The sequence below is a fragment of the Burkholderia humptydooensis genome, assembly GCF_001513745.1.
Taxonomy (GTDB): domain Bacteria; phylum Pseudomonadota; class Gammaproteobacteria; order Burkholderiales; family Burkholderiaceae; genus Burkholderia; species Burkholderia humptydooensis.
This window is the reverse complement of the sequence record NZ_CP013381.1, coordinates 110812-168342: the sequence shown is the minus strand read 5'-3', so window position 1 is coordinate 168342 and position 57531 is coordinate 110812. Positions and strand designations below refer to the sequence as shown.

Sequence of the window (57531 nt, the reverse complement as noted above, 5' to 3'; positions counted from 1 at the left end):
TCGGGGACGTATACGCTTGTTTCCGTCCGGCTTTGATGTAGGTCAACGAGCCGGGAGACCGCCGCTATGAGGCGGACATCAGGGGGTAGCGCGTCTGATCCGGGGTTAGGCACGGTTTGGGCGGAATACATTGTGTTAGACGATGTATTGTGCAGCCTAACGTATCGGTGTTAGGCTTGTCAATCTAGCGATTGCGAATTGCTCCCACATGCCCAGCTCTACTCACAAGACGCCCGCGTCGGATATTCCTCTCACCGTGCGGCAGCGCCTTGCTCACCTCGAGCGTTGCCTATTCTGGAAAGGCGAGCTACAGCGCGCGGATCTTGTGGACACGTTCGGGATCAACCCCGCGCAGGCGGCAGCCGATTTCCGGTTGTATATGGAACTTGCTCCGGGCAATATGGACTACGATAAATCCCGCAAGCGATACCTGCCCGCTCCGGGATTCGCACCAGAATTAATCGAACCCGCGTCTGTCGACGAGTTTGTGGCTGTGCAGTCGGCACGAGTCGTAGCGGAAACATGGCCGCTTCCCGTGCGCACGGCTTCATCTGAGGTCCTGCAATCGATGGTCGGCGCGATACGCATGCACAACGCTATTGAGATCCAATATCAGTCGATGACGGCACCAAAGCCATCGTGGCGATGGATTTCGCCTCACGCTTTTGCGTCAGACGGCGAGCGATGGCATGTCAGAGCCTACTGTCATAAGCGCAATGCCTTCCGCGATTTCGTGCTGGGACGGATTGTCTCGACGCGTCACGCCCGCGCAAGCGACATCGATTACGCTCAGGATATCGATTGGCGCACTTATGTAAGCGTAGTCGTCAAACCTAATCCTGAACTGTCGGCGGACCAGCGCGCGGCTATTGCGACCGAGTACAACATGCCGCGCTCACAAGAGGTGAAGCTTAGGTTGAGAAGGTCGATGCTCTTCTACCTTCGGGCTCGTTTCGCTCCGCAACCTGATTCGGTGCCGGCCGCACACCAGCTGGTCGTATCGGACCCTGAGGCCGACTAGTAATGGTGCGGGCCTTGATCCCACCTGTACGGACGCGCTTTCTACTGTGAACACAATCCGGAACGGTGACCGGCATGAAACTCTCTGACTTCAAAATCGGCCTCGAATTCATCTGCGGCCCGTTCTGGTGGCGCTGCACTGACGTCGGCACCCGCACTGTCACCGCCATCCGGCTCGTCGAAGATGACCCGGTCTGGTACGAAGGGCCGCCCTACATGGTCGAGGAAGTGGTGCTCAACGAGGCCGAACTGGACGACGCGCACCTGATCGAAGAAGACCATATCCGTGCTTCGATCGCAGAGGCGCGCTCGTCCGGGCATCCTAACTTCCCCCATGAAGCGTTGATGCGCATGATGGAAGCACGGCTCGAAGGCGAGCCCTACCCTAGAAAGGGGCTATTCCGCTTCGATCGTGTGCGCGCGGACGGCGAGATCCTTCACCCGTATGCCGGCCGCCGGGCAGATGACAGCTGGATCATCTGCTTCTATCTTCCGTTCATGAAGGAGTGGGGAGAGATGCAAGAGGTTGAGTTCATCGCATTGCCGATTGCCGCCAACATCGATGTCAAGCAGCGCGCAGCGCAGTCGCCGCAGCCGCGGCGGATCTGATAACAGGCCGCATGGCCGGAGAACTCGGGCGATCAACCAAACAATGCGGTTTTTGCATCGTTTGCTGGTCGAGACTACCAACCGCAAAATGCGATTTCAAGGGCATCCACGTTTCTCACTGTTCAACCACGAAAAACGGATACCCGAAAAATCAGCATCAGTAAACGGTCAGGACGAGTCGCTTACAAAACATGGCCGATTCAAAGCAGATCAAAGCGTACATCCACGACGCGTCAGGTCAGTTGGTACCCCTTACCGCTGACTCCCTCGTTCTGGAGTTCCCATCAGGCGACTCCCTGGAGATTGCTTGGGATGCACCACATCCCGACGCCCCCCGCCCGCTGTGTGCGCAAGTATGGGGTGGGAAACGGGTTTCGAAGCCGCTGTCGGAAGAAGAAATCGCTGCGCGAACTCGCGCCACATCAGTCGCACTTCTGCCCTTGGCCGCCAATCTCGTGCTCGTTCACCCGTACTCCTACTCGATTCGCAAGCGCGACTAACGACGCATACCGGATGACGACTCTCTTCTACCTGATGAGAGGCGTCGCTGATGGATCGCATACGATCGTTCAGCATGAACCTGTAAGGCCAACGGCATCGACCCGTACCGTTACCTCGCCTGGCTGTTCCAGCATCTCCCACTTGCGCAAACCGCCGACGATTACGCGACACTTTTGCCTTGGAATAAACCGGTCGAGAACCGTTGATTAGTAACCCTATTGCCATCCGTGGCAACGCTGATTGCGTCGCATCAACGCTGGTCATCGAGCCCAACACGGGTTGTCTGAATACTGACAGTACCCATATGCCTTAGTTCAGGATGCTCATTGCACAGCATTTCATGAGTTTGCCCGTACGCATTTCGAATTGCCTGCACGTCGTCAAACGGCGCGTTCGTGTATCCGATCGCCATATTTGCTACACGGTTGTACAGATCCTCGTGCTGAATATCGGTCGTCAGCGGTTCGAAGATCGGCTGACCGATCGACACTGGCATTGCGCCCGACGACGGATTAAATTCGTCGTCTCCGTTTGCCATCGACATGCCGACCGGCACCGTCTCTGCGAACGTGTGGTACCCACCATAGTTCATGAATGCGGCAATGCCGAGCGTTGCCGGCTCGACGACGTCTGCGCGGCCATAGAGCGGTTCGTCGGAGAGCGTGTTGAGCGCAAGTAGCACGTCGCACGTGCCGCCCGATTGCGCGCCGGCTGAAGGCAGCCCGCGCAGGTTCGATTCGACTGCGAACGTTCCGTTCGGCTGCCAGCGGTTCACGCCGACGCCGTGCGGAAACGCGTGCGCGTCGAGTGCCTCAAGGAACGTTCGCTCGGTGCCATCGCTCGCGGTCGCGAATAGGTTCTGGTAAATCTCCATAACCGGATGATCCGGCGCGATCTCCTTCGCAGACATCATGAACGGCCGCTCGGGCAGCCCGCTAGCGCCCGGCTCGATAGGTGCACCCTGCCGCGCGATCCCGTTTATGTTTCCGTAGCTCGCGTCTGCGTGCAATGCTGCGCGCAAACGGGCCTCGACAACAGGATCGCTCGAGGTCACCATCACATTGCCAAAGCCGAGTCCGTGCTGCGCAGCAGATGTATAGATGCCGTTTACTGGCTCACCGTCGATGAGCGGCACACGTTCGCTGCGCATTCGGCTCACCGCGTCGTCGAAGTTCGTCGTACGCGTGCGCTGCGTGAATTGCGCATAGCGGTCAGCAAACTGTTCGGCCACGCCATTGCCAAGCGGCTTCAGCATTTTGCGAATGGCCTCGACATTTTCCGGTGCATCTTTAACCTGCATCAGTTGCCATACCGTTGTGCCGAACGAACTCAGCATCTTGATCCGCGACAGTAGATCCCTTGCGTCGCGCCCTGGCATGTAGCGGCCGTCGTCGCCGATGATCGGGCTGCGCAACTCGGTCATTATCCAGTTGCGGACCCCTTCCGATTCCTTACCAGGCGGTTGCCGGCCAATCTGATCCGACGTCGGCTCGAGCGGATTCGTCAGTGTGCGCTGGAACACCTGACTCATTGACTGCCGTTGCCCCTGAAACATCACCGGCGTGTCCGCAAGCTGACCTTGCGGTGTGAGTACGGATTCGAGCACTGTCGAGAGTGTGTTTCCGAAGCGCTGATACACTCGGCCAACGTCCCCCGGATGATCAAGCATCGCCATGCTAAGCCCAGCCTCAAACAGGCGCCCGTTCGTCAGCGCGAGTTCCTGCGCCTCGTCGAGTCGAATCCCGGCCGCAGTCGACACGAGTCGACTGGCATCGATTTCACCCGCTCCGTTAGAGGCGGACTGAGCAATCTGTTTCAGCTCGCCCCCCTTCACCTCAGCATATAGACGGATCGGTGGGAGGTTCACATTGATACTTGGCATGGTCGCTTCGAGTCTCGGATAAAACAAGTGTCGTCATGTTGCACACCTTCTGCCAAGGGCGCTTTCAAATTTCGATCGCGCATTTCGGAAACAGATTCCTTGTCTGGACTACTCTGCGCTCGAGTCCTTTCTGATAGACGTCGTTAATTGACCGCATACCATTGATGGCGGCGGAGAAAACGCTGATTGTCAGCCAACTACCGCGCGACGAATACGAGTACGGGCTGAACTACGGTCGCTCGAACTAGGCGACGACGATCCATGAGTTACGACCAGAACGACGCCGCAATCGATGAAATGTACGAGCGCATCGGCGAGGAATTGTATCCGGCGCATCGCGCCCAAGCGATCGGGGAGTTCACGGCAGAGCGTCTGAAGTCCTACTACCTCGCCCACCCGATGGTGATGCGACCCGCGGTCGATGCGTTACAGGAAGCAAAGCGCTTGAAGGGGAACGGACATCACGCTGCCGCAGTCGTGTTTTGCGCGACGACCATCGAATTGTTCATGAAAGCGACGCTGTTGCAGTCGATCGTCTATGGTCTCGTCCATAACGACGCGCTCGCCGATGTTATTGTCAAGCACGCACTGGGTCAGACCGGTTTCGAACGCTACCGTAAGCTGCTGTCGCGGCTCTTCCAAGAGCTGGCCGCGTTGGACATCACCGCTCTGCGTCGAGAGGGCGAGTCGGTTGCGCTCATCGATGAGAGCTGCCGCGTCCAGGAGTTGCGAAACGCCATCGTTCACAGCGGACGGACCTGCGACGCAGCTTCGGCTCAGCACGCGCTCGACGTCGCCGTGGCGGTATTCGACAAGATCGTGGTCGATGTGCTGTGGTCGATCGGCGTTGCGGTGGGAGAAAAAGGACACATCGCACCCCGTCAATTCGCCCAGCAGCCGTGAGCGCACCCGAACAGATAGGCCAAGAAACCGCCCCGCGTGGGGCGGGCGAAGGTTGAAGGAACTCCGGCGTAACCCGCTCAATCAAGCAGATCCGGCGCAGCGCTCGCCACGGGAGGTTAACCCAGCGCTCGGTCAGTTGCCGCAGCCATGTAGTTGCAGAAGCAGCAACAGCAGAACCAGGACGGCGACCGTCCACCCGTTTGTGTCATCTGGCATAGCGCTCCAGTAGTTGCCCGCCGGGCCGCGTCTGGGCCGGTCGTGGCGCAGGTGTCATCAGCCTGCGATACCGCTAGAGAGACGCTTTTATACTTGTCCAAAATCGTGCTCGTCGCACGCGCCGCAATGTCGGGCTGACTCGCTGGCGCGCTCAATGGACGTCGCGCAGCCGAGATTGCGTATCTCACCACGTCCAGCGTTCGCCCGCCACCTCGGCCCACGCCTCGCTCTCCGACGTGCAGCGATGCTGCTCGGCGGTCAGCGCGATCGCGACCAGCAGGTCATCGACACGCCGATCGAACGCATCGTCGTTCTCGAACGGCACCTGCAGCACGGTGACGCCGTCGCGGGTCGGCGTGCGCACGACACCGGCCAGCACCTCGCGCTCGACGCGCTCGAGGACACGGGCGCGGCCGCGGCCGCCCGCGCGCTTCGGTTCAACGCGCAGCGTGACGTGCACGTCGACCCACTGCGCCGCGGGGCGAGCGTCCGCGCGGAAGGTCTCAGCGGCGCTCGCCGGCGTCGACGTTGCGGGTGCGCCCGCGGCCGCCGCCGGCTCCGCGCCGTCGAGCGCCGCGTTGAAAAACGCCTCGACCGACTGAAACTGGCGTGCGGCATCCGCCTTGGTGTAGCGCGTAGTGGTCGCCAGGCTCGCGTGGCCGAGCAGCTCCTGCATGTCGCGCAGGTCGGCGCCGGCGTCCAGCCCATGGTTCGCGAAGGTGTGGCGCAGCCAGTGCGTGCTCGCGCGGCGCAGGTCGGCGGCCGCGTTCGGGTAGGTGGTCGCCAGTTGGTCGGCGGCCCGCGCGAAGATCCCCTTGAACAGCCGCCCGACCACGTCCGGGTGCAGGGCCTCGCCGGTCACAAGATGCGCGATCAGCGGCGTGTCGGCCGGCGCGGTCTCGAGCGTGAGCGGCACCGGGCGCGTGCGCAGCTGCGCGCGCAGCGCGTCGATCAGGCGCCGCGGCATCGGCACGGTGCGCGCGCGCCGGCCCTTGCCCAGCACGCGCAGGCTCCATGCATCGTCGAGTGCACCGTCGAGCGCGGTACGCGTGAGCGCGCCGGTGGTCGCCGCGGCGAGCTCGGCGCGCCGCAGCCCGGTCGCGTACGCGAACAGCAGCCCGAACGCATCGCGCGCGGTCGCCGCTTGCTCGCCGGCGGCGTCGAAAGCCGACACGGGCCGGAACACGGTCTGCAGCACGTACTGCCACTGCGCGCGCGTGAGCGTGCGCCCGGTCGTGTCGAGCGCGACGGCCGGCGCGGCCGGCAGGCCGGCAAACGGATTCACGCGCAGGTACTGCTGGCCGACCAGCCATGCGCCCATCGCGTTGAGGATGCGCCGCGCGGTGTCGCGGCTGCGCTCCGATAGCGGCCCGACGAACGGCCGCCACGCTGGGTCGAACCGCTCGACCCGGCCGCGCCCGATCCAGCGCGCCGCGGGCTGCGGGTTGCGCAGGAAGGCGTCGAGGTACTCGGCGCAGTCCGGTGTGTTCAGCGACGACAGCGGCTTGCCCTTCACCACGATCGCCCACAGCAGCAGCCGTTCCGCTTCGCGCCGGTACGCGCGGCGGGTCGCCTCGCTGCGCGCGCCGCGGATCGAGATCCACGCGTGAACGGCCTGCAGGTCGGTATTCAGCTCGGCCTGATGCGCGGGCACCGGCGCGCGGTTCAGGCCGGCCGAGCCGTCGAGCGCGGCCGGCACGCGCAGCGCCTCGAGCGGCACCACGTCGGCGCCGGCGCCCGCCACCGGCTGCAGCGCCGGGTGGCTGGGTGCCAGCTGCCGGCGCGGCGTGACCGCGAGCGGCGACAGGTAGCCGAGCGTGTCCGGATGCTGCGCCACAAAGTCGGTGACGCGCTGCGCGCCGATCGCGCCGAGGCGCGGCACCGCGCGATACCAGCGCCGGCGCCGTGCGTGGATCAGCGCGAGCAGCTCGGCGAAGGTGGTGATGCCGACGGCCGCCAGCCGCGCGACGAGCTTCGCGTCGAACCAGCCGTCGAGCGTGTGCGTGGGCTGCGGTGCCTCGACGAGACTGGCCTCCATCCGCGCGAGCGCCGCGTCCTGCCGGTCGCGCAGACGCCGATTGCGCGCGACCTTGCGATCGAGCTCGGGCGACGACGCCGGCGGATAGGTGTCGACGTACAGCGCGACGAGCTCGCGTTCGCTGTAGAACGCATCAGGGTCGACCGACTCGCGGAACGCCTCGAGCGTCGGCACTTCGACCGCCCCGCCCTCGGCGCCCCCCGCATGCGCGTCGCGCGGCAGGCTGCCCGGCTTAAGGCGCAGCAAGTGCGCGGCGTCGATGTCGCGCGCGCGACGCGCGGCGATCGTCAGCGTGTCGCGGAGCATCGCCAGCGTGCGACGCGTGACGCGCACGTCGGTGCCCGGCACGCCGTAGTGCGCGTGCATCGTCGGCTCGTCAAGCCCTTCCAGATACGCGCGGTATAACGCGAAGTGGGAAGTCGTCAGGCGCAGCAGCGGCCGCGACGAATCCGTGGCCCTACGATGATCACGTCGGTGGCCAGATCCGCTCACAAGCCCTCCGACTCGACGACCAGTAGACCGGGGAACCGGTCCTTCATGCGCGGCTGGAGTTCGGGAATCAGTTCGAGACATCCCTGCCGTTTTGCGTACCGTTCCGCCAACCGCTCGAACTGAGCGTCGAAGTCGGCGAGATATTGCGCCGTCATCGAGTACGGTGAGACGCCCACCTCGGCGCGCATGGCGTCTGCGAGGCGACAGGCGACCGAACCAAAGTGGATCGCACGTTGCGTTTCGAACTCGTACTCGTCGTCCTTGCCGGTCCAATGGTGCTGGCCAGCAACCCACGCAGCACTTTGGCCCACCCCTTCCCGAAGTTCGCGCAGCTCGTCGACACGGGCGGCGCTCAATTCAGATACCACGGTCGCTGGCGGGAGGTCGAAACGCAGGTGGACGTGATCCAACCTGTCGAAGGCCGTCATGTCGTGACGACAGTATTCGGGCAACGCGTCGTCGATGGCGGCGCTGTAATCGTTCGCCTCTCTCGCGAACGCCTCCAACACATAGGCCGCGTCGCGATGCGCCAGCTCTCGTCGCTTCGCGTTCGCTTGATCTTCACGTCGCCGATCGCCACGCTTGAGCCACCACAATACCCCGCCGTTGATGAGTGACGCCACAACCGCGCTCGTGAGCACGAGTGTCCAACCGTTCACCGCCGGTACTTGCGCCGCGGCGGTCGCGACGTGGGAGGCCGCGATTGCTACTTCGGATGCCGCCATAGAGGTCCTTCGATTCTGTTATGCATGGGACCCAGCTCTCAACCTTGGGCCGGCGGGTTCGGTGCGGCTGACGCTGCACCGGTAGGTGGCAACGCACCCAACAGGCGATCGAGAAACCCCGGCAGCACACCACACAGTCCGATGCGTTGCGCCATGTGGGTCCGATAGCCGTCGAGCTTCGCCGCCTCGAAATGCCCGCCTAGGTTCCAAACGCCGGGTTGCGCAAGGGCCGCGCGATGGACGATCGCGACCTGTCCGCAATGGCTGAACGGATGAAAAAACTGCTGCGCGTCGCGCAGACGCTTGATGCCCTCGCGCTTCACGCCGAGCGCGGCCGCGTTCCAACCGAGCTGCCGAATCGCATGTTGCCCCTGGACGCGGGTGTCGCCCGCCCACACCTTCTTCCAGTACCGGGCTTGCACCGGTGGCCGGTTGTCCTTCTGTTCGATCACCACCAGGTTGTCGGTCGAACAGAGCAGCGCCATCGCGACGCCCTCGATCGCCTGCCGCATCACGTTGCCGCCCGCAGGCAACTTGCCCGCCAGCAAGAGCTTGGTGGAGACCATCAGGTCGTCAAGCACGCCGAGCGCGAACGCGCCCATCAAGTCGGTACGAATCGTGTTGTGCTGAACGAGCCGCGCGTTGAGGCCCGGCAGACGCTGGAAACATGCGGCGAGCCCTGCGGCCAGCTGCTCGAGCTCTGTGCCCAGTGCCGCGACGAACGCGTCACGCACGCGCTGATCGCTGTCGCGCAGCTCGTGCAGGACCGCTTTCGGGTCGGTCAGGTCCACAGCGGGTGACGACATAGGTGCTCCAGGTAGCGAAAGGCTGGCGGGTGGCGTATGACGCGATACGGAAACCGTAGCGGAGCGCACATCGCGCGATCGGCGCCGCGGCCGGGCCGGCGTGGCGCGACCGCATGCCCTGCCCCGTTGCGCCCCGCCGGACGGGGGTCAGGACAGAGTGTAGTGCAGAACGCGGAATCTGACAGCAAAAAGTCGCCTATCTGATAAGAACAATTATCAGATGTGGCACTTATGCAGCCGGATCGACAACTGAAAAACCGTGCTGTATAAAGATATATCTCCATACAGCACGGTTTGATGATGACGTTCTTCACGCCGGCCGATCACGACGCAGCCGTGCAGGCCATGCTCGCGCACCCCGATATCGGCAGCCGCCACCTGCGCGGCCGGATGAGCGGCATCAAGCGGCGCGCCCGGGCCCGCGCGGTGATCGCCTTCATCCACGCGATCACCCCGCCCCCGCCCGATACCACGATCACCACGACGCGGCAGCTGATGCGCGTGCTGTTCGGCCACGCGGTCTCGGTCAACGACCTGCACCGGCACTTCGCGACACCGGGGCGTCGGGCGAACGATCGGGCCGACCGTGAGGCGCTGGCCGCCTGGCTGGCGGTCCACCAGGAACGGCTGGCGGCCGACGCCGAGACCCGGATGCTCGAGCTGGAGAGCGCCTGGCAGCGGTTCACGGCGGCAGCCGCGGAGGCGGCCGGCGAGATCCGCACCGCCAGCCGGCCCGAACGGCACGGCAACGCGTAGGCGGCCATGGCTCATACTGTATAGAGATATATCTCTATACAGTATGAGAAAATCCATGAAAAACCCGGCCGGGGCCGGGTTGCGGAAGCATTTGCATGATCAAGCTGGCTATCTTGGCATGCCGATAATGGGAGTGAGCGGCATGGACGATGCGCCAGAAAAAACCGGCCAGAGCCGGATCACGCTTGGTGCCGAAGCGCTGTTCAATGGTCCACGATCACAAAGACCACCGGCGGCCAGCGGACCTCGCGCTCCAGTCCGGTCACAGCAACCTGCATCGTGGCGGGATTCCATGGACGTGATCCCGAGTCGCTCACACTCCCCTCCCCTAGGTTCACCCAGAGCTCGGCCGAGCCCCGCTTGAGCGTCACGCTGCACAGCACTGCCCCTGCAAAGCGGCGCGATTGCCGCTCGACACGCCCACGCTGCTCGGGCCGACCAGCACCTGGACAACCCGGTTGGGATGCACCGCCTCGAGGGCCTCTACCTCGGCCTTGAGCCGTTCAAATTCTGCTTCGACGTCGTACGGCACGATTTCCCCTGTTTGGTCGGTAGCCCGAGTTTGCCGACGGCGCCTTGGCCGGATCTCCCTGCGCGTTCGGGCTCGCGTTACGTCGCCGGGCGCAACCAGTTTTCGACTGGCAGCCCCGCGACCCGAGCAAATTCCGCCGTGTTGTCGGTGACCAGGACGGCGTCCACGGCCAGCGCATGCGCGGCGATTAGCATGTCGTTGGCGCCGATCAACTGGCCTTGCTTCTCGAGCTCGGCCCGCAACCGGCCGTAGCAACGGTCTGCGTCAGGCTGCAGCGGCAACACGGTCAAGCTCGCGAGCAGTTGCTCGACGCGCTGCGCGAGCGTCGACGATCCGCGCTTCCAGACGCCAAACCGGAGTTCCGCGGCCACGATGATCGAGGTGCACACTTGTTCGGGCGGTGTTTCTCCGATGCGGGCGGTGCATGCGCCGCGCGGGTCTCGGATCACGTTCGACAAAATGTTGGTGTCGAGCAGATACAGCGTCATTCGATGTCGACCGGTTCAGCCGGCAGGTTATCGATGTCGGGAAAGGTTTCGTCCAGCGGCGTCCATTGGGCGAACAGCTCACGCAGGGGCGCGGCCTCCACGGGCTCGATAATCAAGCGCCGGCCTTCCCGGTGGATAGTGACTTCCGAGACCGGTAGCTCGAACTCGCGCGGGATCCGCACGGCCTGGCTGCGCCCATTGCGAAACAGGCGCGCGTGGCGGGTGTCATGGGTTGGCATGGGAGTGGCTCCTAATCGGCTTGCATATGCCACAGCATATACACACTGAAGTGAATTCGCAAACAGCTGCCGCAATGTCGCCGCTACTGGCCCGCCTACGCTGCGCTGGTCGCCTAGTTCGCACGGCGGTCGCTGCTGGCGCCAACCAAGTCAGGGATTGTGACCCACCCGGACCACCGAGTGCGCCGTGGCGACCGCTAAGGAGTCGACGCGGTTCGCTACGGACTGGCGCGCAGCGATTGAACCACATTTAATTGGGGGCCGTTATATTCTGGCGTGGAAGACGATCCCTTCAGTCGGAGTTTTTGTGTCTGAAGCGCCCCCTAAAACAGCCAGCCTCTGTATTGGCTCCACATCCCGCTGGCCGCGCCCCGCGGCCATCTTCTTGGTCGTGCGTATGAGCACGGGCCCGAGCCTCAGCCTGAACCTGTCTCCGTACTGGGTAAGCGGGCCGTATTACATACCCGTAAGCCGTTTCCGCAGTCACACGCGGCCGTCAGCTCGTCGGTGGTTCACCAGTGGCTTCTTTTCGATCCGATGCCTTCGGCCGAAGCCGAGGCGCTGTACAAAGAGTTCAGCACGAAATTGCCGGTGTTGTCCCTACGCATGAGCGCATCGTTCAGGATCGGCCCGTGGACCGACCTGAGCGTCGCCCGCCAGGACACCTACAACGGCCCAATGCCGACGCTGATTGCAGCTGAACATGTGCCGGCCCCCTTGTGGGCGGAGACGTCGATCAGTAACAGCAAGGTCGGATGGGAGGGTTGGCTGGATAGTTGTCCGGTGGTCGAAGACCCTCGCTTGATCGCTGCCCTTGAGCTGTACGTCAGTGCAAATGATGATTCGATGGCCCGTTCCCAGTTCTTGACGTACCTCACTATCCTCGACTCGCTTGCCGAGCAGTGGCCGCGCGAAGCAGCCGCAATCCAGTGGATTGAAGACCGGCTGAAGGATGCCGTTGTCGTCGCTGATCGGGGGTTGGGCGACGCGCTGAGGAATCTCAAGAGGATTTCCCACGGCAAAGCGGTCCGCGAGTTGGTAGGCCGTGCCGCAATTGCTAAGGGTCTGGATACCGCCACCACGAAAGCTCTAATGAAGAAGGCAGGTGATCTCTACACAGTGCGGTCGCAGTTGTCGCACGCGGGGAACACCGACATTCCCGATGTACAGTCTGCGAGGAACCTAGCCGAAGTCGTCCTCAACCAGGCGGCCCTGCAGCCGTCTCTTCTCGACGTCCCGATGGATTCGGACGCCGGCACCGCGACTTAAGGCTGCGGGCTTCCGCCTGAATGTGAGGGTGATCGAGCATTTGCATAGTCGCTCACGCGCTCAAGCACTATAGCGTTCTCATTAACCCTGGTGTCCCCAATGGGGACACCAATTACCCCCTCGCCAAGCGTGTGTCCCCATTGGGGACACGGAACCGCTAGTAAAAAAGCCCGCGCGCGGCGGGCTTGTGTGAGGGACTCAGTCTGGCTCAGAAAATAGCTGTGAAATAAGCGCCCGTATCTTCTCTTCCTTTTCCGCCGTCAGCATCCTCGCTTTGATCTTCACCGTAAAGTTTCCTGCGTCCCGCGTGATTGAGCCAGCCTGGCTCTTCCCCGCAAAAATCTTTTCGATTGTTCGATCGCTCACGGCACCTGCCTTACCGTCATTCTCGATTGCGAGCTTAATTGCGTTCGCAAGCTTCGTCTGATCGAGCTCACCAGCAACCACCTGTGCCCAGAGCTCCCCGGCAATCTCGAATGCGCGCCCCTCACTATTTCGTAGTACCGCAACAACATCCTCGGCCGCATGGGCGCCAAGTAGGCGAGGCTGAAGATCGAGATCCTTGATAACGAATTCGGGCAAATCGCCGAAAGCTAAATACCGATAGAACTCCGAACGAGAAATCCCGAGCGCCTCCGCCATGCGCTTCCGGTTCGGAAATTCCTTCTCTGTGTTCCGGATAGAGCGCGCAATCTCGTAGTCGGTCAGACCGTCTCGAACGACGTTTTCAACCAATGCGAGCACCGCCATATCTCCGTCCGAGACGTCGGCGATCACCGCCTTGATCGCTTCTTTCCCGATCATCTTGTGCGCACGCCACCGTCGCTCGCCAGCCACGATTTGATAGCCTGACACCACCTTACGAACGACAATCGGTTCAATCAGACCCGACTCGCGGATTGATTCCGCGAGCTCGGTGAGCTTCGCCTCATTGAAAATCCGGCGAGGCTGCCACGGATTGGGCACGATATCCGCGACAGGCAACTCGTGCGAAGTGGTGCTCCGCTCAAGCTCCAAGATACGCGCCTGCGCGGTCGCCAGTGCCCCCGCCATTCCAGGAGCAGTTCTTGGGGTAGCGGGCTTCTCCGGTTGCTCTGTGAGCTCAATGTCCTTGGCCGCACGCAGACCCGCCGTCTTGCTCATCATCCGTTCTCGCAGATTACTCATGCCTCCGCCCTCCAACGCGCGACCGACTGATCGTCGATCCATTTACAGTGGTCCATCAACGGTTGTTTCACCCGCGCCAAGGTCTTCGCGACGCCGTCCGATCTCGATAAATCGAAGACCGTCGACAGGGCAAGCGCACCATTGCTCATCACTGAGCTAGCGGGAATTTCTGTTGCCGAAAGCCAGTCGCCGTAGGCACGCTGAGCCCACACTCGAACCGCGGGCGCAGACGACACAGCGCCGTAGTCCACTTTCGAGAGCAATACGGAAATGAAGTCATAAGTCTTGTCGAGCTCATGGTCGACAAAGCCAGCTGCAATTTCGGAAAACAGCGACCAAAACGACACCGAAGAGATGAAATCTAGACTTTCCGGAACCAGAGGCATGACCATCGCGTCGGCAGCCATGAGCCCGTTCAGCGTTAAATAAGACAGGGACGGAGCAGTGTCGAGGATGATGTAGTCGTACTCAGAACGAAGTGGCTCGATACCGCGACGAAGAACTGACCAGAATTCGTACTCGGGATTCTCCTTCTGAGCTGTCGGCAGGTGGAACTCTGCATCATGCAAATAGTTGTGTGCGGGAATGACGTCGATCCCATCCCAGTAGGTCGATTGGACCATTGAGGCGAGCCCCCCCTCAATGGAAGGATCGTAGATAAATGGAAGCACTGTGTCTTCCCACGTCACATCCTTCTCTGCGTACAACCCACAAAGCTCCGATAGGGAGGCTTGGGGATCGAGATCAATGACGAGGACCCGGCGACCACGCAAGCTAAGTGCCTGCGCCTCGCACATCGTGATTGTCGTCTTAGTCGAACCGCCCTTGAAGTTTGCCGTGATCAGGACCCGGCCGCGATGCTTACCCTTCCCAGTCACGAGCGCGGTCTGAAAGATGTTCGAAGCCTTCTGTACCCATATGCGTGCTTCAGCCAACGTGAAGATGCGAGCACGTCCCGAACCATGCGCTTCGCCAGGAGGTAATTCACCGCCTCCCTTCGTTGCCATGTAGTTGATCTTCTGGCGATCAAGGCCACACATCTCGCTCAATTCGCCGATCGTAAATACCGGCGGATTTTTGCGGGGCCGCGGCGCCAAGATGTCCTCACGAAGCTCGTCGGTCATCACGGACAATCGCTTTGCGAACTCGCCGAGTTGAGATAGCTTCACCTGCCGCTCGACAGCGGGCAACTCGCTCACTTTCATTAGATGCTTCCTCTTGAGTTCAATGGTGAGGTGTTTTTTCTACGCTCACCGCAGATTTATACGGTTCTGCATTTTTCCAACATGAACCGTAGAATACCCGCTAGACCGAAGAATGGCTATGTAATTCGCGTCTGGATCCGAATATCCGCCAGCTTGGCTCCAAATCCCGGCGCTCGTGGGCTTTTTGAGCCGTCCAACGGCACGAGGGCGGCTCACGGTGAGGTGAATTGTGGGGCGACCCGTAGACGTAACACCTTGCTTGCCGCGCCATAACGCACAGTTTTCCTCACCTTGGGCCGCCGATGTTGGAGGCAAGTTGTCCGCGCTAAGACGGCCGCACAATACACCTCACCATCGATTGCGGTATGTCGACCTCGCTAACCCTTGAAAGATCAGGTAGCGCAGGTCTTCGGGTCTGTGCCGCACTCGCTCGCCCAGCCTGGCTCTTTTCTAGTACGGGAGGAGCTCTTGTTTGCCCGGTTAGTTGTTGTTGTAGTTAAACAAAACCCACCAACCACAAACGGCGCGACTGCATTCGTTATAAATCAATGCCTTGGGCACGCAAGGTGAGAGATTATGTGCTGAAGGCGCTGTGGATTGAGAGTCAAGGTGAGAAGAAGTACACAGAATGGTGAGAGAAATTGGCGGCTATGGTGAGGTGTTTGGGCGGAATGGTGAGGGGAATGGGCTAAAAGGTGAGGTGATATGTGGGTCTTCCATGGCGAAGGTGAGGTTGTATGTGTTGACAGGTCACTTTGTCACCGGTACCTTACGCGCCAATATGACAAATGCAGCGTGATGGCGGAGGACGGCATGGCGGAAAGAGGGCAATTGGCGACGTCTCAGCAGTTGGCGCTTGCCCTGTTTGACGATGCGTCGGCCGAAGGGCTGCCGGTCGATAGCGCTCGGTCAGACATTGGTTTTTCCCGCAATAACGTCCTCATTCGTATCGTCGACCTAGGCGTGGCCGCCCGCCGCTTGATCGACGCAGCATACTTCATTGTCGCCTACGACGACCGGCCCCGTGACCTCTACGACGTGGAACTGGACTATTTCAAATGGCTCATGCGCTACTCGAGCCGCAACAACACTCACCTGGAGCAGGTAATCACCGAGGCGCAAAAAGCCCTTATTCAAGCGACGGCACCGGCGGAGCCAGACGGTGAACGGCCCTTCGGCTCAACACAACTGATCGGCCGGATCTCCTACCAGGGCGGCCGCTTTCAATTCCGTGTTCCGCCCGATCTGATTGGAATTATCCGAGGGAAGGGTAAGTCGCACTGGTTGAGCCTGCGTATCACCTCGATGTTCACCTTGTCCTATGCACGCGTGATGTACGACCACTTGCTGCCGCACGCAGACGAAGGACAGACCGACTGGATCCCGCTTGATGAACTGCGTGGATGGCAGGGAGAGATGGGCGCGAATGCGCAGGTGTTCAAGTACTTTAAACGGGACTGGCTCGAACCCGCAGTGCAGCAGATCAACGAGGTTTCTGACCTCTCGTTGGCGTACGAAACGCGGAACCTGCCGGGCTCGCGAAAAATTGGCAGTCTCCGATTCCGTATGAGCCGCAAAGATCTCGCCGAGCGGGTGCTGCATACGCACGAGCACGCCAAGGAGATTTATCAAACTCTAAAGCAAGAGTTTGGCCTTTCGACAGCGCAGTTCAATCAGATCGTTGGCGATCGAGACACCTACACCGATGAACGTCTCGAGCAAGCGATCGACCGTACTCGCTTCAGCTTGAAGTTGGGCAAGGTGACGAAGAGTCCGGCAGGCTTTTTCATGAAGGCCCTCAAGGAAGGTTGGGCGGTCTCCGATGCTGAGCGCGAGATGGTGCAAGTTCAGCAGTCCTTCATCGAGCGTGAGCAACAAGAGACTGAAGCGAAGGCGCAAGCTCAAAGCCGTATGGCACTGCAGGCCGCGGCACAGGAGGTGAGCGCGCAGGAACGGATGGGCGAGGAAGTTCGGCAGGGCTGGGACGCATATGAGGCCGCGACGCCGGAGCAAAGAGAGGATTGGCGTCGAAACTACAAACGCTCACCAGCAGCGAAGCTCACACTGCGTCGCTTGAGTATCGATCCGATGGCCGACTTGAATGAGGCCTCGCTCTCGCAACATGAGGCTCTCCGAGCAGCATTCTCCCTCTACGTTTTTATGCAAACGCGCGCGATCCGTGCAAACGCCGGCTAAGGGCGCGGTGAAGGTAAGGGATAGCCGAAGCCGTAGAGCGCAACAAATGTGTCAATCCAGAATCCCCGCGGCGTAAGGAAGTTGCCTCTCGGATTGACAGTTTTATTTCCGGTCCGAACGAAAGAAAAGTGTCACTTCGCCTGAGTTCGGATTGAACTTGTCAACTCGCATCGCCGGCCGCTTCGTAAGCACCTCACGACGGCCGTCGTAGACGGCGACGAGGAGCGACATCAAAGTAGTGCCCATCATTTTCGATTTGATGGACATCACTGTGACAGAGTCGGAAGTCAAGCCGGGTAGCCGCAAAGGGCGCCCGAACCATGATCCTGAGTTTCGACGCCGACTCGCAGCCGCGGCCTGTGAGCCCGGCGTGTCGGTCGCGAAGCTGGCGCGGGAGAATGGCATCAACGCAAACATGCTGTTCACCTGGCGGAGTCGGTATCGCGCGCAATTGCAGGCCGAAACGCCATCCCTGATTCCGGTGTCGGTGGTTCATGAGACGCCGCCGGCGTGCGTGGCGATGCCACCGGACGCACTCGGCGTCGGCCATCCGACTCAGCGAACCGGGACGATCGAGATTCGGATCGGCGGCGTAGTCGTCAAGGTCGACGGCGTCGTTGACGCCGAGACGCTGCGGGCCGTACTGGGGAGCTTGCGATCGTGATTGCTCCGCCCACGGGTACACGCGTCTGGCTGGTGGCGGGCGTCACCGACATGCGCTGCGGGTTCCAGGGGCTGGCGGCAAAGGTGCAGACGGCGCTCGAGGAGAATCCGCTGGGCGGCAATGTGTTCATCTTCCGCGGTCGTCGCGGCGATCTCGTGAAGGTCCTGTGGGCGACCGATGACGGGCTCTGGCTTCTCGCGAAGCGGCTTGAGCGTGGCCGTTTCGTCTGGCCCCAGGCTGATGGTGGCAAGGTTCATCTGACGGCGGCACAACTGTCGATGTTGCTCGAAGGCATCGATTGGCGGCAGCCGCGCCGTACCGCTGCACTGTCGATGTTGTAAACCGCGAAGAAGGCTCGTAAACGAGCAGTTGTCAAATCTGGTGTATCAGCAGTCGGCGGCATGATCAGGCGGCGAGCGGTTGCTGAGCCGGTGTGCTTTCGGTCACCGGGGTACCATCCTTGAAGGGAATGCCGTTCATGAGCTGTTCGATCTTGTCCACGCCGCGGATACGGCGCCACGACTGTTCAGCCGATTCGATCAGCTTGAATGCCAGACCAAGGAAGGTCGCGCGCGACAGACAGTTGCGCGTACGCGTTGTGCGATGACGTACCGTCGCAAACGTCGATTCGATCGGGTTGGTCGTTCGCAGATGCTGCCAGTGTTCAGCTGGAAAGTCGTAGAACGCGAGCAACTCGTCGCGGTCCTTCGTGACCTTCTCAGCGGCCTTGGGATATTTGGCCGAATACGTCGCAACGAACTGGTTGAACGCGACGATGGCCTCGGCTCGCGTTGCCGCATTCCAGATTTCAGACAGGGCAGCCTTGGCGCGGCCGTGCTGCGATTTCGGCAGAGCGTTGAGCACGTTGCCGATCTTGTGGAACCAGCAGCGTTGTTGCCTGGTCTGCGGGAACACTTCTTCAAGCGCCGCCCACAGGCCCATCGCGCCGTCGCCAGTAGCCAGCAGCGGGCCGGCCTGCAGCCCGCGTGCCTTCAGGTCCAGCAACAGGTCACGCCACGAATCCTTCGATTCGCGATAGCCGTCGGCGAGCGCCACGCGCTCCTTGCTCCCGTCCGGCTTCACGCCGATGATCACCAGCAGGCACTGGCCATCGGAGTCTTCGCTGCGCGCGCCGGTGTGAATGCCATCAGCCCACCAGTAGACCCAGCGCGAGCCCGACAGGTCGCGTTTGTTCCATCGCTCGAACTCGTCGGCCCATTGCGCCTTCAGGCGCACCACGACATTGGGCGAGAGGCCTTTGGCTTGTTCGCCGAGCAGCACGCTGAACGCTTCGCTCATGTCGCCGGTGGAAACACCGCGCAGGTAAAGCCACGGCAGCGCCGCGCTCACCCGGGGCGACTTGCGCACGTAGGGCGGCACGATGTTCGAGTTGAACTTCACGCCCGAGCCCGAACGGTCACGCACCTTGGGCACCTGAACCGGCACGGGCCCGACTGCCGTGACGACCTCGCGTTCGGGCAGATAGCCGTTGCGCACGATCGCGCGCCGTCCGTCCAGCGTTTTCACGTTCGAATACTGCTCGAGCAATGCCGCCAATTCCGCCTCGATCGCCTGCTGGATAATCTGCCGCGCGCCCTGCTGGATCAGGTCGTCCAGACCGGGCAGGCCCTTCACTTCCGTTGCTGCTTGACTGCCGTTTGTTTCCTGCGTACGTTTCGCCATGGTGGTGGAGTTCGGTTGCTGGGTGTTACCGTGGAAAGCAACATTTTCAGCTAACCGCCACCGCCTTCTCATTTCCCGCCGACCACCCGCCGTACACCAAATTCGACATTAGCTCCTCGTAAACTGCGCCGCATGTCGAACGGCGCCGAACTTCCTGACGATGTTGAAACGCTGCGGGCCTTGCTGAGCGAGGCCCGTGCCCAGCTTGCCGAACGCGATCTTGAGATTGAGCACCTCAAGGCGCAGATCGACAAGCTCAAGCGCATGCAATTCGGACGCAAGTCCGAACAGTTGGATCGGGAGGTCGCGCGACTCGAGACGCATCTCGAGGATCTGACGGGTGGGCGTGGTGTCGCTGATGTGCGGCGTGCCCGCCAATCGAGCGCAAGCACGCCGGTCGGCGACGCGTCGCCGAAAGAGGCGCTGCCGCCACATCTGCCGCGCGAAGAACGTGTGCTGGACGCTGATGCGACCTGCCCGAAGTGCGGCAGCGCCATGCAGCCACTCGGAGAAGACGTGTCCGAGCAACTCGCCCGGGTCGCGGCAGTGTTCAAGGTGATTCGCACGATCCGGCGCAAGACGGTCTGTCCGTGCGGGCACCATGTCTCGCAGTCGCCGATGCCGGGCTTGCCGATCACGCGCAGCATCGCCCATCCGAGCCTGCTGGCCGACATCCTCGTCTCGAAGTACGCGGACCACACGCCGTTGTACCGGCAGTCGCAGATTGCCGCGCGCGACGGCGTGAAGCTCGATCCGGCCAGCATGGGCCGCTGGGTCGGCCAGTGCGAGGCGCTTTGCGAGCCGCTGACTGAGGCGCTGCGCCGCTACACGATGGCACCGTCCAAGCTGCACGCGGACGACACGCCGATCCCGGTGCTCGCGCCGGGCAACAAGAAGACGAAGACCGGACGGCTCTGGGTGTACGTGCGCGACGACAGCCGTTCGGGCTCGACGGAACCGGCTGCGGTGTGGTTTGCCTACTCGCCGGACCGCAAGGGCATCCACCCGCAGACCCATCTCGCCGGATTCAAGGGCATCCTGCAGGCCGACGCCTATAGCGGCTTCAACGAACTGTACGAGAGCGGCAAGATCCGTGAAGCTGCATGTTGGGACCACGCGAGACGGTACATCTACGAGGTTCACGACCGCACGCCGACCGACGCGACCCGACAGGTACTCGAATTGATCGGCGAACTCTACGGCATCGAGGCCGATATCCGCGGCCAACCCGCCGCTGAACGACTGCGCGTGCGGCGGGAGAAAAGCGCGCCGCTGCTGGCAGCCATCAAGGCGTGGATGACGGACAAGCTCGCGACGCTGTCGAAGAAATCCGAGCTGGCCAAGGCAATCCGTTACTCGCTCAACCAGTGGGACGCGCTCATGCTGTACTGCGAAGAGGGCCGTGCCGAGATCAGCAACGCCTTGGCCGAAAACGCGCTGCGCTGTGTGAGTCTGGGTCGCAAGAACTTCCTGTTCGCCGGCTCCGATAGCGGGGGCGAGCGGGCTGCGGCGATGTACGGCCTGATCGGCACGTGCAAGCTCAACGGGATCAACCCGCGCGCCTACCTCGAATACGTCCTGACCCATATCGCTGACCATCCCATCAACCGCATCGACGAACTGCTACCCTGGAACGTCGCCAAGAAACTGCCCCGGCAGCCGGATCCAGCACCATCGCCTGCATGATTGCCAGCCAGTGAGATCCAGGTAGCCCGAATCCCGATCATGCTTCACGCGGGCGTCGCATTGTGGACGGCCGTCGTGAGGTGCTTACGGCGATTCCGGAACTGCTGGCCGCGCTCGATCTGCAGGGCGCGACGGTGACCATCGATGCGATCGGCACCCAGCTTGGGATTGCCCACACGATCGTCGAGGCCGGAGCGGACTATGTGCTAGCGGTCAAGGACAATCAGCCGCGACTGGCCGAAGGTGTCCGCCAGTGGTTTGAGGCCGCGCACGATGGCAAGCTCGAAGGCTCGTACTGGGAGCACACTGAACATGACAAGGGCCACGGGCGGCTGGAGACGCGGGTTTGCCGGGTCAGTGAGGATGTGGCGTGGCTGGCGAGTACAGGACAGCATTGGGCGGGTCTCCAGCGGCTGGTGATGCTCGAGCGCACACGCCAGATCGGCCAGAAGGTGACGACCGAGCGTTGCTATTACATCAGCTCGAAAGCCGTGAAAGCGGCCCAGATGGCCCAACTCATCCGTGCCCACTGGGGCATCGAGAATCAACTGCACTGGGTACTGGACGTGTCTTGGGGCGAGGATGCGAGCCTGATTCGTGATACCGTGGCCGCCCGGAACATGGCCAGCCTGCGTAAGATCACCCTCAATCTCGCCCGGCTGGCCCAGAACCGCCAGCCGAAAAAGGTCAGCCTGAAGAATATCCGTAACCTCGCTGCATGGGATACCGCCATGCGCGACGACATCCTTGGCCTTGCCTGACGCGGCCCTTCATGCGGAAGCCCTGTCGCGATGCCCGGGATTGACGACAACAGAGGCCGGATCTGGTATTGCGCAAGCTCGTAGAGCGCTGTCTGCGACTGGGTTTGTGAGGTCAGGCTGTACGCAATGATCGGAAACGCCGTCGGGTCCATCCGCTTGACGTCCATCGTCGTGCCGGGCGGCAGCTTCGACAGGATCGCGCCGACGGCTGCCTGTACCTGCAGCGTCGCCTGCGCCATGTCCGTACCCCAGTCGAAGTTGATGGAGACCATGCCATTGCCCCGGCTGCTGGTCGACTGGAGATCCTGCACGCCCGGCACACGGCGAACCGCTTCCTCGACGGGCGCCGTCACGACAGCTGCCATCTGTTCGGCCGGCCGGTCGCCTGCATCGAGAGAGACGACGACGCGAGGGAATGCCACGGCCGGAAAAAGCGACGTCGGCAGGCGGAATGCGGTCAGTATGCCGCCGACCGCGAACAGCGCGACGATGAAGAGCACCGAGCGCCGGTGGTGCTGCATCCACTGGCTGAATGTCATCGTGCGGCTCCCGTTACCCGCACGGCCATGCCGTCTTTCAATTCGTAGTTGCCAATCACGACGACCGGCCTGCCGGCATCAAGTGTGCCGTCAACACCGAGCGTCACGCCCTGATCGACCGCTGTCACGACGTTCACGCGTCGGGCATGGCCTCGATCGATCTGGAACACATAATCGCCTTTTGCATCGCGCAGCACCGCCGAGCGCGGCACGATCCAGTGTTGTAGCTGCGACACCGCAATATCGGCAGTCAGGCGCATGCCGGGCATCAGCATGGCGGTTGACGGGTGGGAAAACACCTATGAGTCCCTGCTTGACCTGATGATTCTCGCTACTTACGATGAACAAAATCACAGACACCGTACTAATTTTCATAGATCGTTGTCGTCAGGATCAATTTCCTCCGTTCCTTGATCGATGGATTCCGAACAAAGTCTCTCCCTTCGAGCCGCTTGGCTGGCATACGTCGGCGGCTACACGCAAGAACAAATCGCCGACCGGTTGACCATCTCGCGTGTCAAGGCGCACCGCCTGATTGCGGCTGCGACGCAGAACGGTCTGGTGAAGTTCTGGATCGAAGGCGTGCCGACCGACTGCATCGCCCTCGAGGAAGAGCTGATGAAGGCATTCGGGCTGAAGCGCTGCACCGTCGTGCCATCCATCGACGAAAACGGTGAACCGGGCAGCGAGATTGCCGCTCTCGCTGTCGCCGCCGCGCGCACGCTCGCGCGCAGGTTGGAAAGTGGCGAATTGAGTACGGTCGGTGTCGGACATGGCCGCACGCTGGCGGCAATGGTCGAGCGGTTGCCGCATCTGCAGTTGCCGAACGTGCGCTTTGTCTCGATGCTAGGCAGCCTGACGCGAAGTTCTGCTGCCAACCCCTATGACGTGATCGCACGCCTGACCGAGCGTACCGGCGGCGAGTGCTTTTTCCTGCCGGTACCTTTCATCGCCGATAGCAGCGCCGATGCTCGCGTGTTGGTAGCTCAGAGCGGGGTGCAGCACGTCTTCGAGCTAATACGTGCATGCCAGCTTTGCGTGGTTGGCATCGGCGACCTGGGCCCCGACACCCACCTGCAGCGCTTTCACTCGATCACGCCGGAGGATCGCGCGCGCTTGCTGCGCGCGGGCGCGGTGGGCGAGCTGGCCGGTCGCTTCGTCGACGCACAGGGCACGCTCGTGGATAGCGAATTGAACGAACGCGCTGTCGGAGTATCACTCGACGACCTGCGAGGCCGCGACGTGCTCGGCGTCGCGGGCGGCACATACAAGACCGACGCGATTCGTGCCGTCCTGCGTAGCGGTGTTCTCACCGCGCTGATTGTGGACGAGGCGACTGCGAAGCAAGTGCTTCGGCCGGCGGCCGATGCGTGCTAGCGATCCATACACCAAGAGGAAGAGGAGACTATGATGTCCGATGCACTGAAGGCTTTGGCCCGCGCGACGCTCGAGAACCGTCTAGGCCGCCGCGAGTTCCTGATCCGGGCGAGCGCGATGGGCTTTTCTACCGCCGTTGCCGGCATTGCGCTCAACGCTGTGTCCACCGAAGCGCTGGCCGCAGGCGGCGTGGATTTCAGAAAGCACCAAGGCAAGGCGATCAAGCTCCTGCTGAACAAGCACCCGTATGTCGACGCAATGCTGAAGAACCTGGAAAATTTCAAGGCGCTGACGGGCATTAACGTCACCTACGATATCTTCCCTGAAGACGTGTACTTCGACAAGGTCACTTCCGCGCTGGCGAGCAAGTCGAGCCAATACGACGCCTTCATGACGGGCGCCTATCAGACGTGGAAGTACGGTCCGGCTCGCCAGATTGTCGATTTGAACATTTTCCTTAGGAATCCAAATCTCACATCCGATGCCTACAGATGGGACGATGTCTATGACGGCCTGCGGACCTCGACCGCGTGGGACGGCAAGGCGGGTTCGCAGCTCGGCAGCGCAGGCTCGAAGCAGTGGGCGTTGCCGTGGGGCTTTGAGCTGAATTCGCTGAGCTATAACAAAAAGGCATTGGACGCGTTGGGCATGAAGGCGCCAAAGAGCCTGCCCGACCTGATAGAGAAAGCCAAGGCCGTCAGCAAGACAGGCAAGATGTATGGCGTCGGTGTGCGCGGTTCTCGCTCGTGGGCGACAATCCACGCCGGGTTCCTGTCGGGCTACATCAACTATGGCGGCAAGGACTTCACGAATGCGGGAGGCAAAATTGTCCCGGCAATGAACAGTCCGCAGAGCAAGGCCTTCCACAAGATGTGGATCGACATGCTCAAGAACGCCGGCCCGAAGAACTGGACCAACTACACCTGGTACGAGGTCGGCAACGACCTGGGTGCAGGCCAGTCGGCGATGATCTACGACGCCGACATCCTTGGCTACTTCATGAACGGCGGCTCCAACAAGGAGGCCGGCAATCTCGCGTACGCGGCCTTCACGCCCAATCCCGCCGCCAAGGCGCCAACGCCCAACGTCTGGATCTGGTCCTTTGCGATGAGCGAATTTTCCCGGCAAAAAGAAGCCGCCTGGTACTTCATGCAGTGGGCGACCGGCACCGAGAACACGACGTTCGGCGCGACGAAGGGCGATCTGGTCGACCCGATCCGCAAGTCGATCTGGGCTAACCCGGACTTTCAGCAACGCTTGGAGAAGAGTTATCCGGGCTACCTGAAGCAGTACCAGGATTCGATCGCCAATGCCAAGGTCTATTTCACGCCGCAGCAGCTGTTCCCTGAATTCGCGACCGAGTGGGCGGCGATGCTGCAGCAGATGTACGGAGGCCAGGTGCCGGTGGACGAAGGGCTGGACAAGCTGGTCGAGAGCCTGACCCGCCAGCTTCGGGACGTCGGCCTGGCCTGATCGTCACGAGCTGGGGGCGTTCGCCCCGTTCGAGGCCGGCAGACGTCTTCGTGCCGGCCGGTTTGTTCCCTTGACCGCAGGCGCGCTCCGGTTGCCCCGGTCGTCATATTGGAGCATTACCGTGTATACCCTCTCGCTTCGCGACGAGCGCAAGCCGCGGCGCGCCTTGCGTATCCACGCTGCGCTGCCATATTTGCTGAGCCTCCCGGCGCTACTGGCCTGTATCGGAATTCTGATCCCTTTCTTCACGGCCGTCGGCTATTCGTTCCAGCGCTATAACCTGTCGTTCCCGGACGCGCGCGCGTACATCTGGTTCGACAACTACTGGAGCCTGTTCACCGACAGCGAGTTCTGGAATACCGTGCGCGTGTCGCTTGTCTACACCGTCGCGACGGTGGGCGTCCAACTACTGCTCGGACTGGGCATTGCGCTCCTGCTGCAGAAGCGAAACGCTGTGAACAACGCGATAAGCGTGCTGCTGATCCTCCCGCTAATGGTCGCGCCGGCGATCGCCAGCCTGATGTGGAAGCTGATGACCAACCCGGGGTTCGGCGTGCTGAACTGGCTGCTCGGCCTCGTAGGCATCACCGACTTCGGCTGGGCGTCCAGGCCCGGCAGCGCGATGTTCACGGTCGTGCTGGTCGACACTTGGGTGTACACGCCCTTCATCACCGTGCTGCTGCTGGCAGGGTTGCGCGCGCTGCCGCGCCAGCCCTTCGAGGCGGCCGAGCTCGACGGAGTGCCGGCTACATTCGTGTTCTTTCGCATCACGCTGCCCATGCTGCTGCCTTACATCCTCACAGCGGGCATGTTTCGCATGCTCGACTCGATCCAGCAGTTCGACATTATCTACTCGATGACCCAGGGCGGACCCGGCAACGTGCTCACGGTTTTCCAAATCCAGGCGTACCTCGATGCATTCAGCTTTTCCAACATCGGGAAGTCGGCGGCGCTGGTGCTCGTGCTTTGGGCGATTACGTACGCGCTGTCCACGGTATTCATCAAGCACTGGCTCAAGCTCCGGCAGCGAGCCCGGGGTCAACTCTGAACGGGGCGACATCTGTCATGAATTTCGCTTTCTTGTTACGCGCGGGCCGTGTCGCCGCCCTTACGGCGGTGGGTCTGTTCTTCCTGTTTCCGTTCGTGTGGGTGCTGCTGATGAGCTTCATGACGAACCAGGATATCCTCCGCTCGACACCCTCGCTGATCTTCGAGCCGACGCTCGGCAACTACGTCTCTTTGATCAGGGGCGAGCTCAAGACCGACGTCGGCACGCTGACGAGCGACTACATCATGAACCTTGGCAACAGCATGTTGCTGTCGTCAGTTTCGGTCGCGCTTTCGCTGATCCTGGGCATTCCCGCCGCCTACGCGTTCGCGCGATTCAAGTTCAGGCTCGGCGAGGACATCGCGTTCATGCTGCTGTCGTTTCGCTTCGCTCCGCCAATCCTCGTGCTGCTGCCGCTTCAACTGTATTTTCAGGAGATCGGACTGTACGACACGTATGCGGGCCTGATCTGGGTATACCAGCTGATTACGCTGCCGCTGATCCTGTGGATCGTGCGCGGATACTTCGAGGACATCTCGCCGGATATCGAACACGCTTACCGCCTGGACGGCCACAGCTGGCTGAGGAGTTTCTTCAAGATCGCCATCCCGCTGGCGCGCCCGGGCATCGCGGCCGCCGGCTTGCTGGCTTTCATCTTTGCGTGGAACAACTTCGTCTTCGCGCTGATCCTGGGCTCGTCGTCGGTGCAACCAGTGACCGTGGGCGCAATGGCGTTCATTACCGCATCGGGCATCCAGTACGGGCAGATAGCCGCTGCGCTGATGCTCAGCGTTCTTCCCACCGCCACGATCGCACTGTTTGCCCAACGCTACCTCGTCGAGGGGTTGAGCCTCGGCGCCGTAAAAGGCTGACCCCATGGATGCCATGTCCTATCTCAAGATTGCGGGCCTGTCCAAGGCCTTTGGCAAGAAGCAGGTTCTCGACGGACTAGACCTCGAGGTGCGCCAGGGAGAGTGCCTGGTGGTGTTCGGCGGTTCGGGTTCCGGCAAGACCACGCTGCTGCGGCACATCGCCGGCGTGATGGAGGCCGATGCTGGCAGCATCGAGATCGGCGGCCGCGACGTTGCCGAGTTCGGCCCAGAGCAGCGGGGCGTGGCGATGGCGTTTCAGAACTTTGCGTTGTACCCGCACATGACCGCGTACGAGAATATCGCGAGCCCCTTGCGCGCGCGAAAAATGCCTGAGAATGAGGTGGCGGCCGGGGTGCAGGCGGTCGCGTCGCTGCTGCGCATCGACCACGTACTGATGCACCTGCCCAAACAACTGTCCAACGGCCAGAAGCAGCGCACCTCGCTCGCGCGCAGCCTCGTGCACAAGCCGCCGGTACTGCTGCTCGACGATCCGCTGCGCAACGTCGACGCAAAGATGCGTTTCGAGATGAGGCTGGAGTTCCCCCGCCTCTTCAAGGCATTCGGATCGACCGTACTTTACGTGACGCAGGACTACCGCGAAGCGCTGGCGCTGGGTGACCGGATCGGCGTGCTCGAGAGCGGAAGGTTCAAGCAGGTCGACAGCCCGTCCGCCATTTACCGTAACCCGGGCACGCGCGAAGTGGCGCGGCTGTTCGGCGACCCGCCGATCAACCTCTTCGAGGTCACGCCGCGCAACGAGGCGGGCGGCTTGGCGGTGAGTATCGCCGGCCTGACGCTGCGGCTGCCCGACATGCGGCACGACCTCATCGGCCGTACCTGTGTGCTGGGTGTGCGCCCCGAGGATGTGATCTTCGGCACCGAGCCGACACCCGGCGCCATGCCCGTCGTGCTCGAAGCGGCGATGCCGTTCAACGTGCGCACCATCACTTTGCTGAAGGCGGGGCTGGGTGGGACCAGCGTCGAAATGCTGGCCAGCCGTCCCGAGGATACGGAGCTGGCAGCCAACCGGGAGCGCATCCCCGGCTACGTGAGCATAGCGGCAGGCCGCACGATGTTTTTTGATTGCGCAACTGGTGCGCGTTTGTGACGAGCGGGAGTTTTCATGGCATCCGTGACGCTGGAGCAGGTCAGCAAGATCTACAAGGAAAAGGGCAAGGCTGGCAACAAGGCGGTCAAGTCCGTGGACCTTGCGATCCATGACGGCGAGATCATCTCGCTGCTTGGCTCGTCGGGCTGCGGCAAGACGAGCACGCTGCGCATGATCGCAGGCTTCGAGTCGGTCAGCGAAGGTACGATCCGCATCGGCTCGCGCGTGGTCAACGACCTCAAGCCCGCCGAGCGCAGCGTTGCGATGGCTTTCGAGGGATATGCGCTGTACCCGCCGCTCACCGTGGCCGATAACATCGGCTTCAGCTTGCTGCGCGGCAGAATGCCACGCGCGGATGTGCGCAGGCGCGTTCAGCACGTGGCCGAGCTGCTCGAGATCGTCGACATCCTCGACAGCTACCCGCCCACGCTGTCGGGCGGCCAGCAGCAGCGGGTGTCGCTGGCGCGGGCACTGGTGCGCCCAGCCGACCTGTACCTGCTCGACGAGCCGATGAGCCAACTCGAGCCGCAGCTGCGCGCCGTCCTGCGCGGCCGTATCAAGGAATACCTGATCGAGCATCGCATGACTTCGGTATTCGTCACGCATGATCAGACCGAGGCGGTAGCGCTGTCGGATCGGATCGCAGTGATGAGCAACGGAATGCTGCAGCAATTCGCTTCGCCGGCAGATCTCAAGGAGCGGCCGGCCAACCTGTTCGTTGCCGGCTTCATCGGTGAGCCTGCGATGAACCTCCTGCCCGCGCGGCTGACGTTGGCGGGCGGCCTACTTCAAGCTGTCGTGATGACCGACGATGGCGTCGGCGAGGCGCTGCGCGTGAGCTTCGGGCCGTTGGCGCGTGTAGCTCGCGCGGCTACACTGCACGAAGGCCAGGCGGTGCACCTGGGCGTGCGCTCTCACAAGATAGCGTTCGGCGGCACACCGGCGTGCGACAACACGGTGCGCGGCACGCTCGCATTCAACCAGTGGCAAGGCGACCAAAGCCATCTGGGCGTTGATGTCGGCGGCCACACCCTGCTTGTCGTGACCGACGGCGCACTCGACATTGACGATGGCGCGCCGGTTGATCTGTGCCTCCCCTTGGCCGCGCTGCACCTGTTCGACAGTGCCAGCGAGACGGCGCTGGTGCACGGAACCGAATTGCGCTGAGATGATCATGAGCGCACAAGACATCCTGATCGGCATTGACGCAGGCACATCGGTCATCAAGGCCGTCGCATTTGACGTCAACGGCGTGCAGATTGCGGTGGCGAGCCGGCCCAACACCGTCATGCTCGGCGACGATGGCGCTGCGGAGCAGGACATGGACGGGACCTGGGCCGATACCGCGGCGACGCTGCGGACGCTTGGGGAATCGGTGCCCGGTCTGGCTGAGCGCACACTGGCGCTGGCCGCGACCGCGCAGGGCGACGGCACTTGGCTAATCGACGCTCAAGGCCGCCCGGTTGGACCTGCCTTGTTGTGGCTGGATGGGCGGTCGGCGCCACATGCGCGCGCGCTACGTGCCAGCGCCGCCGGCGTCCAGCTGGCAGAACGCACAGGCACGGCGCTGAACCCCTCGATGCAGAGCAGCCAGTTGCTGTGGTTGCGCGAACACCAGCCTGACCGCCTGGCGCGCGCTGAGATGGCGTTGCACTGCAAGGATTGGCTCTACCTCTGCTTCACCGGCGAGCGCTGCACTTGCCCGTGCGAAGGCGTGTTCACCTTCGGAGACTGGCGTCGTCGCGCATACGACGACGAAACGCTCGCGTTGCTTGGCCTTGCCGATTGCAGGCAACTGCTTCCGCCGCTGCTCGACGGCACCAGCCGCACCGCGCCGCTCACTGCGCAGGCCGCGCAAGCGTGCGGATTGCGCGCCGGCACGCCGGTGGCGCTCTCGGTCATGGACGTTCCCGCCACCGTGCTGGGCGGCGGCGGCGTGGCCTTTGAAGGCGGCACGATGCGCCGTGTAGGCTGTTCCATTCTTGGCAGCACGGGTATGCATGGTTGGGTCAGCGACGATGCGGCCCGCATAGTGCCGAGCGCCGAAGCCGGCTACACGATGCTCATGCCGCTGCGGGGGACGCAGGCAAGGTTGATGTCGCACATGGCAGCGACGCTGAACATCGACTGGCTGCTGGCGTGGCTGAGTGAAGCCGCGGCGCTGGCCGGCGCCACGCTGCCACCCAAGGCGCAGTTGCTGCAACGCCTTAACGAGATGGTGCTCGCCGCGATTCCTGCCCAGGCGATCTACCACCCCTACATTGCCGAGAACGGCGAACGTGGCCCCTTCGTCGACAGCGATGCCCGCGCCCAGCTCAGTGGATTCAGTGCGACGCTGGGCCTAGCGGGCACGGTGCGCGCCGTGTTTGAGGGAATCTGCCTGGCGGCACGCGATTGCTACTCAGCGCTTGGCGAGCTCCCTCCCGAAATCCGCCTGACCGGAGGTGCGGCACGCAGCCCGGCGCTGCGTCAGCTCTTGGCCAGCGTCACTGGCCGGCCGGTGCGCGTGTCGCACCGTGAAGAATGCGGCGCTGCTGGCGCGGCGATCTGCGCCGCGGTCGGGGCGGGCGTACTCGGCAGCGTGCGCGAAACGTTGCCGACCTGGGTGGATCGCTGGCTCGACCCGCAGACCATCATGCCCGATGCGCAGCAGACAGCGCTATACGACACCGTCTTTTCCATCTATCGCCAGATGGCCGCACAGTTACGGCCGGCGTGGCACGCGCTGGCCGCCGGCCGCTGCTGAACCCATCATCCTGGAGGCACCCATGACCATACTGACTGTGGCCGTGATAGGCGACCGCTTCATGAAACCCCAGTACTTCGTCGATGCGTTGAGTGCCGCGCTACCTCGTGCGACGATTGACATTCGCACTCTCGAACTCGCGTGGCCCGACGTCCCGATGGCGCACGGCTACGCTGTGGGTTCCTGCGCCCCTGGTCTCAAGGGCCTGAAGGAATACCTTGGCGAACCTGCGGAGATCGCTTCATTCATCGGCGACGCAGAGGTGCTGATCAATCACCTCGCGCCGGTTACAGCCGAGATGCTGGAGTGCTTGTCGGCATTGCGATTCATCGCCGTCGCACGTGGCGGGCCGGTCAACATCGACCTGGCGTCAGCGCGTGCGAAGGGGATCAAGGTGGTAAATGCGCCCGGTCGCAATGCCAGCGCGGTAGCCGAGTTCACGATCGGCATGATCCTCGCGCAGACGCGGCTGCTGACCGCTGGTCACGCGACGCTCAGTCGTGGTGAATGGCGTGGCGAACTCTACCGCGCAGACTTGACCGGCGACGAACTCTGCAACATGACCGTGGGGCTCATCGGCTACGGCCACATCGGCTCGAAGGTCACCAAACTGTTGCGGCCATTCGGCTGTCGCATCCTGGTAACCGACCCCTATGCCGCGCTCGACGCGGTCGACCGTGCCGCAGGCATCGAGCAGGTCGACATGGACACGCTGCTGCGCAAGAGCGACGTGGTGTCGCTGCATGCGCGCGTTACGCCTGAGACTACCGGCTTCATCGACGCGGCCGCCTTCGCGCGCATGAAGCGCGGCGCCTACTTCATCAACACCGCGCGCGGACCGATGGTGAACTACGGCGACCTCCATGCAGCCCTTGCCGGCGGCCACCTGCGCGGCGCCGGGCTGGAGACCTTCGCGGTCGAGCCCTGCGATCCGGCCGACCCGCTTCTGAGCCTGCCCAACGTGTCGCTGACCCCGCACATCGCCGGCGCATCGCTGCAGACGGTGCGTTGCGCGGCGGACATGGTGGCCGAGGAATTGCGCCGCTACGTGGCCGGCGAGGCAGCACTCAACCCGAGTTGACGCCGTGGACCGAACCCAACTGAACCCCGCGCAACGCATGCGCGATTTGGCCGCCGCCGTTACCGACACTGCCGATGTGCTGGTGATCGGGGCAGGCGTGACCGGTGCCGGCGCTGCACTCGATGCTTCCGCGCGTGGTCTGTCGGTGGTGCTGGTCGAGGCCGGAGACATCGCGGCTGGTACCTCGTCGCGCTCGGGCAAAACCTTCCACGGCGGCCTGCGCTACCTGGAGCAGTTGAACTTCAAACTGGTCGCGCACGCCATCGAGGAGCGCGACCTGATGCTGCGCACGGTGTGCCCGCACATCGCCTGGCCCGAGGCCTTCGTTTATCCGCTGACGCATCACTGGGAGCGAGCTTATGTCGGCGCCGGCGTCATGCTCTACGACCTGCTTGGCTTGAAGGGCGGGGCCGTTCCGCGCCAGCGGCACTTCGGCCGCCGCAGCCTGAAGGCGCATATGCCCTCGATCGAGGATACCCGGGTGGTCGGTGGCATTCAGTACTACGATGCGCTGATGGACGATGCGCGCCACACGCTCGCCGTCGTACGCACCGCCGCCGGCCTGGGCGCGCGGGTGCTGACCGGCGCGCCGGTGGTCGAATTTGTCAAAAATGCGAACGGCGCGGTGGGCGGCGCTGTAGTGCAGGACATGGCCACCGGCCAGCGCCACACGCTGCGCGCCCGGGCAGTGATCAATGCCGGGGGCGTATGGGCCGACGACCTTCAGCGGCTAGCGGGCGCCAACACCTTCCACGTGCAGCCGGCCAAAGGCGTGCACCTGCTGCTGCCCGCCTCCGCGATCGACGCGAAGGCCGGGATTCTGGCCCGCGCCACCGACTCGGTGATCATTGCCCGGCGTTGGTACGACTACTGGCTGGTCGGCACCACCGACACGCCGTGGGATCGCACCAAAGGTTGCCCGGTGGCCGAATGTGCCGACATCGAGTACCTGCTGGACAACCTGAACGGTTATCTTGCGCGCAAGGTGCGGCCGCAGGACGTGCTGGGCGTGTTCGCGGGCCTGCGACCGCTGATCAAACAGGTCGACGGCGCGGACATCACCTCTGCGCTGTCGCGCGACCACGCGGTACTGTCGGGGCCCGTCGGCCTGACCACCGTGGTCGGCGGTAAATACACGACCTACCGCCGCATGGCGCGCGATGCCGTCGATGCCGCGCTCGTGCCGCTGGGCATTACCACGCCATCCACCACCGCTACTTTGCCGTTACTGGGCGCCGGGCGCTGGGCCGAGGTGCGCGACCGGGCGGCGGAGATCGCTCAAAGCCACGGCTTGCCTGAAGCCACAGTGCGTTCCTTGCTCGCACGTCATGGCGACCGTATCGAGGACGTGCTGGCACTAGCCAGTGTCGATGCGCGTCTTGCCGAGCCGTTGCCTCACGTGCCCCGCTACTTGCGTGCGGAACTGCCATACGCGGTGCAGGCCGAAGGTGCACGTTCGTTGATGGACGTGATGGTGCGCCGCCTGCGCCTGTCCATCGAGCTTCCGGACGGCGGCGCTGCCTTTGCCGAGGAGGCGGCTGCACTAGTGAGCGCGCCGCTGGGCTGGACGCCCGAGCGCGCCGCGGCTGAAGTTGAGACCTATCGCACGCTCGTCGCCACTGAGCGGGCTGCACTGGAGGAACTGCAAACATGATGCCGACAAACGAAACGACAAGCACAACCGGAACCTGTACCGCGGACGAGGCGGCTGCGCGCCAGCTCATGGTGGCCTATGCGCAACGCTTTGCGCCAAGCGGACTCTCGCAAGGCACATCGGGCAATCTCAGTATGCGCTGGCACGATGGCGAACATGCGGGCATGCTCATCACGCCCAGCGGCGTCGACTACACACGGCTCGGTCCTGGCGATCTGGCTTTCATGCGGCTCGACGATGCAAGCTGGAGCGGCCCGCTCAAGCCTTCGTCAGAGTGGCGCTTCCACCGCGACATCTACGTGGCCCGGCCCGAGACGGGCGCGGTGGTCCACGCCCACCCGACCCATGCGACCGCCGTCGCGGTGCAGCGCCGCGACATCCCCGCCTTCCACTACATGGTGGCGGTGGCCGGTGGCCGAGACATCCGCTGCGCGCCTTACGCCACCTATGGGACGGAGGCGCTGTCGCAGCACGCGCTGCACGCACTCGCCGACCGCCGCGCCTGCCTGCTGGCCAATCACGGGCTGATTGCGGTAGGCGCAGATCTCGCCGCGGCCTTCGCGCTGGCGCAGGAGGTCGAGGAATTGTCCCGGCAATACCTGCTGGCGCTGGCCGTCGGGCAGCCGGTCGTCCTCCCCGATGACGAAATGGATCGAGTGCTTGAGGCCTTCAAGAGCTACGGGGCCAACGCGCAGAAGGGCTGCGCGCTGCCTGGCCACGCATGAGCCGCACGTGAGCGAAATATGAACCGCCTTTTCATCGGCATTGACATCGGCACCTCCGGCGTGCGCGCAGTCGCCCAGGACGAATCGGGTGCCGTGCTGGCCCAGTCTCGCAAGCCGCTGCCCGCGCCGCGCCGCGAAGGTAGTAGCGGCGCGCGGATCACGCAGGACCCGGCCCTGTGGTGGACGGCAGTGGAGACCGCACTTCACGCGCTACTCGATCAGGTTGACCGCGCATCGGTGACGGCACTTGCGGTGGACGGCACCTCGGGCACGCTTCTGCTGTGTGACGACGCGGGCCGGCCCTTGTCGGCGGGCTGGATGTACAACGAAGCAAGTTGCGAAGCCGAGGCGGCGCGCGTGAGCACGGCGGCCCCCGCCGCCAGCCCGGCGCGCGGCCTGGCGTCGCCACTGGCGCGGTTACTGCACCTGCAGGCGCAACATCCAGAGGCCGCCCATGCCTTGCATCAGGCCGAGTGGATCGCCGGTTGCCTCACTGGCTGCTGGGGTCTGTCCGACGAGAACAATGCGCTCAAGCTCGGCTACGATGTGCGCGCGCGCTGCTGGCCCGACTGGTTTGACGCGCTGGGTGTGCGTCGCGAGATGCTGCCACGCGTGCACCCGCCCGGCACGCCCCTGGCACTTGTCGACGGCGAGCTCGCGCAGCGCTTCGGGCTGCGTGCCGGCGTGCTCGTGGGCGCCGGCACGACCGATGGCGTGGCGGCCTTCCTTGCAACCGGGGCCAGCGAAATCGGCGACGCCGTCACTTCGCTGGGCAGCACGCTGGTAGTCAAGCAACTCAGCGACCGGCCCGTGTTCGCGCCGGAACAGGGCGTCTACAGTCACCGCTTGGGCGAGCGCTGGCTGCCCGGTGGCGCCTCCAATAGCGGTGGCGCTGCGTTGCTTCGCTTTTTCAGCGCGGCGCAGATGGACGCGCTCACGCCGTGCTTGCGGCCCGACGAACCCACGGGGCTCGACTACTACCCGCTGCCTGCAGACGGCGAGCGCTTTCCAGTGTGCGATCCAGCGTGGCCGGCACGAGTCGCGCCACGGCCGGACGACGACACGCACTTTTTCCAGGGGCTGCTTGAAGGTATGGCGGAGGTCGAGCGCCTGGCCTTCGGGCGACTCGCCTCACTAGGCGCGCCGCGGCTCACCCGCGTGTTCACAGCCGGCGGGGGCGCGCACAACGCAGCCTGGCGGCGGATCCGGGCCCGGGTGCTGGGCGTGCCGGTGCTGCAACCCGCGCACGTCGACGCTGCCGTGGGCGCGGCGCGGCTCGCGCGCCAAGCTTGGGAGGCATCATGACGCGCTGGATTGCCGGCCTCGGAAATCTGCATGAAGCCTACGACGGGTTTATCGTCGATCAGTTCGGTGTGCTGCATGACGGCATACGGCCGTACCCCGGCGCGGCCGAGGCGTTGCGTGAGCTCAGGGCGCGCGGCAAGCGTGTGCTTGTACTGTCGAACTCGGGCAAGCGTGCCGAGGCCAACGCGTTGCGGCTGTTGCACTTCGGCGTCACGCCCGAACACTACGACGCGCTGATCACTTCGGGCGAACTGCTGTGGCAGATGCTGCGGCGGTGCGACCGCGCGCCCTTCGACCAGCTGGGCCGGTGCCTGTGGTTGGGCCACCCGCCCGAAGATGCCCCAACTCTGGACGGCCTCGACTGGAGCCCTGCAGCTAAGCCCGCAGAGGCCGACGCGCTGTTACTGGCCAGCATGCCTGATGCACCCGATGCCGCCGCACGCATGTGGCCGCTGCTGGCCGAGGGCTTGCCGCATGCTCTGCCGCTGATCTGTGCCAACCCTGACCTGGAACGGCTCACCGAGCGTGGCGTCGAGCCCTCGGCCGGCGCGCTGGCCTCGCGCTACGAGGCTGACGGCGGCAAAGTGGTGTGGCTCGGCAAACCGCATCCCCTGATTTACGACGTCTGCCGCGAGCTGCTCGCGCGCCTGGGCGCGCAGCGCCTCGTGGCCATTGGCGATTCGCTCGCGCATGACATCGGAGGCGGCGCGGCGGCAGGCTGCGACACCTGTTTTATCGCCGGTGGCCTGCATGGACGCGCTTTTGCCGAAGCGGTGCCCGATGCCGCACGCGACGCCCTGCTGCGCCAGCTCGTGACCGCTGACGCCCATCGCGGCGCCCGTGCCCCTGACTGGGCGCTTTCCACCCTGCGCTGGGCCGAAGGCCCGGCGAGCGCAATTTTGATCAATACGCCATGAACGAACGCTCTTCACCCTGTGATTCCCTCTCGGCGCTGTGCGAGGCATCTGCCCGGCTGGGCGCTGATCCTTCGCTTATCCAGGCTGCCGGTGGGAACACCTCGCTAAAGGACGGCGACACCCTCTGGGTCAAGGCCTCGGGGCTGCGGCTGCGCGATGCGCTGCGGCGGCCGATGTTCGTGCCCGTGGCGCTCGATGCGGTCCGACGCGGCGTAGCGGCGCAAACGGCCGATCCCGTCGGGCCGGCCCTGTTGCGCGAGCGTGCAGCCGAAGGGCTGCGCCCCTCGATCGAGACAACGCTGCACGCGCTAATGCCGCACTCCGCGGTGTTGCATGTGCACGCGGTGGACGCGATCGCGTGGGCCGTTCAGCCTGACGCGCCAGTGCACCTTGCTGGCCTACTGGCTTGCGAGCGATGGGCCTGGGTGCCCTACGAGCGGCCCGGGTTGCCCCTCACTCTGGCAGTGGCGCGCATCACTGCGTCTGTGGCGGTAGACGTGCTCGTGCTTGGCAGCCACGGCCTGGTGGTCGGTGGCGACACAGTGGCCGACGCCGAGCGGCGGCTGGCACGTGTGGTCGGTCTGCTTAGGCGACCGGTCCGCGCGGCACCTCAGCCGGATCTGGCCGCGCTGGAGGCCGATGCGAGCGGTACTGGCTGGCGTCTGCCACTGCACGCGCGCGCGCACGCAGTGGCTACTGATGTGCTCAACCTCAGTCGCGCACGGTGCGGTGTGCTGTACCCCGACCACGTGGTATTCCTCGGCATCGGGCTAGAGTCCCTGTCGGAAGGCGCGGAAGGCTTGGCATTGCGCTCAGCGCTTGTACAGCGCCGTGGTGGCGCTGAGGCACCGCCGTGTCTGGCGCTGCCCGGGAGAGGCATGCTTGTGCGCGACGACGTCGGCGAGGCCGCTGAGGAATTGCTCGCCTGTTGGGCCGACGTGCTGGTTCGCCTGCCCGAATCGCCAGAGCCAGTCTACCTCGCCGATGAAGAGGCACGCAGCCTGGCGGACTGGGAGGCCGAAAAGTTCAGACTACAGCAGGCGCGCTAAGGGCTGGCCTTGCGCAAATCGGGCAGTCCGTCGAGGGACTACCGCAATCGCTGGCCTTGGCCGCCTTCAACGTAAGTCAGTATGACTTTCGTGTCGCAGTGGCTGGCCTGCCGAGCGAATCAAACGCTGGTTAGCATTACTGCCAGAGCTGCACGGGCATAGGCATGGGCCATGCCCCGGAAATTTCGACACGAATGCGGGACTGGACGTCCACAAGGATTCTATTACGGTCGCCTATTCCGTCGGCAATGGTGAGGTCGAACTGATGGGAAAAATCGCAACGACGAAAGCTGCGATCGACGGTCTGTGCAAACGGCTGCTCGCAAAATCTGCACATGTGCGCGCTGTCTATGAGGTGGGGCCGTGCGGCTATCCGAAGTGATCGGTCGCGCGGGCGCGCAATCGACACGCAAGGTGCGGCTCGTCAAGGGCAGCCATCTCGTCACGCCGAAGTTCTGGGAAGGTCCGCATTCCTACCTCGTGCAGAACCATGACAAGCGCGTGATCTTCATCAACGCATACGAAGGCGACAAGGCGCTCATCGGGACAACCGACATCGCCTGGGACGGAGCCCCGGAAACGGTGGCGATCACGAACGACGAGATCGACTATCTGCTCTGCGCGGTGAACCGCTATTTCGAGCATCCGTTGCGCAGGCAGGACATCGTGGAGACGTTCTCCGGCGTGCGCCCGCTCTACGACGACGGCAAGGGCAATCCGTCGGCCGTAACGCGCGACTACGTGTTCGATATGGACGTTTCCGGCGGTGCGCCGCTCTTGAATGTCTTCGGGGGCAAGATCACCACCTTCCGCAAGCTCGCCGAGCACGCGCTGCAAAAGCTGCAGCCGACCTTCCCGAAGATGGGCGTGGACTGGACCGCAGCCGCCACGCTGCCGGGTGGCGACATCGAAGGCGCCGACGTGCCGCGTTTCATGGCGAAGCTCCAGGCGCAGTACGAATGGCTGCCGCGTAACCTGTTGCGCCATTACGCGCAGACCCACGGCACGCTCACGCCCCGGGTGATCAACGGCGCGACTTCGCTTGCCGGTCTGGGGCAGCAGTTCGGGCCCACCTTCTATGAGGCGGAGGCACGTTATCTGATGGCTAACGAATGGGCCGAATCGGCCGACGACATGCTCACGCGGCGCACCAAACATGGCTTGCACATGAGCGCCGAGCAAAAGGCCGCCTTTGGAGTCTGGCTCGACGGCCCGGCCGCGAAATCCGCATAAGCGCGGCGAGGCGGCACCGAAACCCACACGACACGAGACGAACATGGCATTCACGCTTGCACTGAACACGAATCCGCTGGTGAACCGCTTTGCCGAGCCGGGCGACCTGATCGATGCCATTGCGCACGACATGAAGATCCGTGACGTGCAGTTGACTCACGAGTTCATCAATCCGTCGTGGCCGGCGGCGATCACGCGCAGGCTGACGCGCGAGATGCGCGCGGCGATGACGCGCACCGGCGTGCGCATCACGTCTGGCATGACGGGGCCCTACGGGCGGCTGAATTACTTCGGCCACCCGGACGCGGAGGTGCGCCGCTATTACGTCGGCTGGTTCAAGACCTTCGCGGATATCATCGCCGACCTGGGCGGCGATTCCATCGGCACGCAGTTCGCCATCTTCACGTACAAGGATTTCGACGACCCGGCGCGCCGCGACGCGCTGATTCAGACTGCGATCGATTGCTGGGCCGAAGTCGCCGGGCATGCGAAGGCAGCGGGGCTGAAATACGTGTTCTGGGAACCGATGTCGATCGGCCGCGAATTCGGCGAGACCATTGCCGCGTGCATGGCGCTGCAGGACAAGTTGAGCGCCGCAAACATGGCGATTCCCATGTGGATGATGGCCGATATCGACCACGGCGACGTCACCAGCCCCAATCCCGACGACTTCGACCCGTATGCGTGGGCGCGCGCCGTGCCGCGCGTGTCGCCGATCATTCACATCAAGCAGTCGCTGATGGACAAGGGTGGTCATCGTCCTTTCACCGCCGAGTTCAACGCGCGCGGCCGCATTCAGCCCGAGCCGCTGATCAAGGCGCTGCGCGAGGGCGGTGGACGCGACAACGAGATTTGCCTCGAGTTGTCGTTCAAGGAGCGCGAGCCGACCGACCGGCAGGTCGTCGAACAGATCGCCGAATCCGTGGCGTTCTGGGCGCCGTATTTCGATACCGGTGTTGCCGATCTGAATATCTGAGGAGATCAGACGATGCACGGCACGAGGACGCAGAAACTCATCAACGCCGGCGACGCCGCCGTCGACGAGATGCTGGAAGGCATCATGGCCGCCCACGGCGATCTGTTGACGCGCAACGACAGCGCGCCGCGCGCGATCATCGCGCGCAACGGGCCGCGCGCCGGCAAGGTGGCGCTCGTCATCGGCGGCGGATCGGGCCATGAGCCGACGTTTCTGGGCTTCGTCGGCAAGGGGCTAGCCGATGCGGCGGTGATCGGCAACGTCTTCGCGTCGCCGCCGCCGCAACCGGTCGTGGATGCCGCGCTCGCCACGCATGGCGGCGCAGGCGTGCTGTTCATGTACGGCATGCCAATGCGCGCACCTACACGATGGGGGTGGCGCTCGCGCCGTGCTCGCTGCCACAAACGCGTCGTCCAACTTCGAAATCGCGCCTGGTGAAATGGAAATCGGCATGGGCATTCACGGCGAGCCGGGAATGCGTCGCGAGGCGCTGCGCACGGCCGGCGACATCACCGACGAAATCATGGACGCAATCCTCGCCGAGATGAGCGCCGCAAAAGGCGATCGCGTAGCCGTACTCGTGAACTCGCTCGGTTCCACGCCGCTCATGGAGCTATACATCCTCAACCGCCGCGTTGCGCAGCGGCTGAAGGAAGCGGGACTCGTGGTGCATCGTACGCTGGTCGGACCGCTTTGCACGTCGCTCGAAATGGCGGGTGCGTCGATCACCGTGATGCACCTAGACGACGAACTTCGGCGCCTCATCGATCACCCGTGCGAATGCGCGATGTTTCAGCAAAGGATCGCATGACGCCCGCGCTGACGACCGCCGATATGGCACGCCTCTTCCGCGAACTCGCGGACGCCATTGCAAAGGCGCGCGACGAACTTTGCCGGCTCGATGGCGTGATCGGTGACGCGGACCACGGTATCGCGATGGAGCAGGGCTTTACCGCAGCCTCGAAAGCGATCGGGGCGCTGTCGGCGGAAGCCACGCTCGCGGATCAGTTGAACGCGGCGGCCAAGGCTTTTCTGAACGCGGTTGGCGCTTCGTCGGGACCGCTTTATGCCACGGCGTTCATGTGCGCGGCCAAGGTTGCCGGGGCGCGCCAGGCGTTGCCGCTGAACGAGGCGCCGGGCCTGATCATTGCAATGGCCGAAGGCATCCGCTCGCGTGGCCGGGCCGAAGTCGGCGAAAAGACCATGGTCGATGCCTGGGTGCCCGCTGCGGCGGCGATCGAGCACGGCGTGGCGGCGGGCTTGCCGGTGCGCGAGATCATGACACGCGCGGGCGACGCGGCAACGGCAGGCGCCGGGTCCACGATCGCGATGGTCGCGACCAGGGGGCGGTCTTCGCGTCTCGGTGAACGCAGCATCGGACACATGGATCCGGGTGCAGCATCGGCTGCGATGGTGGTCAATGTGAACGTCGAGCGCGCATTGCGGCCGAGCAATCAGTCGCCGTACTCAACGCGCAGAAGGTGGATTTGAGTGCGCGGCTTGAAGATGCGCGGATGCGCATCGAACGCGCCGAGGCTGAGGTCGAGCGCGCGAGAACGGAGGCGAGGGCGGCTGGCGAGCAGGCAGCGCAATTACGCGGTCAAACTGGGCGCCGACCAGCCAAGCGCGTCAAAGCGAAACTGCCCTGATGATTGGAATAGGGCCCCCGTGACAAGGATGGGGGCCGGGTATCGCTCGCCAAGGCGGACGAAATGGTCAAGGATAAGCAAGTCCGTTGTCGGCCGCTTGCGCGTGAGCCCGTGTCGTCGCGAAAATCAGCTCCCCCAGCGAACGTCGTCAATTGTGCGGCATGCGGCAGTCCGATCGGAGGGGGCGGCCGAACTGTCTGGAATGAGCATCGGATCGCGATTCACACTCCTTCCGATGGATCATCCCCTGGCCGAGGCCGCGAAAAGCCGCGGGTCCATCGCAAACAATGCTTTGTCGACGACCTGGACTTGCGCCATGTCCGGATGCATCGGATTCAGCAGCAGGTTGAAGTCCGTCGGACAGACCACGGAAGGCACGCGCATCGCGAGGTGGTCGCCCGCCTCGAGCCATTGGCGGCCGATCTCGGCCGTCGAATCGGGTGTGCGTGTCAGTTCGGCCCAGTCATCCGGCAGCGCCGGCGCGAGCGCTGCCTCATAGGCAGCGTCCGGGACCTCCAGCGTCACCAGAAAATAGCCGCCCTTGGGCAACAACCCGGCCATATGGACGAGCGCTTCCAGCACGGCGGTCGACGCGTGACAGCACGTGTAGAGCGCGCGCATGCCACGCGGATTCCACCGCCCACCAACGAGCGCCGCACCATTGCCGCTTAGGTCGTCGGCCCGGTAGTGCCCGGGCTTCTCTTTGGCCAGCCGGTACACCCTCTGTCACCACACCGATCGCGGGTCGCAATATTGTGCGTTGGCCTATCAAGCGCTCGTGAGCCAGTTCGACATGCGGGCGTCGATGAGCCGCCGCGGCAATTGCTACGACAACGCCCCGATCGAATCCTTCTGGGGAACGTTGAAGAACGAACTGGTCTATCATCAACGCTTCGCCACGCGCGAGCAGGCGCGGCGCTCGATCAGCGAATACAGCGCGGATGCCGGGCCCGCGCTGCCCGCCGCATAGGGCTCTGGACGATCTTGCGTTTGCCAGGCCTGAATGATCGGATCGACCCATTGCCACGCGGCATCGAGCTCATCCCCTCGCATGAAGAGCGTCAGCCTCCCTCGGATCACATCGAGCACGAGGCGCTCATAAGCGTCACGGCGCCGTGCCCCAAATGCTGAGGAAAATTCGAGATTCAAACTGACGGGCCGAATCCTCATCTCATCCCCCGGTGTTTTTGTCATCAAGTCGAGCTTGAGGCTCTCATCCGGCTGCAATCGGATCACGAGTCGATTGTTCCCAGGCGCGGCGACCGGCGAGCCGAACACGGAGTGCGGCACGTCGCGAAAATTCACCACCACTTCCGCGACACGGGACTCCAGGCGCTTTCCGGTGTACAGATAGAACGGCACGCCAGCCCAACGCCAGTTGTTCAGCTCCGCCTTCAGCGCGACGAACGTTTCGGTGCGGCTGCCCGCCTCGATGTTCGACTCGTCCAGGTAGCCGGCCACCGCCGTGCCGTACATCTCACCGGCGGTGTATTGCCCCCGCACGGTTTGTCGTGCGACGTCATCCGGCGTCAGCGGCTTGAGTGCACGCAAGACCTTGAGCTTCTCGTCGCGCACCGCGTCCGCGTCGAGACTCAGTGGCGGCTCCATCGCCAGGATGCACAGAAGCTGAAGCAGGTGATTCTGCACCATGTCCCGCATCGCGCCGTTGCGCTCGTAGAAGGCACCGCGCGTCTCGACGCCGACCTGTTCGGCGATCGCGATTCGCACGTCGCGAATGCCGTCGCGATTCCACAGCGGTTCGAATATTCCGTTGCCGAATCGCAATGCGAACAGGTTTTGAACCGCCTCCTTGCCAAGGTAGTGATCGATCCGGTAGATCTGGCATTCATTGAAAACCGCGCCAACCTCGCGATTGATTCGTTGCGCGGACTGCAAATCGTGCCCCAGCGGCTTCTCGAGCACGACCCGCGACGCGGCTGTCACCAGGCCGGCCCGCTGCAATTCTCTGCAGATCGGCACGAACAGATCGGAAGGCGTCGCCAGATAGAAGATGCTGGCCGGCTTCGCCAGTCCCCTCACGGCCTTCGCCAGACGATCGTAATCGTCGGGCGTCAATGCGTTCACCTGAATGAAATCGAGTCGCGACGAGAACGTCGTCCAATTCGGATCGTCCAAATCGGCGTCGGGGGGGGCAAAGAGGCGCAATGCCTCCTTTACTCTCGTCACGTACGCGTGACGCTCGAGCCTTTCTCGCCCGATTGCGATGATCCGCATCTCGTCCGGAAGTGCGCTTTCCCTATGATTGCGATACAAGGCGGGCAGCAGCTTGCGCATGGCAAGATCCCCGGTTCCGCCAAAGATCACCAACACCTGTGTCTTCATTGCAGTTGTCCCATCAGCGCCACGGTCAGCTCACGAGCCACTGACGGCCCCGCGCCCCGATATCTGGTTGGGTATCAGTAGCCATATTGCTTGACCAGCACTTGTAACGCAAGCGGCTTGATTCTCGAGGCCTGCCCGGCACTGCCGAACGCTTCGAAGCGGGAACGGCACAAATCGCGCGCTGCGACGAGCGCGTCGGCGAGGAATCGCCGAACGTCGAACTCGGCAGACTTCAGCGCGAGCGTGCGGCGTATCGCGCCCGTCATCGCAAGGCGAATGTCCGTGTCGATATTGATCTTCCGCACGCCGTGGCGGATGCCTTCGCCAATCTCTTCGACAGGCACGCCATACGTCTCGCGAATGTCGCCACCGAATTCCCGAATCGTCTGCAGCCATTCCTGCGGCACCGAACTCGACCCGTGCATCACCAGATGCGTGTTGGGCACCCGACGATGGATATCCTTGATCCGGTCGATCGCGAGGATGTCGCCGGTTGGCACGCGCGAAAACTTGTAAGCACCGTGCGATGTGCCGATCGCGATCGCCAATGCGTCGACGCCGGTTTGCGCCACGAAGTCGGCAGCCTGTTCCGGATCGGTCAGCAGCGCATCGCGCTCCAGAAAGCCCTCGGCGCCCGATCCGTCCTCCCCACCGGCCATACCGGACTCGAGCGAGCCGAGGCACCCCAGTTCGCCTTCGACCGAGACGCCGACCGAATGCGCCATTTCAACCACGGTGCGTGTCACCTCGATGTTGTAGGCGTAGGTGGCGACGGTTTTCATATCGGACATCAGCGAGCCGTCCATCATCACGCTGCTGAAGCCGCTGCGGATTGCCGCCTGGCAGACGGCCGGCGACGCTCCATGATCCTGGTTCATCACTACCGGAATGTCCGGATAGGCTTCTATCGCCGCTTCGACGAGATGCCGAAGGAAAGCCTCGCCGGCGTATTTGCGCGCCCCCGAAGACGCCTGCATGATGACCGGGCTAGCGCAGGCCGATGCCGCCTGCATGATGGCCTGGACTTGTTCGAGGTTGTTGACGTTGAACGCGGGCACGCCATAACCGTATTCAGCAGCATGATCGAGCAGCTGCCGAAGGGAGATTAGCGCCATCTTGATTCCATAAATGTTTGTTTGGCTCAGCGCGACGCCTTCCGCACTCACCTTGGAGAGCTGCAGGTATCGATGCAGCCTGCGGCTTACGCTGAATTTACGCTTATGCAGCTCGGAAAAGCGTTTGCGGCACCGTGCACGAGCACGGCTCAATCAACCACTTCCCCCACCGCCTCCACCACGCGGCGCGCCACTTCGACGATGGCCGGCACTGTGATGCCGAACTCCTCGTACAGCACTTCGGCAGACGCTGATTCGCCGAAATGCGAGAGCCCCACTACCGCGCCGCTCAAGCCGACGTATTTCCGCCAATAGTCGCCGGCCGCCGCCTCGACCGCGATTCGCCGAACCCGAGGTGGCAGGGTGGTATGGCGGTATGCCGCTGGTTGGGCATCGAACATGGTATTCGACGGCATCGATACGACACGCGCGTTGATTCTATTCTGCTTAAGTTCGGCCTGAGCCTTCAATGCAAGTTCGACCTCCGACCCTGTCGCAATCAGCACGACGTCCGGCGCGCCGCCCGTGGCTTCGGACAGGATGTATCCGCCTCGCCGAATATCTGAGCGTGCCTGCTCTGTACGGGCAAGCGGCGTCAGGTTCTGCCGGGAAAGCAGCAGCGCGGTGGGCGCATGAGTCGACTCGAGTGCCGCGGCCCATGCAAACGCCGTTTCGGTCGCGTCCGCTGGCCGCCAGACATTCATCCCCGGGATCATTCGTAACATCGCCGCCTGTTCGATCGGCTGATGCGTCGGCCCATCCTCGCCGAGTCCAATCGAATCGTGGGTGAAGACATAGATGCATTGCAGATTCATCAGTGCTGCCATGCGAAGTGCATTTTTTGCGTAATCGGAAAAGACGAGGAACGTCCCGCCGTACGGCACGAAACCGCCGTGGAGGGCAACGCCGTTCATGATCGCCGTCATGCCGAATTCCCGCACCCCGTAGTGAATATAGTTCGCGGTGGCATCCCGATGCGCAGGTGTTGCCGCCCGCGAAGCAGGGACCTTCGTCAAATTCGACGGCGACAGATCGGCCGATCCACCCAGCAGTTCCGGCAGTTGCGCAACCAAGTGTTCGAGACACTTCTGCGACGCCTTTCGGGTCGCCATTTTCTGCTCGAACCATTCACTCTTTGCCAAGAGATCAGCGATCGCCGTGGCCGAACGTTCTCCGCCAGGGGCGTGCATGCGCGTTTCGAATCGATCGGCCTTCTCGGGATGGTGCGTTCGGTAAGCCTCGAAAAGCCTGTGCCAGGCGAGATTGTTTTCGCGGCCCGTGGGACGTGCGTCCCACGCTTGACGGAACGCATTCGGAATCTCGAACGGCGCAAACGGCCAGTTGAGATTTTCCCGCGTCGCCTGGATTTCCGCCGTACCCAATGGGGTGCCGTGCACCTCGTGGGTGCCCTCCCGATTCGGCGACCCACGCCCGATCGCCGTTTTGCAACAGATGAGGGTCGGCCGCTCCCGCTCGGCGCGTGCGGCATCGATCGCGCGTTCGATCTCGATCGGATCGTGGCCGTCGACGTTCTCCACCACATGCCAGCCGTAGGCGCGAAAGCGCGCTGGCGTTTCGTCGGTGAACCAGTCGTCGACGCGCCCGTCGATCGATATTCCGTTGTCGTCGTAGAACGCGATTAGCTTCCCGAGCCCCCAGGCCCCAGCGAGCGAACACGCCTCATGGGACACGCCTTCCATTAGGCATCCATCGCCGAGGAACGCGTAAGTATAGTGATCGACGATATCGAAGCCCGGCTCGTTGAACTCGTTCGCCAGCAACCGTTCCGCCAGCGCCATGCCGACGGCATTCGCGATCCCCTGGCCAAGAGGCCCCGTGGTCGTTTCGACGCCCGGCGTCAGGCCTCGCTCCGGATGTCCGGGCGTCATCGATTTCCATTGGCGGAAATGCTTCAGTTCTTCGATCGGCAGCGTGTACCCCGTCAGATGAAGCAGAGCGTAAAGCAGCATCGAGCCGTGACCATTCGACAGCACGAACCGATCCCGATTCACCCATCCTGGGGCAGCCGGATCATGCTTCAGATACTTTCGCCACAGGACCTCGGCAATGTCAGCCATCCCCATCGGCATTCCAGGATGCCCGGAATTCGCGGCCTGTACCGCGTCAATGGCAAGAAAGCGAATCGCGTTCGCAAGTTCCGCTCGAGTCGGTTCGGCGTAAGACATGATGGATAGTTTCGATATCTGAATGATGAGCCCGGATCTTCAACGACGACCTCGGCCTAGGTGAAGATCGGGAAATGAGTTCTGCTGCGTACTCGCCGGATCAGCGGCCGTCAGCGCGGACTACCCCAGCAGCCGGGTGATCGATTCGCCCATGCTGCGCAGAATGAGAAAACACGAGCAGGCGCCGGCATCGAGCACCCCGATCGAACGATCGCCAAGCCGGCTGGCGCGGCCGATGCGGGCCCGCAATTCACGGGTCGAGTTCATGCCGGCCTCTGCGGCTGCGGTCATCGCGGCCAGGCATGCCCGGAAGGTCTTCCCCTGGTCCAGCGCGGCCTGATAGGCACTGCGTGCCGGTACGAGCGTATCGATCAGCGTCTTGTCGCCGACTTTCGCGTCGCCGATCTCATGCACGGCCGCGATGCCGGCATCGAGCGCGCGATAGAACGCCTCCTTGTCGAGATCGGTGCGCTTCGCCAGCGTGTCGCTGATACCGAGGAAGAATGTGCCGTACAGCGGTCCCATCGAGCCGCCTATCCCTTCCATCAGCGAATCGGACAGGTCGCTCAACGCTACCGGCAGCGACGGCACCGCGCCACGGGCGGCGATGCGTTCGCCGCACTGCGTGAACCCTTTGCTCATGTTGATGCCGTGATCGCCATCACCGATGGCGCCGTCGACCTCGCTCAGGTATTGACGGTTGGCGTTGATGGTCTCGATGAGATCGACCACGATCCCGCCAGCGTCCGCCAACTCGACGGAATCAGTCATCATGCGTCTCCTACTTTCAATCCGATGCTGTTACAGGGGTAAGCGAGGCATGCTCGCAGTTCGTCGTCGAGCTTCGTCAGCGTCAACGTCACACCCATCATCTCGAGCGACGTGAACAGATTGCCGACAAACGAGAATTCGATTCCGATACCGGCTTCGCGCAGGTAGTCGGCAACCTCACCGTAAAGGATGTACTGCTCCATGAGCGGCGTCGCGCCCAGGCCGGACAGCAGCACTGACACCTTGTCTCCACGCGAGAAGGGCAGGTCAGGCAGCAGCTTGTCCAGCATCAGCTTCGCCATATCTTTTGCCGGGACCGTCTTCTGCACGAGAATCCCCGGCTCGCCGTGATGGCCGATGCCGACCTCCATCTCACCGTCGTTGATCGTGAAATTCGCCTTGCCGACCGCCGGAATCGTGCAGGCCGACAGACCGATACCGATTGAACGCGTCGCATCGACCGCCTTGCGGGCACTGGAGATCACGTCGTCGAGCGACGCGCCCTGTGCGGCGCGTGCACCGCCGACTTTCCACATCACGATCTCGCCGGCGACGCCGCGCCGCTTGTCGAGTTCGTCCGGCGGTGCGGAAGCGGCGTCGTCGTTCGCCACGACGGTCCGCACGCGAATGCCTTCACGCTCCGCCATCTTGATCGCCATTTTCACGTTCATGTTGTCGCCGGCGTAGTTGCCATAGAGACACGCGACGCCGGCGCCGCTGTTGGCAGCCTTGAACGCATCGAAGAACGACTTGGCGGTCGGCGAAGAAAAAATCTCGCCGATGGCGACCGCATCCACGAGGTTGGGCCCGACATATCCGAGGAATGCCGGTTCGTGCCCAGACCCGCCCCCGGTGACGATGCCCACGCGCCTATCCTGGTGCGCACCGACGTGCGACACGACACGCGGATTGCCGGGTGCCGCGTGCAGTTCCGGATGTGCCGCAAGAATGCCGCGCAGCATGTCTTCGACTACGAGATCCGGGTTATTGATGACGCGATTCATTCCATTCCTTTATGTACGATACGCGTTTGCCTCGCCGCGTTGACTCAGGGGATCAGCAGTACCTTGATGGAATCGAGGGAGTTGGCAAGCTGCAGCGCTTCGTCCCAATCAGACAATTTGAATGTGTGGGTAACAATGCCTGTCGACGTAATGAGTCCTCGTGCGAGCAGATCGATCGCGACGGGGTAACAGTCGCCGCTCAGGTGCGCGCCTCGCAGGTCGAGTTCCTTTTCCTCGCCAATGATCGACCAGTCGACCGTCGTGTCGCGACCAAAGACGCTGAATTCGACGAAGCGGCCCATCTTGCGAATGATCTGCAGGCCCTGCGTCACGCCGGCTGGCACGCCCGTCGTCTCTATATAGACGTCGCAGCCATAGCCGCCCGTGTGCTGGCGAACGATCGCGTCGACATTGTCCTTCTTCGGATTGAGGACGATGTCCGCGCCGTACTGCTTCGCAAGTGCGAGACGCTCGTCCACCATATCGATGGCAATGAGCTTCTTCGGCGTCCTCAGTTGCGCGGCTTGAATCATCAACAGGCCTAACGTGCCGGCGCCCGCGATCACGACAACATCCTCGAAGCCGATATCCGCACGGTTGACGGCATGAATGGAGCACGACAGCGGTTCGATGACCGCGGCGTCCTCCAGTGATACGCGATCGTCGATCTTGTGAATGACTGCGCGGGCCGACAGGCGCATGTATTCGGCCATGCCGCCGTCAGCCACCTCGCGCTGGAAGCCGTAGACATCGTGAACCTCGCACATCCAGCGGTGGCCGCCCTTGCAATAGCGGCATTTTCCGCACGGGACGATCTGCTCGGCGATCACCCGGTCGCCAATGGCGACGTTGTGATGCTCGGCCGCGCCTTCGCCCAGTTCCACGACATATCCCCAGAATTCGTGACCCGCGACAACGGGGGCCTTGATATACGGGGCTTTCGCCTTGCTTTCGTCGCCCCAGAATCGCGCGGCGCCGTCCCAACCTTTGCAATCGCCCGCGCAGATGCCGCACGACGCGATCTTTATGATCACCTCGTTCGGCCCGGCGGTAGGCCTTTTCACCTTTTCGAGCCGATAGTCTTGCGGCGCGTGGCAGACGACCGCCAGCATGGATTCACTTGTGCTGTTCATGACAATTCCACCAATAATAATAAGTAGAGCCGTTCAGTTCGGACCAGCTAACAATTCACCGCGCTTTGTGGATCACTGCGTCAGTCACGCTCTCACGTCGTGATGCGTGAAATGGACACCTGCCGCATTGCCATCATCCGGCTCCTCAATTGAGCCTTTGATGCAGTGATCCCTACGCTTCCTCGAGCGCTGTTCCGCCTGCGCTGCACGGGCGGGCATTTCGAAGAACGCCGTCTACCGTGCATGACATTTGCTCAAGCGTGTTCATCCGTTCATGTGAAATGCATGTTAGGTAGGTGTGGCCTGGGTGTCAATCGGCGCTGATTTATGGTTAACCCGCATCGGCGCAAACGCAGAGAGCCCTGAACCTAGGCATGAAGTTGGTCCAGAACGTGTCTGAGGGCAATCCCGTATGCCGCAGCCGATGCCTTGACACCTCAAATCTTTGGGCGGAGAATTTGTTCAATAGTGAGCGCTTGTGCAAACTCGCGATCGAACTTATGTGACTAGTTGATGAGGCAAGCTATGAAGCTGGCAATCGGCTGCGATGAAGCCGCGTTCGAACTGAAGGAAATCATCAAGCAGCATCTCTTGAAGCTGGGAGTCGACGTTACGGACTTCGGCACTTACGAAGCTGAACCTGTCCACTACCCGAATATTGCGTTCGCGGTTGCAGAGAAGGTTGCCGCAGGCGAATACGAGCGGGCGGTTCTGCTATGCGGCACGGGGATCGGTATGGCGATTGCCGCCAATAAAGTCCGCAGTATTCGGGCGGCGCAGTGCCACGACACTTATTCTGCGGACCGCGCAAGCAAGAGCAATGATGCGCAAATCATTACGATCGGTGCTCGCGTTGTCGGTCCGGAACTCGCCAAGGCAATCGTCGACAAGTGGCTCGGGGCTCACTTCGACGGTGGGCGCTCCATTCCGAAGGTGAATCTCATCAGGGAATATGAGGATAACCACCAGGAGAACCGCAACAATCCGAACGCTTGCGTTTGAGCGCCTAGTGGATGGAGGGTAAAACCGTGACTACCGACGAACTGACTCGTCTTGCGACGCTTTACTATGTAGACGGACTTACCCAGGAGGATTTGTCGAAGCAGTTTTCGCTGTCCCGCGCCAAGATTGGACGCCTTTTGAAACGCGCTCAGGACGAGGGTATTGTCGAAATTCGCGTTCGTCACCACCCTCGCGACACGCGCGACCTGGAACGCGATCTGATCCAGCGCTTCAACATCAAAAAGGCGATCATTTCCGTCAACCACAAGGATCAGGACAAGCAGCGCGAGTTGCTCGCCGGTCTCGTCGCGAGCCATCTCGACCGGATCCTGGCCAACAACACGATCGTCGCCGTGGGGATGGGCCGAAACATCAATGCCATTGCGGAACATGCGATCTCGTCGACGCAGCGTTCGGCCACCTTCGTCTGTGCGATCGGGGGGTTCTACCGAGGCGGCGAGACGATGAATCCTGACCATATCAGCCGGCAACTCGCGATTCGCTTCGGCGGCGCCAGCGAAACGCTCTATGCCCCGGCGTTGGTGCGCGGCTTGCAGGTCAGGGAGGAGCTGCTCAACAACGATGCGGTCAAGTCGACGCTCGACAAGGCTCGCCGGGCTCATGTTGCATTGGTCGGGATCGGCAACATCAATGAAGACAGCAATATGGTCCGCGCCGGCTGGTTCGCGTCGGATGAGATCGCCGAACTGCGGCACCTCGGTGCAGTCGGCGACGTGATGGGTTACCACTTCATCGGCATTGGCGGTCGCCCGGTTGTCACGCCAGTGCAGGATCGCGTCATTGGCCTGAGTCTCGATGAACTGAGGCAAATTCCGAACGTCATTGCGGTAGCCAGCGAGAATACGAAAACCACCGCAGTCTTGGGCGCGTTGCGGACCGGCGCTATCAATACGCTCGCCACGACGGAAGCGATCGCGCAATCCATTGTGAGCCTCGAAGACGCCACGCGCGGCCAGTCGAACGCGACGTCGACCGAGGACATCGCAGCGCAGTTCGGCACAGCCACTTAGCATTTCTGTGGCTCATAAATAAAGTACAGGAGACATTCCCATGAGCACAATCGTCCCAGCGAGGAATCATCGCTCCCGTCACGGTATGCGCGCGGGCATCGCCGCGGCGCTGTTGCTGTGTTTGACCGCGGGGATGGCCTTGAGCACCAAGGTCGTGAAGATTGGGTCAGCAGCCGATAAGCAAACTGCGGCTTTCGATTCCGACGCGTTCGGCGCGGCGCAGTTTCCAAAAACACAGGCGGCAATCGAGGCCCGCGCTATTAGCGCCGACATCCTGGCCGCGGCAATTGCAAAGGACCAGGACGCCGCCGGCAAGCAGTACGGCGTGGCCGGTGGCGGCATCGGCCCCGAAATGTCGGTCAAGTTCACCGGCGTTGCGGGTAACGAGGATTCCGGTATCTATTTCGTCAAGGTGCCGGGCGTGCCCGACTCGGTCAGCATCCGCGTGCAGACCGGCCCGGCAATCAACGGCACTGATCTGCGCGATGCCACGGGCACAATCAGTTTTGGGCAATTCACCAACCAGATCGATTATCAGAATGCTGGATACGCGATCAACGGGGAGATGAAAAAAGCGGTCTTGTCGAAAATCGATACCAGCAAGCTGGCGGGCAAGACCATCTCGGTCGTCGGCGCCTTCCAACTGATCAATCCGAACGGCTGGCTCGTGACCCCGGTCAAGCTGGAAGTGAAATGACGACCGCGCCCCGAACCCAAGCCGCGGCCGGCAATGTACTGCTTTCGGCGCGCGACATCGTCAAATCGTATGGCGGCGTGCATGCCCTGAATGGCGTCAACTTTGACATCCATCGCGGCAAGGTCACGACCTTGTTCGGCGAAAACGGTGCCGGCAAATCGACATTGATGAAGATTCTGGCGGGGGTGGAGGCGCCGACGTCGGGAACTATCGAAGTCGATGGGGAGCGTGTGACGTTTTCATCCTCGAACGAGGCACGCGAACACGGCATCTCGATCATTCATCAGGAGTTGAGCCTCGCGCCCAATCTCAATGTGCGCGACAACATCTTCATGGGCCGCGAACTGCACACGTCGACCGGCGTCGACTTTGCTGAAGAGGCGAGGCAGGCGCGGGCGCTGATGGCCGAACTCGAGGAGGATATCGACCCGATGACGCTGGTCCATGACTTGCGCCTCGGCCAGCAGCAGGTCGTCGAAATCGCCCGCGCGCTCTCCGTTCGATCGCGCATCCTCATCATGGATGAGCCGACTTCGGCGTTGAGCGCCTCCGAGGTCGAGGTGCTGTTCAAGGTGATCCGCGATCTGACGAGTCGTGGCGTATCGATTGTCTATATCTCGCATCATCTTGAAGAGGCACTGCAAATCACTGACTACGCCGTGGTTTTGCGCGACGGCAGAATCACCGCCACGGCCGAAGCCAATGACATCGACCTCGCATGGATCGTGCGCAACATGGTCGGAGCGAACTTCGACCTCGGCGCACCGCCGACAGGCTACGCGTTCGGCGACGTAGCGCTGGCTATCAAGGAGGTCAGCGTCGCCGACGACTCTGAATCCGACGTTCCCGTGGTCGATGAATTGTCGCTCGACGTGCGCGCAGGCGAGATCGTATGCATCTACGGGCTGATGGGCGCAGGGCGCACGGAACTGCTTGAGGCCATCGCCGGGCGCGTTCCGACGATCGGTGGAAAGGTCCTTCTGGAAGGCGACGATATTGCGTCCCTGAGCATCGCCGAGCGTATCGCGAAGGGCCTCGTGCTGGTGCCGGAGGATCGCCAGCGTGATGGGCTGGTGCAGACCATGAGCGTTGGCGCCAACTTGTCGCTGGCGAGCATCGGCACCTTCGTCAAGGGATTCCTGCTGTCCTTCACAGGGGAGCGCGCACTCGTCGATCAGTCGATCCGAAATGTTCGCGTCAAGACGGCAGGCCCTGACGCACCGATCGGATCTTTGTCCGGCGGCAACCAGCAAAAAGTCGTAATCGGCAAAATGCTCGCCACGCGCCCGAAAGTCATTCTGCTCGACGAACCCAGCCGAGGCATCGACATTGGTGCCAAGGCCGAGGTCTTTCGCTTGCTCAGCGAGAGCGCCACGCAAGGATTGGTTGTGGTGTTTTCCACCTCGGAAGTCAGTGAATGTCTGAGCATCGCGCACCGGATTGTCGTGATGCGCAGGGGCAAGATATCCGCAGAGTTCGGCCCCGATGTCACCAAAGACCAGATCATGGCCGCCTCAGGCGAAGCCGTGGCGATCTGATCGTCGAAATGAATGGAGACTGAAACGTGAACACCGCCGCCAAAACTTCCACGCCAAACCGCGCCGGCCACTTCGGTGGAGGTTTCGGCATCGGCAAGATGATGCTCGAAGGACGTGCATTTTTTGCCCTGATCGCAATCATCGCGATCTTCTCGTATTTGTCGCCGAATTATTTCACAGTCGATAATTTCCTGACGATGGCCTCGCACGTGGCCATCTACGGCATCCTCGCAATCGGCATGCTGCTGGTGGTCATCGATGGCGGAATTGATCTGTCGGTCGGGTCCACGCTCGGCTTCTCAGGTGTGGTCGCTGGGTTCTTGATGCAGGGCGTGACGCTGAAAATGTTCGGCGTCGTGCTCTACCCGGCGGTCTGGGTCGTGGTGGTACTGTGCTGTTCGCTTGGCGCCATCATCGGCCTGATCAACGGTGTGCTCATCGCGCGGTTCAAAGTGCCGGCCTTCGTCGCCACACTCGGGGTGATGTACGTGGTGCGCGGATTCGCTCTCTTGATGACCAACGGGCTGACCTACAACAATCTTGGTGGCCAGGCGGATCTGGGCAACACCGGGTTCAACTGGCTCGGCTTCGATCGCCTTTTCGGTATCCCCATCGGCGTCCTGGTCCTGGCAGTCATCGGGCTGATAGGCAGCCTCATGCTCGCCCGCACGGCTTTCGGTCGCTGGCTTTACGCCTCCGGCGGTAACGCGCGCGCCGCCGAGCTCTCCGGCGTCCCGGTGAAAAAAGTGCAGATCAGCGTTTACATGCTCTCGGGCGCCTGTGCTGCCATTGCCGGATTGATCCTGTCCTCGCAGCTCACTTCGGCTGGTCCGACTGCCGGCACGACCTATGAGTTGACGGCGATCGCCGCCGTGGTCATTGGAGGCGCGTCACTGATGGGCGGAACCGGCAACATCCGCGGAACCCTGCTCGGGGCCTTCGTGATCGGCTTCCTGTCCGACGGTCTGGTGATCCTCGGAATCTCGTCCTACTGGCAAACGGTGTTCACCGGCGCAGTCATCGTGCTCGCCGTGTTGCTCAATGCCATTCAATATCGCCGCCGTGTCAAGCGCCCGGCGCCGACCGCCGGCCAACCCACTTTGCCGCAAGGCGGCGGCTCGGCTTGAACTGAGCCGCTGGCCCGCGAGAAGCATGCCGGATACAGATACCGGCGCCATCCATAACTGAGGAGAGAGACTTACCATGGCAACCAAGAAAAGAACGTTGATGCTCGCCGCCGTCGCCATCGCTGCGCCCTTGTTTGCTGGGCAAGCTCATGCGGCCAACGGTGGGCTCATGACCATCATCGTCAATGATCCCTCGAACCCTTACTGGCTCACGGAAGGCAACGTTGCCGCCGCCGAAGCGAAGAAGTTGGGATATAGGGCCCACGTCGCGGCTTCGAAAGGGGATACCAATACCGAGAGTCAGCTGATCGACACTGCGATCACCAATAAGTCTGTCGCAATCATTCTTGATCCCGCGAATGCGAGCGGGTCCATTGGCGCAGTAAAAAAAGCGGTTGCCGCGAATATTCCGGTTTTCCTCGTTAATGCCGAGATCAATCGGGAGGGCCTGGCCAAGGCTCAGCTCGTTTCCAACAACGCGCAGGGCGCGGCGCTTGGCGCACAGCAATGGGTGAAGGACGTCGGATCGAAAGGCAACTATGTCGAACTGCTCGGATCGCCGTCCGACAACAACGCCGCCACGCGTTCCAACGGCTACAGATCGGTGCTCAGCCAGTATCCGGCTCTGAACAAGGTCGGATCTCAAGTGGCCAACTGGGATCGCACGCAGGGGTTCAATGCAATGCAGAGCCTCCTGCAAGCGCACCCCGACGTCACGGGCGTGATCAGCGGCAATGACGAAATGGCGCTTGGCGCGATTGCTGCCCTCAAGCAGGCGGGCAAACTCGCGAACGTAAAGGTGGGGGGGTTTGACGGCTCGCCAGCGGCGGTGGCAGCTATCAATGCCGGCGATCTGCAATACACCGTGCTGCAGCCTGTTGCCACATTTGCCGTCAAGGCGGTACAGGAGGCCGATGAGTTCCTGAAGACCGGCAAAACAGGGGCCAATTCTGAAAAGCAGCTCTTCGACTGCGTCCTGATCACAAAGGCCAACGTGGCGAAGTATACGTCGCCGTTCACGCTGTCGAAGTGATGCTACGGCCCGGACCCGCATGGTGCAAAAAGACATCGGTGGGTCCCCGCCCGTGCGCCGGGGGAGCCGCACCCCCGGCACCAACCACAGCAGCGTAAGTCCGTGTATCCGATTGACGACACATGCTTAATTCTCCTTTTTGGATCGGAACGAGCTGGAAAATGAACAAGACCTTGGCAGAGGCGCGCGCTTTTGCCAAAGGCCTGCTCACCGGCGGTGACGACCCACGGATGCAGCGCTTCGTGATTCCGCCCTTCACCGCGATCCGTGAGGTCAAGGCCATCCTCGCGCATACCACGGTGAAGGTCGGCGCACAGAACATGCACTGGGCCGACCGCGGCGCCTGGACCGGTGAAATCTCGCCGCCGATGCTGGTCGATTGCGCAATGGATCTGGTTGAACTGGGCCACTCCGAGCGACGCGAGCACTTTGGCGAAACCGATGCCACGGTAGGACTGAAGGTCGAGGCAGCGATGCGCCACGGGTTGATGCCGCTGATCTGCATTGGGGAGACACTCGCCGATCGGGAAGGCGGGCGTGCCGCCGAAGTTCTGGCTACGCAGGTACGCGGCGCGTTGGCACGATTGAGCCCGGCACAGCACGCGAACCCGATGCTGCTGGCGTACGAGCCGGTCTGGGCCATCGGCGAGCACGGTATACCGGCCAGCGCCGCCTATGCCGATGCTCGCCAGGCCGAGATCATCGCGGTCGCGCAAGACATTCTGGGCCGCCGTGTACCGTGCCTTTACGGCGGGTCGGTCAACCGCGGCAACTGCACCGAATTCGCCGCCTGCACACATATCGACGGGCTGTTCATCGGGCGCTCTGCCTGGGACGTGACTGGATATCTGGATATCGTGGAGCGCGTCAGGACGGTGCTTTGATCCGCCCGCATTCGTGGAACCCGGACCTGAAGGCGAACATGGTGAAACCGAAGACGCGGCACCGCCCATTCTTGTTC

At 62.7% G+C, this 57531-nt stretch carries 52 protein-coding genes and 5 pseudogenes (1 of these 57 only partly in view); 37 read left to right on the top strand and 20 right to left on the bottom strand.

Annotation, left to right across the window (positions count from 1 at the left end):
* Positions 1–131 carry the 5' end (the start) of a hypothetical protein gene (locus tag AQ610_RS19045; protein WP_006029607.1) on the bottom strand. The gene continues 1282 nt to the left of window position 1, outside the view, so only the first 131 of its 1413 coding nucleotides appear in the window; it begins with the start codon at positions 129–131; its stop codon lies beyond the left edge, outside the window.
* A 77-nt stretch (positions 132–208) separates the two neighbouring features.
* On the opposite strand from AQ610_RS19045, the gene AQ610_RS19040 reads away from it, so the two are divergent.
* The 3 genes and pseudogenes from AQ610_RS19040 to AQ610_RS34130 form a co-directional block, all read left to right on the top strand.
* Positions 209–1021 (top strand): helix-turn-helix transcriptional regulator, encoded by an 813-nt coding sequence (locus AQ610_RS19040; protein WP_009916778.1) that lies wholly within the window; start codon positions 209–211, stop codon positions 1019–1021.
* A 74-nt stretch (positions 1022–1095) separates the two neighbouring features.
* A complete protein-coding gene (locus AQ610_RS19035; RefSeq protein ID WP_009916776.1) occupies positions 1096–1629 on the top strand; it encodes a hypothetical protein in 534 nt (177 codons plus the stop codon).
* A 578-nt stretch (positions 1630–2207) separates the two neighbouring features.
* A pseudogene (locus tag AQ610_RS34130) lies at positions 2208–2336 on the top strand (transposase domain-containing protein); the annotation flags it as partial.
* Between the two features lie 44 nt (positions 2337–2380).
* On the opposite strand, the gene AQ610_RS19030 reads toward AQ610_RS34130, so the two are convergent.
* Complete coding sequence (locus AQ610_RS19030) at positions 2381–4012, bottom strand: hypothetical protein (RefSeq protein WP_043283356.1); 1632 nt, start codon at positions 4010–4012, stop codon at positions 2381–2383.
* A gap of 261 nt (positions 4013–4273) precedes the next feature.
* Between AQ610_RS19030 and AQ610_RS19025 the strand changes: the two genes are divergently transcribed.
* Positions 4274–4915 (top strand): hypothetical protein, encoded by a 642-nt coding sequence (locus AQ610_RS19025; protein ID WP_006029604.1) that lies wholly within the window; start codon positions 4274–4276, stop codon positions 4913–4915.
* A 400-nt stretch (positions 4916–5315) separates the two neighbouring features.
* Here AQ610_RS19025 and AQ610_RS19020 read toward each other — a convergent pair whose 3' ends face one another.
* The 3 genes from AQ610_RS19020 to AQ610_RS19010 are packed head-to-tail and all read right to left on the bottom strand — an operon-like array spanning position 5316 to position 9192.
* On the bottom strand, positions 5316–7661 hold the full coding sequence (locus tag AQ610_RS19020; RefSeq protein ID WP_006029603.1) for a site-specific integrase: 2346 nt from the start codon (positions 7659–7661) through the stop codon (positions 5316–5318).
* Positions 7658–8386 carry a hypothetical protein gene (locus AQ610_RS19015; protein WP_009916772.1) on the bottom strand — a complete coding sequence of 243 codons (729 nt, stop codon included), beginning with the start codon at positions 8384–8386 and terminating at the stop codon, positions 7658–7660. Before AQ610_RS19015 ends, AQ610_RS19020 begins: the two co-directional genes overlap by 4 nt.
* Before the next feature lie 38 nt (positions 8387–8424).
* A complete protein-coding gene (locus AQ610_RS19010) occupies positions 8425–9192 on the bottom strand; it encodes a hypothetical protein (protein ID WP_006029601.1) in 768 nt (255 codons plus the stop codon).
* 297 nt (positions 9193–9489) lie between these two features.
* On the opposite strand from AQ610_RS19010, the gene AQ610_RS19005 reads away from it, so the two are divergent.
* Positions 9490–9948, top strand: a complete 459-nt coding sequence (locus AQ610_RS19005) for a hypothetical protein (RefSeq protein ID WP_006029600.1) — start codon at positions 9490–9492, stop codon at positions 9946–9948.
* Positions 9949–10315: 367 nt separating this feature from the next.
* Here AQ610_RS19005 and AQ610_RS36215 read toward each other — a convergent pair whose 3' ends face one another.
* The 3 genes from AQ610_RS36215 to AQ610_RS18990 all read right to left on the bottom strand — a co-directional run bounded on the left by AQ610_RS36215 (position 10316) and on the right by AQ610_RS18990 (position 11207).
* Positions 10316–10480 carry a hypothetical protein gene (locus AQ610_RS36215; RefSeq protein WP_156436729.1) on the bottom strand — a complete coding sequence of 55 codons (165 nt, stop codon included), beginning with the start codon at positions 10478–10480 and terminating at the stop codon, positions 10316–10318.
* A gap of 77 nt (positions 10481–10557) precedes the next feature.
* On the bottom strand, positions 10558–10968 hold the full coding sequence (locus AQ610_RS18995) for a type II toxin-antitoxin system VapC family toxin (protein WP_006029599.1): 411 nt from the start codon (positions 10966–10968) through the stop codon (positions 10558–10560).
* The gene (locus tag AQ610_RS18990; protein WP_006029598.1) at positions 10965–11207 is read right to left on the bottom strand and encodes an antitoxin; all 243 of its coding nucleotides are present in this window, start codon (positions 11205–11207) and stop codon (positions 10965–10967) included. Before AQ610_RS18990 ends, AQ610_RS18995 begins: the two co-directional genes overlap by 4 nt.
* A 507-nt stretch (positions 11208–11714) precedes the next feature.
* Here AQ610_RS18990 and AQ610_RS18985 point away from each other — a divergent pair.
* Positions 11715–12476 (top strand): HEPN domain-containing protein, encoded by a 762-nt coding sequence (locus AQ610_RS18985; protein WP_144411849.1) that lies wholly within the window; start codon positions 11715–11717, stop codon positions 12474–12476.
* 198 nt (positions 12477–12674) lie between these two features.
* On the opposite strand, the gene AQ610_RS18980 is transcribed toward AQ610_RS18985, so the two are convergent.
* Both AQ610_RS18980 and AQ610_RS18975 read right to left on the bottom strand, forming a co-directional pair.
* Positions 12675–13643, bottom strand: coding sequence for a ParB/RepB/Spo0J family partition protein (locus tag AQ610_RS18980; protein ID WP_043283354.1), 969 nt, complete (start codon positions 13641–13643; stop codon positions 12675–12677).
* Positions 13640–14848 (bottom strand): ParA family protein, encoded by a 1209-nt coding sequence (locus AQ610_RS18975; protein WP_009916766.1) that lies wholly within the window; start codon positions 14846–14848, stop codon positions 13640–13642. Before AQ610_RS18975 ends, AQ610_RS18980 begins: the two co-directional genes overlap by 4 nt.
* Before the next feature lie 813 nt (positions 14849–15661).
* Between AQ610_RS18975 and AQ610_RS18970 the strand changes: the two genes are divergently transcribed.
* From AQ610_RS18970 to tnpB, 3 genes are all read left to right on the top strand, one after another.
* Positions 15662–17044, top strand: a complete 1383-nt coding sequence (locus AQ610_RS18970) for a replication initiation protein (RefSeq protein WP_043283379.1) — start codon at positions 15662–15664, stop codon at positions 17042–17044.
* A gap of 238 nt (positions 17045–17282) precedes the next feature.
* Entirely contained in the window at positions 17283–17708 is a 426-nt protein-coding gene (gene tnpA / locus AQ610_RS31910) for an IS66-like element accessory protein TnpA (RefSeq protein WP_231748975.1), read from the top strand.
* Positions 17705–18049 (top strand): IS66 family insertion sequence element accessory protein TnpB, encoded by a 345-nt coding sequence (gene tnpB, locus AQ610_RS18960; protein ID WP_045554677.1) that lies wholly within the window; start codon positions 17705–17707, stop codon positions 18047–18049. Before tnpA ends, tnpB begins: the two co-directional genes overlap by 4 nt.
* Before the next feature lie 64 nt (positions 18050–18113).
* On the opposite strand, the gene AQ610_RS18955 is transcribed toward tnpB, so the two are convergent.
* Positions 18114–19391, bottom strand: coding sequence for an IS256 family transposase (locus tag AQ610_RS18955; RefSeq protein ID WP_059213582.1), 1278 nt, complete (start codon positions 19389–19391; stop codon positions 18114–18116).
* A 132-nt stretch (positions 19392–19523) separates the two neighbouring features.
* On the opposite strand from AQ610_RS18955, the gene tnpC reads away from it, so the two are divergent.
* Both tnpC and AQ610_RS34125 read left to right on the top strand, forming a co-directional pair.
* On the top strand, positions 19524–21077 hold the full coding sequence (tnpC, locus tag AQ610_RS18950) for an IS66 family transposase (protein WP_045554676.1): 1554 nt from the start codon (positions 19524–19526) through the stop codon (positions 21075–21077).
* Between the two features lie 62 nt (positions 21078–21139).
* Complete coding sequence (locus AQ610_RS34125) at positions 21140–21838, top strand: ISAs1 family transposase (protein ID WP_080595235.1); 699 nt, start codon at positions 21140–21142, stop codon at positions 21836–21838.
* A 26-nt stretch (positions 21839–21864) separates the two neighbouring features.
* On the opposite strand, the pseudogene AQ610_RS34120 reads toward AQ610_RS34125, so the two are convergent.
* Together AQ610_RS34120 and AQ610_RS18940 are read right to left on the bottom strand one after the other, a co-directional pair.
* Positions 21865–22377, bottom strand: a pseudogene (locus AQ610_RS34120) (efflux RND transporter permease subunit); the annotation flags it as partial.
* The gene (locus AQ610_RS18940; protein ID WP_231748988.1) at positions 22374–22676 is read right to left on the bottom strand and encodes an efflux RND transporter periplasmic adaptor subunit; all 303 of its coding nucleotides are present in this window, start codon (positions 22674–22676) and stop codon (positions 22374–22376) included. The gene AQ610_RS18940 and the pseudogene AQ610_RS34120, both read right to left, overlap by 4 nt.
* 118 nt (positions 22677–22794) lie before the next feature.
* On the opposite strand from AQ610_RS18940, the gene AQ610_RS18935 reads away from it, so the two are divergent.
* The 18 genes and pseudogenes from AQ610_RS18935 to dhaL (AQ610_RS18855) all read left to right on the top strand — a co-directional run bounded on the left by AQ610_RS18935 (position 22795) and on the right by dhaL (AQ610_RS18855) (position 41432).
* Positions 22795–23754, top strand: a complete 960-nt coding sequence (locus AQ610_RS18935; protein WP_006029139.1) for a sugar-binding transcriptional regulator — start codon at positions 22795–22797, stop codon at positions 23752–23754.
* Positions 23755–23787: 33 nt separating this feature from the next.
* A complete protein-coding gene (locus AQ610_RS18930; protein ID WP_043283270.1) occupies positions 23788–25227 on the top strand; it encodes an extracellular solute-binding protein in 1440 nt (479 codons plus the stop codon).
* Positions 25228–25393: 166 nt separating this feature from the next.
* On the top strand, positions 25394–26275 hold the full coding sequence (locus AQ610_RS18925) for a carbohydrate ABC transporter permease (RefSeq protein ID WP_045554690.1): 882 nt from the start codon (positions 25394–25396) through the stop codon (positions 26273–26275).
* A gap of 17 nt (positions 26276–26292) precedes the next feature.
* Complete coding sequence (locus AQ610_RS18920) at positions 26293–27147, top strand: carbohydrate ABC transporter permease (RefSeq protein ID WP_009917178.1); 855 nt, start codon at positions 26293–26295, stop codon at positions 27145–27147.
* Positions 27148–27160: 13 nt separating this feature from the next.
* A complete protein-coding gene (locus tag AQ610_RS18915) occupies positions 27161–28255 on the top strand; it encodes an ABC transporter ATP-binding protein (protein WP_043283272.1) in 1095 nt (364 codons plus the stop codon).
* A 15-nt stretch (positions 28256–28270) separates the two neighbouring features.
* On the top strand, positions 28271–29422 hold the full coding sequence (locus AQ610_RS18910; RefSeq protein ID WP_006029144.1) for an ABC transporter ATP-binding protein: 1152 nt from the start codon (positions 28271–28273) through the stop codon (positions 29420–29422).
* Positions 29423–29429: 7 nt separating this feature from the next.
* Positions 29430–31001, top strand: a complete 1572-nt coding sequence (locus tag AQ610_RS18905; RefSeq protein WP_099975914.1) for an FGGY-family carbohydrate kinase — start codon at positions 29430–29432, stop codon at positions 30999–31001.
* Between the two features lie 22 nt (positions 31002–31023).
* Positions 31024–32082 (top strand): 2-hydroxyacid dehydrogenase, encoded by a 1059-nt coding sequence (locus AQ610_RS18900; protein ID WP_009917182.1) that lies wholly within the window; start codon positions 31024–31026, stop codon positions 32080–32082.
* Positions 32083–32086: 4 nt separating this feature from the next.
* Positions 32087–33736 (top strand): glycerol-3-phosphate dehydrogenase/oxidase, encoded by a 1650-nt coding sequence (locus AQ610_RS18895; RefSeq protein ID WP_231748987.1) that lies wholly within the window; start codon positions 32087–32089, stop codon positions 33734–33736.
* Positions 33733–34461 (top strand): class II aldolase/adducin family protein, encoded by a 729-nt coding sequence (locus AQ610_RS18890; protein WP_009917184.1) that lies wholly within the window; start codon positions 33733–33735, stop codon positions 34459–34461. The genes AQ610_RS18895 and AQ610_RS18890 overlap by 4 nt, the downstream gene beginning before the upstream one ends.
* An 18-nt stretch (positions 34462–34479) precedes the next feature.
* Complete coding sequence (locus tag AQ610_RS18885) at positions 34480–35766, top strand: FGGY-family carbohydrate kinase (RefSeq protein ID WP_009917185.1); 1287 nt, start codon at positions 34480–34482, stop codon at positions 35764–35766.
* Positions 35763–36683, top strand: a complete 921-nt coding sequence (locus tag AQ610_RS18880; protein WP_009917186.1) for a TIGR01459 family HAD-type hydrolase — start codon at positions 35763–35765, stop codon at positions 36681–36683. The genes AQ610_RS18885 and AQ610_RS18880 overlap by 4 nt, the downstream gene beginning before the upstream one ends.
* Positions 36680–37732, top strand: coding sequence for a class II aldolase/adducin family protein (locus AQ610_RS18875; protein WP_009917188.1), 1053 nt, complete (start codon positions 36680–36682; stop codon positions 37730–37732). The genes AQ610_RS18880 and AQ610_RS18875 overlap by 4 nt, the downstream gene beginning before the upstream one ends.
* Positions 37733–37880: 148 nt before the next feature.
* Positions 37881–38105: pseudogene (locus tag AQ610_RS37480) on the top strand (hypothetical protein); the annotation flags it as partial.
* A 5-nt stretch (positions 38106–38110) separates the two neighbouring features.
* Positions 38111–38965, top strand: a complete 855-nt coding sequence (locus AQ610_RS18870) for a glycerol-3-phosphate dehydrogenase (RefSeq protein WP_006029151.1) — start codon at positions 38111–38113, stop codon at positions 38963–38965.
* 43 nt (positions 38966–39008) lie between these two features.
* The gene (locus tag AQ610_RS18865; protein ID WP_006029152.1) at positions 39009–39941 is read left to right on the top strand and encodes a sugar phosphate isomerase/epimerase family protein; all 933 of its coding nucleotides are present in this window, start codon (positions 39009–39011) and stop codon (positions 39939–39941) included.
* Between the two features lie 12 nt (positions 39942–39953).
* Positions 39954–40752 (top strand): annotated as a pseudogene (locus tag AQ610_RS18860) (dihydroxyacetone kinase subunit DhaK).
* Positions 40749–41432 carry a dihydroxyacetone kinase subunit DhaL gene (gene dhaL, locus AQ610_RS18855; protein WP_009917190.1) on the top strand — a complete coding sequence of 228 codons (684 nt, stop codon included), beginning with the start codon at positions 40749–40751 and terminating at the stop codon, positions 41430–41432. Before AQ610_RS18860 ends, dhaL (AQ610_RS18855) begins: the two are co-directional and overlap by 4 nt.
* A 398-nt stretch (positions 41433–41830) precedes the next feature.
* Here the strand turns inward: dhaL (AQ610_RS18855) and AQ610_RS18850 are convergent, their stop codons facing one another.
* The gene (locus tag AQ610_RS18850; protein WP_043283237.1) at positions 41831–42310 is read right to left on the bottom strand and encodes an RES family NAD+ phosphorylase; all 480 of its coding nucleotides are present in this window, start codon (positions 42308–42310) and stop codon (positions 41831–41833) included.
* 1 nt (position 42311) lies between these two features.
* Here AQ610_RS18850 and AQ610_RS34110 point away from each other — a divergent pair.
* A pseudogene (locus AQ610_RS34110) lies at positions 42312–42524 on the top strand (integrase core domain-containing protein); the annotation flags it as partial.
* Here the strand turns inward: AQ610_RS34110 and zwf are convergent.
* From zwf to AQ610_RS18820, 6 genes are all read right to left on the bottom strand, one after another.
* The gene (gene zwf / locus AQ610_RS18845) at positions 42476–43933 is read right to left on the bottom strand and encodes a glucose-6-phosphate dehydrogenase (RefSeq protein WP_043283240.1); all 1458 of its coding nucleotides are present in this window, start codon (positions 43931–43933) and stop codon (positions 42476–42478) included. The pseudogene AQ610_RS34110 and the gene zwf sit on opposite strands and share 49 nt — an antisense overlap.
* A gap of 74 nt (positions 43934–44007) precedes the next feature.
* Complete coding sequence (fba, locus tag AQ610_RS18840; RefSeq protein ID WP_009917194.1) at positions 44008–45048, bottom strand: class II fructose-bisphosphate aldolase; 1041 nt, start codon at positions 45046–45048, stop codon at positions 44008–44010.
* Positions 45049–45197: 149 nt separating this feature from the next.
* On the bottom strand, positions 45198–47234 hold the full coding sequence (gene tkt / locus AQ610_RS18835; RefSeq protein WP_006029159.1) for a transketolase: 2037 nt from the start codon (positions 47232–47234) through the stop codon (positions 45198–45200).
* A gap of 120 nt (positions 47235–47354) precedes the next feature.
* Positions 47355–48005: a dihydroxyacetone kinase subunit DhaL gene (gene dhaL / locus AQ610_RS18830; protein ID WP_009917196.1), complete on the bottom strand. Its 651-nt coding sequence runs from the start codon at positions 48003–48005 to the stop codon at positions 47355–47357.
* Positions 48005–49009, bottom strand: coding sequence for a dihydroxyacetone kinase subunit DhaK (locus tag AQ610_RS18825; RefSeq protein ID WP_006029161.1), 1005 nt, complete (start codon positions 49007–49009; stop codon positions 48005–48007). The genes dhaL (AQ610_RS18830) and AQ610_RS18825 overlap by 1 nt, the downstream gene beginning before the upstream one ends.
* 44 nt (positions 49010–49053) lie before the next feature.
* On the bottom strand, positions 49054–50121 hold the full coding sequence (locus AQ610_RS18820; RefSeq protein WP_006029162.1) for an alcohol dehydrogenase catalytic domain-containing protein: 1068 nt from the start codon (positions 50119–50121) through the stop codon (positions 49054–49056).
* 546 nt (positions 50122–50667) lie between these two features.
* Here AQ610_RS18820 and rpiB point away from each other — a divergent pair.
* From rpiB to AQ610_RS18785, 7 genes are all read left to right on the top strand, one after another.
* Positions 50668–51144, top strand: a complete 477-nt coding sequence (gene rpiB / locus AQ610_RS18815; RefSeq protein WP_006029163.1) for a ribose 5-phosphate isomerase B — start codon at positions 50668–50670, stop codon at positions 51142–51144.
* A gap of 11 nt (positions 51145–51155) precedes the next feature.
* On the top strand, positions 51156–52175 hold the full coding sequence (locus AQ610_RS18810) for a sugar-binding transcriptional regulator (protein ID WP_009917199.1): 1020 nt from the start codon (positions 51156–51158) through the stop codon (positions 52173–52175).
* An 85-nt stretch (positions 52176–52260) separates the two neighbouring features.
* Positions 52261–52872, top strand: a complete 612-nt coding sequence (locus AQ610_RS18805; protein ID WP_006029165.1) for a DUF2291 family protein — start codon at positions 52261–52263, stop codon at positions 52870–52872.
* On the top strand, positions 52869–54410 hold the full coding sequence (locus AQ610_RS18800) for a sugar ABC transporter ATP-binding protein (RefSeq protein WP_006029166.1): 1542 nt from the start codon (positions 52869–52871) through the stop codon (positions 54408–54410). The genes AQ610_RS18805 and AQ610_RS18800 overlap by 4 nt, the downstream gene beginning before the upstream one ends.
* 26 nt (positions 54411–54436) lie before the next feature.
* Complete coding sequence (locus AQ610_RS18795) at positions 54437–55537, top strand: ABC transporter permease (RefSeq protein WP_009917201.1); 1101 nt, start codon at positions 54437–54439, stop codon at positions 55535–55537.
* A 76-nt stretch (positions 55538–55613) separates the two neighbouring features.
* A complete protein-coding gene (locus AQ610_RS18790) occupies positions 55614–56570 on the top strand; it encodes a D-ribose ABC transporter substrate-binding protein (protein ID WP_009917202.1) in 957 nt (318 codons plus the stop codon).
* 122 nt (positions 56571–56692) lie between these two features.
* Positions 56693–57454, top strand: coding sequence for a triose-phosphate isomerase (locus AQ610_RS18785; protein ID WP_043283244.1), 762 nt, complete (start codon positions 56693–56695; stop codon positions 57452–57454).
* The last annotated feature ends 77 nt before the right edge of the window (positions 57455–57531 follow it).

Excerpts from the sequence above, each read along its gene's own strand:
- zwf (WP_043283240.1), bottom strand. The coding sequence starts at position 43,933 with ATGAAGACACAGGTGTTGGTGATCTTTGGCGGAACCGGGGATCTTGCC.
- AQ610_RS18810 (WP_009917199.1), top strand. The coding sequence starts at position 51,156 with ATGGAGGGTAAAACCGTGACTACCGACGAACTGACTCGTCTTGCGACG.
- AQ610_RS18970 (WP_043283379.1), top strand. The coding sequence starts at position 15,662 with ATGGCGGAAAGAGGGCAATTGGCGACGTCTCAGCAGTTGGCGCTTGCC.
- AQ610_RS18935 (WP_006029139.1), top strand. The coding sequence starts at position 22,795 with ATGGATTCCGAACAAAGTCTCTCCCTTCGAGCCGCTTGGCTGGCATAC.
- AQ610_RS18990 (WP_006029598.1), bottom strand. The coding sequence starts at position 11,207 with ATGCCAACCCATGACACCCGCCACGCGCGCCTGTTTCGCAATGGGCGC.
- fba (WP_009917194.1), bottom strand. The coding sequence starts at position 45,048 with ATGGCGCTAATCTCCCTTCGGCAGCTGCTCGATCATGCTGCTGAATAC.
- AQ610_RS18995 (WP_006029599.1), bottom strand. The coding sequence starts at position 10,968 with ATGACGCTGTATCTGCTCGACACCAACATTTTGTCGAACGTGATCCGA.
- AQ610_RS18980 (WP_043283354.1), bottom strand. The coding sequence starts at position 13,643 with ATGAGTAATCTGCGAGAACGGATGATGAGCAAGACGGCGGGTCTGCGT.
- AQ610_RS19035 (WP_009916776.1), top strand. The coding sequence starts at position 1,096 with ATGAAACTCTCTGACTTCAAAATCGGCCTCGAATTCATCTGCGGCCCG.
- AQ610_RS18975 (WP_009916766.1), bottom strand. The coding sequence starts at position 14,848 with ATGAAAGTGAGCGAGTTGCCCGCTGTCGAGCGGCAGGTGAAGCTATCT.
- AQ610_RS19015 (WP_009916772.1), bottom strand. The coding sequence starts at position 8,386 with ATGGCGGCATCCGAAGTAGCAATCGCGGCCTCCCACGTCGCGACCGCC.
- AQ610_RS18885 (WP_009917185.1), top strand. The coding sequence starts at position 34,480 with ATGAACCGCCTTTTCATCGGCATTGACATCGGCACCTCCGGCGTGCGC.
- AQ610_RS18785 (WP_043283244.1), top strand. The coding sequence starts at position 56,693 with ATGCTTAATTCTCCTTTTTGGATCGGAACGAGCTGGAAAATGAACAAG.
- AQ610_RS19030 (WP_043283356.1), bottom strand. The coding sequence starts at position 4,012 with ATGCCAAGTATCAATGTGAACCTCCCACCGATCCGTCTATATGCTGAG.
- AQ610_RS18800 (WP_006029166.1), top strand. The coding sequence starts at position 52,869 with ATGACGACCGCGCCCCGAACCCAAGCCGCGGCCGGCAATGTACTGCTT.
- AQ610_RS18865 (WP_006029152.1), top strand. The coding sequence starts at position 39,009 with ATGGCATTCACGCTTGCACTGAACACGAATCCGCTGGTGAACCGCTTT.
- AQ610_RS18820 (WP_006029162.1), bottom strand. The coding sequence starts at position 50,121 with ATGCTGGCGGTCGTCTGCCACGCGCCGCAAGACTATCGGCTCGAAAAG.
- AQ610_RS18920 (WP_009917178.1), top strand. The coding sequence starts at position 26,293 with ATGAATTTCGCTTTCTTGTTACGCGCGGGCCGTGTCGCCGCCCTTACG.
- AQ610_RS18805 (WP_006029165.1), top strand. The coding sequence starts at position 52,261 with ATGCGCGCGGGCATCGCCGCGGCGCTGTTGCTGTGTTTGACCGCGGGG.
- AQ610_RS19005 (WP_006029600.1), top strand. The coding sequence starts at position 9,490 with ATGATGACGTTCTTCACGCCGGCCGATCACGACGCAGCCGTGCAGGCC.
- AQ610_RS18915 (WP_043283272.1), top strand. The coding sequence starts at position 27,161 with ATGTCCTATCTCAAGATTGCGGGCCTGTCCAAGGCCTTTGGCAAGAAG.
- AQ610_RS18790 (WP_009917202.1), top strand. The coding sequence starts at position 55,614 with ATGGCAACCAAGAAAAGAACGTTGATGCTCGCCGCCGTCGCCATCGCT.
- AQ610_RS18825 (WP_006029161.1), bottom strand. The coding sequence starts at position 49,009 with ATGAATCGCGTCATCAATAACCCGGATCTCGTAGTCGAAGACATGCTG.
- AQ610_RS18880 (WP_009917186.1), top strand. The coding sequence starts at position 35,763 with ATGACGCGCTGGATTGCCGGCCTCGGAAATCTGCATGAAGCCTACGAC.
- AQ610_RS19010 (WP_006029601.1), bottom strand. The coding sequence starts at position 9,192 with ATGTCGTCACCCGCTGTGGACCTGACCGACCCGAAAGCGGTCCTGCAC.
- AQ610_RS18930 (WP_043283270.1), top strand. The coding sequence starts at position 23,788 with ATGTCCGATGCACTGAAGGCTTTGGCCCGCGCGACGCTCGAGAACCGT.
- AQ610_RS18955 (WP_059213582.1), bottom strand. The coding sequence starts at position 19,391 with ATGGCGAAACGTACGCAGGAAACAAACGGCAGTCAAGCAGCAACGGAA.
- tnpC (WP_045554676.1), top strand. The coding sequence starts at position 19,524 with ATGTCGAACGGCGCCGAACTTCCTGACGATGTTGAAACGCTGCGGGCC.
- AQ610_RS19040 (WP_009916778.1), top strand. The coding sequence starts at position 209 with ATGCCCAGCTCTACTCACAAGACGCCCGCGTCGGATATTCCTCTCACC.
- dhaL (WP_009917190.1), top strand. The coding sequence starts at position 40,749 with ATGACGCCCGCGCTGACGACCGCCGATATGGCACGCCTCTTCCGCGAA.
- AQ610_RS18875 (WP_009917188.1), top strand. The coding sequence starts at position 36,680 with ATGAACGAACGCTCTTCACCCTGTGATTCCCTCTCGGCGCTGTGCGAG.
- tkt (WP_006029159.1), bottom strand. The coding sequence starts at position 47,234 with ATGTCTTACGCCGAACCGACTCGAGCGGAACTTGCGAACGCGATTCGC.
- AQ610_RS18900 (WP_009917182.1), top strand. The coding sequence starts at position 31,024 with ATGACCATACTGACTGTGGCCGTGATAGGCGACCGCTTCATGAAACCC.
- AQ610_RS19025 (WP_006029604.1), top strand. The coding sequence starts at position 4,274 with ATGAGTTACGACCAGAACGACGCCGCAATCGATGAAATGTACGAGCGC.
- AQ610_RS18905 (WP_099975914.1), top strand. The coding sequence starts at position 29,430 with ATGAGCGCACAAGACATCCTGATCGGCATTGACGCAGGCACATCGGTC.
- AQ610_RS18910 (WP_006029144.1), top strand. The coding sequence starts at position 28,271 with ATGGCATCCGTGACGCTGGAGCAGGTCAGCAAGATCTACAAGGAAAAG.
- AQ610_RS18890 (WP_009917184.1), top strand. The coding sequence starts at position 33,733 with ATGATGCCGACAAACGAAACGACAAGCACAACCGGAACCTGTACCGCG.
- rpiB (WP_006029163.1), top strand. The coding sequence starts at position 50,668 with ATGAAGCTGGCAATCGGCTGCGATGAAGCCGCGTTCGAACTGAAGGAA.
- dhaL (WP_009917196.1), bottom strand. The coding sequence starts at position 48,005 with ATGACTGATTCCGTCGAGTTGGCGGACGCTGGCGGGATCGTGGTCGAT.